The following is a 44,213-nucleotide window of genomic DNA, read 5'->3' as shown; positions in this document are numbered from 1 at the left end:
CTACGCTCAAGCCTCAGCTGCCTGAAAACCCCGTGTCCGCCTCACCGGGGCAACTCCACACACGTGATGCCTCCTCAAGCACGTGTGATGCCTCTTCGGTCACGGCTGGGGTGGGGGGTCCGCGGCCGGGAGGAGCAGGGTGAACGTCGGCGGAGCCGGGCGGCTGAGCCGGAGGCGGCCGCCTTCCGCTTCCGCGAGGCTGCGGGCCAGGCGAAGGCCGATCCCGTGCCCGGCCGCGGCCGTCGCGAACGGGTCGGTTTCGCCCAGGTCGGGGCCTTCGTCGGCGACGTCGATGGCCAGGGCGTCCCCGGCGTCGCGCGCGAGGACCGTCACCGTGCCGCGGCCGTGCGTCGCCGCGTTGTCCAGCAGGACGCCGAGGACCTGCCGGACGGCCGCGGCCGCCACCCGCGCCGGCGGCGGGTCGTCCCGGGTGACGCGCAGCGCCCGCCCGTGCGGCGAGAGCAGGGCTTCGCCCGACTGCCGGACTTCCTCCAGGAGGGCGTCGAGGTCCAGCTCGGCCCGCGGCGCCCGGCGTTCGCGGCCCAGCGCGAGGAGGTCCTCGATCGTGCGTTCCAGCCGGTCGGCGGACGCGATCCCGGCGCGGATCGCCGCGTACGGGTCCGCGGCCGGTGTCTCCAAGGCGGCTTCGAGCTGCAGGCGCAGGCCGGTCAGCGGGTTCCGCAGCTGGTGCGACGCCTCCGCGGAGAACGCGCGCTCGCGTTCGAGGGTCTCGCCGATCCGCACGGCGGTGGCGTCCAGCGCTTCGCCGACGCGGTCGATCTCGGCGATCCCGGCCCGGGGCCCGCGGGCGGTGAGGTCGCCGTCGCCGAGCCGTCCGGCCGCGGCGGCCAGCTCCTCCAGGGGGCTGACGAGCCGCGCGGTGTACCGCCGGGCCATCAGCCAGCTCGCCCCGATCGCCGCCACCGCCAGCCCGGCCATGCCGAGCCAGGTCAGCCCGACGCGCAGGCGCAGCGCGGACTCCGGCCGCGCGGCGCGGACCACGCCGGTCACCCGCGACCCGCTGACCACCGGCACGGCCAGGGTCAGCTCGTCGCCGTCCCGCCCGACGACGACGTCGACCCGGGCACCCGCCGCCTGCAGCACGATCGTCCCGCCCGTCGCGGGCCCGCGCCCGGCGAGCAGCCGCCCGTCCGGCGCGTAGACCCCCACGTCGGCGTCGGCGTCGGCGTCCCCGGGCGCCGGCACGACCGGCGACCGCCCCGCGGTCAGCTCGTCCGAGACGGCCAGCGCGGCGGTGTCGGCCGCGCGCTCCAGGTCGGTCTCGGCGTCGTCGTGGAAGTACTTCATCACGGCCACGCCCAGCGGCAACGCGAACAGCACGGTCGCGACCAGGGCGGCGAGCACCGTCAGGGTGATGATCCGGCGGCGCACGGCTACCCTTCGGCGAGGGTCCGGGCGGGGTCCTCCAGCCGGTACCCGTGACCGCGCAGCGTGGCGATCCGGGGCACCTCGTCGCCGGGGCCGGCCGCGGCCGTGAGCTTGCGGCGCACCGCCGCGATGTGCACGTCCAGGGTCTTGGTGGAGCCGTACCAGTGCGCGTCCCAGACCTCGGACATCAGCGTCTCGCGGCTGACCGCGACCCCGGGCTGCTCGGCCAGCCGCGCGAGCAGGTCGAACTCCTTGGCGCGCAGCACGACCTCGCGGCCGCCCAGGGTGGCGCGGCGGCCGGCGATGTCGACGGTCAGCCCGCCGACGGTCACCGGCGGCCGGGCCCCGGCGGGTGCGCCGCGGCGCAGGTGCGCCCGCACACGGGCCAGCAGCTCGCCCAGCCGGATCGGCTTGGTCAGGTAGTCGTCGGCGCCGGCGTCGAGGCCGACGACGACGTCCATCTCCTCCTGCCGGGCGGTGAGGATGACCAGCACCGTCGAGGGGAGCGCGGCCCGCAGGCGGCGGCACACCTCGACGCCGTCCAGGTCGGGCAGGCCTAGGTCGAGCAGCACGAGGTCGAACTCACCGGACTCGGCGGCCTGCAGGGCCGTCCGGCCGTCCCGGCGCCAGCACACCTGGTAACCGTGCAGTCGCAGGGTCGATTCGAGCACGCTGCCGATCGCCGCGTCGTCTTCCACCACCAGCAGGTTCGGCATGCGGGGAGCCTACGTTCTACTCCGGCCGCGCACCGAAACCGATCCGCGAAATGCGGTGTGAGGCCTCGGTCACTTCGACGCCGAACCGCGCCACGGCCGCTTCGGTGAACCGCGTCGTCGGCCCGGTGACCGCCAGGGCCGCGAGCAGCCGCCCGTCGGCGTCGAACACCGGCGCGGCGACGCTGGAGGCGCCTTCCTCCGGCTCGCCGTGGCTGACCGCGGGCCCCTCGGCCGCGGCGGCGAGCACCTGCCCGGCGGCCCCGCACCGCAGCGGCAGCTCGTCGCCGACCCGGCCGACGTGCCGGATGGCCCGCGAGCCCTCCTGCTGGGCGACGCAGACGAGCACCTCGGTGCTGCGGACGTACAGGTTGACCGTCTCGCCGCAGTCCCGCGCCAGCTCGCGCAACGCCTGGCGGACCGGCTCGGGCAGCTGCCACGCGGTGTTCGCCAGCTGCGCCCAGCGCAGCATCCCGGGCCCGACCGTGACCCGCCCGTCCGGCCGCGTCCAGAGCAGGCCGCGCTGCTCACAGGTGGCGACGAGGCGCAAAACGGTCGTCTTGGCGAGGCCGCTGGCCGCGGTGAGGTCCTTGACCGCCCAGGTCCGGCGGCGTTCGGTGAACAGGGCGAGCAGGTCGAACGCGCGCAGCACGCTCCGGACCGCGCCGTCGTCTTCCGCCTTCATCGAGCGACCCCCGTCCGCCTGACGGACCCAGCGTACCGGCGGCCGGACCGGTCAGGCCACGTGTCGCTCGAACGCCGCAACGGCCTCGGCGAGCACCTCCGCGCCCGGCCGCGCCCACAGGCCGGCGTTGAACACCTCGACCTCGATCGGGCCGGTGTAGCCCGCGGCTTCGACGGCCGCGCGCAGGTGGCGGTGGTCGATCGGGCCGTCGCCGGGCAGCGCGCGGCCCAGCAGCGGGTCGGGCAGCGGCACGAGCACGTCGCACACGTGGAACCCGGCGATCCGCCCGGCGGCCGCGGCGATCGACTCCTCGATCCGCGGGTCCCACCAGACGTGGAACTCGTCCACGATCACCCCGACCTGCTCGGCCGGGTGCTCGGCGGCGACGGCCAGTGCCTGGTCCACAGTGGACAAAACGGACCGCTCGGCGCACTGCATCGGGTGCAGCGGCTCCAGGCCGAGCCGCACCCCGCGCTCCCCGGCGTAGGGCGCCAGCTCGCCCACGGCGTCCGCGACGTGCTGCCGCGACGCGGCCAGGTCGTGGTTCGCGATCCCGCCCACGACCAGCACGAGGACCCCGGCGCCGAGCGCGGCGGCCTCGTCGATCGCCTCCCGGGTCCGCGCCACACCGTCCACAGGGGACCCCTCCGGCGTCACGCCGGTGAAGAACCCGCCGCGGCAGAGCGACGAAACCCGCACGCCGTGCTCCTTCAGCAGGCGCGCGGCTTCGTCGACGCCGGTCTCGGCGACCTTGTCCCGCCACAGCCCGATCCAGCCGACGCCGGCCGCGGCGCACCCGGCCACCGCCTCGGGCAGGGACCAGGCCTTGGTGGTGATCTGGTTGAGGCTGAACCGGGGGTCCATCACGCCACCCCCGCGACCTGGAGCAGCGGCCGCATCCGCGCGACGGCCAGGTCCGGGTCGGCGAGGACACCGGCCTCGTCGGCCAGCCGCAGCAGCGTGGCGAGGTGCGTGATCGTGCGCGCCGACTCCTGCCCGGCGATCATCCGGAAGTGCGCTTGATGACCGTTCAAGTAGGCGAGGAAGACGACGCCGGTCTTGTAGTGGCGGGTCGGGGCGCGGAAGATCTCGCGGGCCAGCGGCACCGTGCGCTCGAGCGCCGCTTCGAACCCCGCGCGGTCGCCGTCGTCCAGGCGCGCCAGCGCGGCCGCGGCGACGGGGGCGATCGGGTCGAAAACACCGAGCAGGGCCTCGCTGTGGCCGTGGTCGTCGCCCGCGATGAGCCGCGGGTAGTGGAAGTCGTCGCCGGTGTAGCAGGCGACGCCGGCCGGCAGCGCCCGCCGGAACTCCGTCTCGACCTCGGCGTCCAGCACCGAGACCTTCACCCCGGCGACGGTGTTCGCGTGCTCGGCGCACAACGCGGCCAGCTCCCGGGCCGCCGCGCGGACGTCGTCGTGACCCCAGTAGCCCGCGAGCGCCGGGTCGAACTGCTCGCCCAGCCAGTGCAGCAGAACCGGGCCGCTCGCCTCGGAGAGCAGTTTCCCGTACACCGCGTGGTAGTCCTCCGGGCCCTGGGCCGCCGCGGCCAGCGCCCGGCTGGCCATCACGACGGGGATCGCGCCCGCGCCGCCGACCAGGTCGAGCTGCTCGCGCCAGGCGTCCACAATGGACGCCGGGGTGGCCGGGCCGGCCGGCAGCTGGTCGGTGCCGACGCCGGCGCACCACCGGCGCCCGGCGGCGATCGCGCCGGTGCGGGCGACGAGCGTCTTAGTGGTGGCCCAGTCGAGGCCCATGCCGCGTTGCGCGGTGTCCATCGCCTCCGCGACGCCGAGGCCGCACGACCAGAGGTGTTCGCGGAAGGCCAGCGTGGTGTCCCAGTCGACGGTGTCCGGCTCGCCGGCCAGGGCGTCCGCCACGACGTGTGCGGCCGCGTAGGCGATCCGGGACGCCGGTGGTGCGGTGGGGGACGCGGGGAGCGGCGGCCCGGACGGTGACCAGTTCACGAGCCCGCCGCCGGGGACCGGGAGCAGGAGCATCGGAGAACCTCCGCGTCAGTCAGAAAGCGCTTTCCCGATTCCACGGTAGGGCCTGTGCCGAAGCACGACAAGGCCCGACCGGGTGTGCGCGCGGTCAGCGCTTGGGGCGAGCCGTGCTCTCGCGCAGGACGACTTCGCCCGACAGCCGGACCGTCCGCGGCCGCGTGCCCGCGGATCCCTTGATTGCCAGGTCCATCGCGCGCTCGCCCAGCTCTTCCAGGGGAAGCCGGACGGTCGTCAGCGCCGGCGCGAGGTCGCGGACCACCGGGATGTCGTCGAACCCGGCGACCGAGACGTCGCCGGGCACGGACAGGCCCTCCTCCCGCAACGCCGTCATCGCGCCGATCGCCATCACGTCGGTGACGGCGAAGACGCAGGTCGGCAGCTTGCGCTTGCGGCCCGCGAGCAGCCGCTTCGTCGCCTCGTAGCCGCCGTCGCGGGTGAAGGCGGCCTCGACGACGTCGTCTTCGTGCAGGCTGATGCCGTGTTCGGCGAGTGCGTCGGTGAACCCGGCCAGCCGGTCGATGACGGTGCTGAGCCGGCGCGGCCCGGCGAGCACGGCGAACCGCTTGTGCCCCAGCCCGGCCAACGCCTTCGCGAGGGCCGCGGCGCCGCCCTTGTTGTCCGGCTGCACGGTGTCGATCTTGAGCCCGCGGTGCCGGCTCACCGCGGCGACCTGCCCGCCGCCGCGGCGGTAGGGCTCCAGTTCGGCGGCCATCGCGCGTTCCCACGCCCGGTCTTCGAAGGCCGAGCCGATCAGCAGGATGGCCGCGGCCCGCTGCGCGCGCAGCGTCGAGACGTAGGCGACTTCGCGGTCCGGGTCGCGGAACGTCCCGGCCAGCATCACGAGCAGCCCGTTGTCGGTGGCCACCCGCATCACCCCGCCGGCGATCGCGGCGAAGTACGGATCGCTGACGTCGTGGCAGATCACGCCGACCGTGCGGTGCGTGCCGCCGGCGAGTGCTTGTGCGTGCGCGTTCGGGGCGTAAGCCAGCTCGGCCGCGGCGGCGGACACCCGCTCCCGCAGATCGGCGCGGACGGACGCGGTGCCGTTGAGCACCCGCGACGCCGTCGCGAGCGAGACGTTCGCGCTGCGTGCCACGTCTTCGAGTGTCACGTGCGGCCGGGCCTTCATGGCTGGCTCCTCCAAGATCGGTCTCGAGTGTCTCGGCGTGCTCGGTCGGTGCAATCTACTGGGAGGGGGGTGGGCCCGGAGAAGCCGCTGGCCGGGGGACCTGACCCGTTCGAGTGAACGCGCGGGGAAGATCGGCGGCGCAGAGTGTGTTGCAAACAAGGAGAACGTTCAAGTAGTGGGTACGCCACTGCCGATCGACCGTGAAAGGAACCCGCATGCTGTTCGGTGACGAGCACGTCCGCCGCTACGAGGAGACCGACGGCGAAGTCGGCCACGAGTGGAAGGAAGGCGTCCCGACGCTCGTGCTGACCACCAAGGGCCGCAAGACCGGGCAGGAGCGCAAGTTCGCCCTGATCTACCAGGAAGTCGACGGCAACCCGGTGATCGTGGCGTCGAAGGGCGGCGCGCCGAACCACCCCGGCTGGTACTTCAACCTCGTCGAGACGCCCGAGGTCGGCGTCCAGGTCAAGGCCGACAAGTTCAAGGCCCGCGCGCGCACGGCCGAGGGCGAAGAGCGCGCGAAGCTGTGGGAGAAGCTGGCCGCCGTTTGGCCGGACTACAACGACTACGCGAAGAAGACGGACCGCGAGATTCCTGTCGTGGTTCTCGAGCGATTGTGATCTGCGCCGCGTTCCGCGTGCGCGAGGGCCGATCCGGCCGGTCGTCGGCTACGAATGACGGTCATGGACCGCTGGACCGCCCTGGACACCGAAGGTGAGCTCCTCACCCGACGCCAGATGATCGCCTACGGCCGGCGCTTCGCCCGCGCCGGCCGGGGCGCCTGGTACAGCTTCGCGATCGAGGTGGTCTGGCAGTTCCTCGTCCAGACGACCCGCTTCCGGGTGCGCGGCGCCCACCACATCCCGAAGACCGGGGGCGTGCTGGTGGCGTCGAACCACCTGTCGTTCGCCGACCCGACGACGTTGACGGCGTTCTGCCTCGCCGCCGGCCGCGTGCCGCGGTACCTGGCGAAGGCCTCCCTGTGGAAGCTGCCGGTCGTGGGCCGCGTGATGCGCTCGGGACGGCACATCCCGGTCTACCGCGGCGCGGCGACGGCCGCTGAGGCCTACCGCGACCTGGTCGCGTCGGTGCGGGACGGCGAGTGCGTCGCGGTCTTCCCCGAGGGCACGTTCTCGAAGGACCCGGACGGCTGGCCGATGCGCGGCAAAACCGGCATCGTGCGCGCGGCCCTGGAGACCGGCGCGCCGGTGATCCCGGTGGCCAACTGGGGCACCCACCACCTGCTGCCGTCGACGGCGTGGGTCCCGCGCGGGTTCCCGCGCAAGACGGTCGACCTGGTGGCCGGGCCGCCGGTGGACCTGTCGGACCTGCGCGACCGCCCGTTGACGCGCGAGGTGCTGGAGGAGGCGACGGCCCGGATCATGGCGGCGGTGACGGCACTGCTCGAGACGATCCGCGGCGAGACGCGCCCGGCCGCGGCCTGAGGCCCGCGTCACCCCGCTCGGCGACCCCGGAAGGGGTACTTTCGGGCACATGAGTGCACAACACTTTGACGTCGTCGTACTGGGGGCCGGGGTCGGCGGCTACGTGGCGGCGATCCGCGCGTCGCAGCTGGGGCTGAGCGCCGCGGTGGTGGAGGAGAAGTACTGGGGCGGCGTCTGCCTGAACGTCGGGTGCATCCCGTCGAAGGCGCTGCTGCGCAACGCCGAGCTGGCGCACGTGGTGACGCAGGAGGCCGCGGCGTTCGGGATCTCTTCCGACAGCCCGATCCGGGTGGACTACACGGCCGCCTACGAGCGGAGCCGGAAGGTCGCCGACGGGCGCGTCAAGGGCGTGCACTTCCTGATGAAGAAGAACAAGATCACCGAGTTCGACGGGCACGGCACGTTCGTCGACGACCACACCCTCGAGGTGGACGGGTCGCGGATCACGTTCGGCCACTGCATCATCGCGACCGGCGCGACGACCCGCCTGCTGCCGGGCACGTCCCGCAGCTCGCGGGTGGTGACCTACGAAGAGCAGATCCTCTCGAGCGAGCTGCCGTCCAGCATCGTGATCGCCGGCGCGGGCGCGATCGGCGTCGAGTTCGCCTACGTGCTGCACAACTACGGCGTCGACGTCACGATCGTCGAGTTCCTCGACCGCATGGTGCCGCTGGAGGACGCGGAGGTGTCGGCGGAGCTGGCGCGCCGCTACCGGAAGCTGGGCATCAAGGTGCTGACGTCGACGCGGGTGGAGTCGATCGACGACTCCGGCCCGTCGGTCCGGGTGACGGTCTCTTCGGAGAAGAACGGGCAGCAGGTCCTCACGGCCGACAAGGTGCTGCAGGCGATCGGTTTCCAGCCGCGCGTCGAGGGCTACGGCCTGGAGAAGACGGGCGTGGCCCTGACGGACCGCGGCGCGATCGCGATCGACGGCCGCGGCCGCACGAACGTGGACCACATCTTCGCGATCGGCGACGTGACGGCGAAGCTGATGCTGGCGCACGCGTCCGAGTCGATGGGCGTGGTGGCGGCGGAGACGATCGCGGGCGCGGAGACGATGGAGCTCGACTTCCCGATGATCCCGCGCGCGACGTACTGCCAGCCCCAGATCGCCAGCTTCGGCTGGACGGAGGAACAGGCGCGTGCCAAGGGTTTCGACGTCCGGGTGGCGAAGTTCCCGTTCACGGCCAACGGAAAGGCCCAAGGTCTCGGCGACGCGGGCGGGTTCGTGAAGCTGATCAGCGACGCGCGCCACGGCGAACTGATCGGCGGCCACCTCATCGGGCCGGACGTGACCGAGCTGCTGCCGGAGCTGACTTTGGCCCAGCAGTGGGATTTGACGGTGCACGAGGTTTCGCGGAACGTCCACGCGCACCCGACGTTGGGTGAAGCGGTGAAGGAAGCGGTGCACGGCCTCGCGGGGCACATGATCAACCTCTAATGCCCGGGTTGGTGACGGACGTCGATCGTCTTCGAGACCTGCTGCGGCAAAACGAGACTCTCGTCGAAGTGCTCGGCCGGGCCCGGGAATTCGGCCTCCCGCACTGGTACCTGACCGCCGGCTGCGTCGTGCAGACCGTCTGGAACGTCCTCACCGGCCGCGACGCCGCGCAGGGTATCAGGGACTACGACCTCTTCTACCACGATCCCGAAGACCTCGGCTGGGACGCCGAAGACCGGGTGATCCGAAGAGTGGCGAGGGCGTGCGAAGACCTCCCTGTCGAAGTCGAAGTGCGCAACGAAGCCCGCGTGCACCTTTGGTACGAGAAGAAGTTCGGCATCCCGTGCCGCCCCTTCGCGACCACCGAGGAGGCGATCGCCGCTTTCCCGGCGGTCTGCTCGTGCGTCGGCGTCCGCCTCGAATCCGACGGCACCTGGCAGGTCCACGCCCCGAGCGGGCTCGACGACCTCTTCGCGATGGTCGTCAGGCCGAACCCGGTGCTCGCCCCGCGCGAGGTCTACGAACGGAAAGCCGCCCGGTGGCGAAGCCGGTGGCCGGAACTGACCGTCTTGACCGCAAAGTAGACCACCGCGCGTATCCGGACGCTGTGACGAGGCAAGGGCGGAAGAAAACAGTTCTCACGTTTCGGTGATCGTTCCAGCATGTGGGCAACCGGACGTTCCCGACTTTGGTCGGTGGACCACCGCGAAGTCACTCCTTAGATTCTCCCCATTACACCCGGTTGGGTGTCATACGGCCGAGTGCCTCAGGGAGAAATTCGATGGTGAGATTCAGCCGGGTCGCCGCGCACGCGGTTCCGCTGACCGTCGGCGCGCTGCTGCTGACGACGGGGGTTTCGGCGGCTCAGCCGTCCACGGTGGACGCCGCGACCGCGCGCACCGAGGCGGGCATCAACGCGCTGCAGGGCATCAAGAAGAGCCTGACCCCCGCCGAGCGCAAGCAATCGAGCCAGCTGGTCGTCGAGAAGCGGTTGCGCGCCGACCGGACCCTGGCCGCGAAGCTGCCCGACTACCGTTCGGGCGTCGGCGTCAGCACCGCCGGCACCGTCTCGGTCGACATCGCCGCGACGCGCGACCAGGCCGTCGCGAACGCGGTCAAGGCCGCGGGGGGCACCGTCCGCTACGCCTCGCCAGACGGCGCCATCCGGGCCGACCTGCCGCTGTCCGCCGTGGACGCGATCGCCGGCCGCGCCGACGTCGCCGAGGTCAAGCCCGCTTCGCAGGCGATGACCTGGACCGAGCGCGACGCCCGCGCGAACGTGGCCGCCCGGGCCGCCGCCGCGACACAGGTGTCCGAAGGCGACAAGGCCCACGGGGCCGACACCGCGCGCACCACCTACGGCGTCAGCGGTTCCGGCATCAAGGTCTGCGTGCTCTCCGACGGCGTCGACTCCCTGGCCAAGTCGCAGAGCGCCGGCGAGCTGCCCGCGGTCGACGTCCTCTCCGGCCAGAAGGGCAGCGGCGACGAGGGCACCGCGATGCTCGAGATCGTCCACGACCTGGCGCCGAACGCGACCCTCGGCTTCGCGACGGCGTTCACCAGCGAAGCCAGCTTCGCCGCTAACATTCGCGCGCTGCGGACCACCGGGCACTGCCAGGTCATCGTCGACGACGTCTCCTACTTCGACGAGTCGCCGTTCCAGGACACCCAGGTCGCCCAGGCGGTCAACGACGTCACCGCGGCCGGCGTCCTGTACTTCTCATCGGCCGGCAACTCGGGCAACGCGACCGACGGCACCAGCGGCTACTACGAGGGCGACTTCCGCGCCTCCTCGACGAAGATCAGCGGCGTCACCGGCACCCCGCACGACTTCGACCCGAGCAGCACCACGCAGAACTTCGACGCGCTTTCGGCCGGTTCGCTCGGCAAGCCGGTGACGCTGTTCTGGTCCGACCCGTGGGGCAAGTCCGCCAACGACTACGACCTGTTCATCCTGAACTCCTCGGGCAGCGTCGTGGCCTCCAGCGAGAACAGCCAGTCCGGCTCGCAGAACCCGTACGAGATCGCGAACGTGCCGACGACCGGCTCCGGCTACAAGGTCGCGGTGGTCAAGTACAGCGGCGCCGACCGGTTCATCGCGCTGAACGTCATCCGCGGCCGGTTCGTGGCTTCGGGTTCGCTCAAGGCCTTCAGCACCAACGGGGTCACGAACGGCCACTCGGCGGCGGCGAACGCGTTCAGCGTGGCAGCGGCCCCGGCCGGCCCGGCGTTCGGCCGGCCGCTGGAGACCGGTGACCCGGCCAACCCGGCGGGCCCGTACCCCGGCCTGTTCACGGCGGCCAGCAAGTGGGAGCGCTTCAGCTCCGACGGCAAGCGGCACCTGTTCTACAACGCCGACGGCACCGCGATCACCCCGGGCAACGTGTCTTCGACGGGCGGCACGACCCGCGCCAAGCCGGACATCACGGCGGCCGACGGCGTGGCGACGTCGGTGACCGGGTTCCAGCCGTTCTTCGGGACGTCGGCGGCGGCCCCGCACGCGGCGGCCATCGCGGCGCTGCTGCTCTCGGGCAAGCCGACGGCGACCCCGGCCGAGATCCGCAGCGCGCTGGTCTCGAGCGCGATCGACCTGGGCGCGCCCGGGTTCGACACCGTGACCGGCAACGGCGTGATCATGGCCGGCCCGGCGCTCGCCGCGCTGGGCGTGGCGGCCAAGTAAGGGGCACCGCACCGGACGGCCCGGCGAGCAGCGCGCTCGCCGGGCCGTTCCGTCATTCCGGGCCGGTGACCAGGAGGTGGAAGCCGAGGCCCCGGTGCGCGAACCGGACGTGGTCGCGCAGGGCCAGCCCGGCGGCGTCCAGCGCGGCTTCCAGCTCGGCGACGGGACGGATCCGGAAGCCGTTGCCGGTCAGCATCGCGGACTTGGCCATCAGGTCCGGATCGCCGACGCCGAGCACGAACTTCCCGCCCGGCGCGAGCACCCGCGCGACTTCGGCGAACGCGGAACCGAGGTCGTCGACGAAGTACACCGTGTTGGTCGAGACGACCGCGTCGGCGGAACCGGCTTCGAGCGGCAACGCCGTCATCGAGCCTTCGTGCAGCCGCAGCCGCCCCGCGGCGATCTCCCGGCGGAACGTGGCGCGGGCGCGGGAAAGCATCGTCGCCGAGACGTCCACGCCGTGCACCACCCCCGCTTCGCGCAGCAGGAGCGTGAGGCCGAGACCGCCGCCGAAGCCGACGTCGACCGCCGTCTCCCCGCCGGTCAGGCCGAGGGCCGACACGGCCCGCGTCACCGCCTCGCGGTTGCGGCCGTTGAGCATCGAGCCACGATCCGCCCGCGCAGGCCGCTAGGGTGGCCGAGTTGCCGGGCGAGGCCGGCCTGGAAACTTTCGCGAAGTCCCATGGGCGCAGTCTAGGAGGCGTGATGCCGAAAACGGCGGTGGTCACCGGAGCCGGGTCGGGCATCGGGCGGGCCGTGGCGCGGGCCCTGCTCGACGACGGCTATCGCGTCGCCCTCGCCGGCCGGCGCGAAAGCGCCCTCACCGAGACGGCCGGCGGCCACGAGAACGCGCTCAGCGTTCCGGCGGACGTCGCGGACGAGGACTCCGTGCAGCACCTCTTCGCCACCGTCCGCGAGGCGTGGGGACGGCTCGACCTGCTGTTCAACAACGCCGGCATCGGCGCCGCGGGGACCGTCGCCGACCTGTCCGTCGAGGACTGGAAGCGGACCGTCGACGTCAACCTCACCGGGATGTTCCTCTGCGCCCGGCAGGCCGTCCTGCTGATGAAGGACCAGGACCCGCGCGGCGGCCGGATCGTCAACAACGGCTCGATCTCCGCGCACGCGCCGCGCCCCGCGAGCGTCGCCTACACCGCGACGAAACACGCCGTCACCGGCCTGACGCGATCGATCTCGCTCGACGGCCGGGCCTGGGACGTCGCCTGCGGGCAGATCGACATCGGCAACGCGGCCACCGAGATGACCGAGCGGATGGCCGCCGGCATCCCGCAGGCCGACGGCCGCGTCCTCGCCGAACCGACGTTCGACGTGCGGCACGTCGCGGACGCCGTGCGCTACATGGCCGCGCTGCCGCTCGACACCAACGTGCAGTTCCTCACCATCACGGCGACGACCATGCCGTTCATCGGCCGGGGCTAGCCGGCCGGGTGCGCGGGGCATCCGGAAACACAGTGTTCACAAACTCGTTCCACCGCAACGGAAAGTTCGCACGGAGTTCACCGGAAACCCGATTTCCCCGGCAGGTCAGGGTATTTCCGGGTCCGCTCACCCGTTCGGGTCGCGCGCGATGGTAGTGGCGCGGCCGGAAATCCGCATGGCGGAAAGGAAACCGGACCGCGCGCGCGGGGGCCCCGGGGGTGACTCGAGCAGCGTGATAGCGTCCGCCCGGTGTGGACGGTCGGTGGGTCACCCGGAGTCGTCTCCGAAGAAGTGACCGGCGAAGAACAGCCACGCCCTGACCCCGTAAGGGATTCCAGCTCCCGCACCGGGTTTTGGCGCTGGCTGGTGGTCGTGCTCGGGTTGTTTTCGGCGGCCTGCGCGATCGCCTGCCCGTTGCTGCCCGTGGTGCAGGACACCGCCGAGATCACCTGGCCGGTCGGCGCGGACACCCGCGCGGTGAACGCTCCGCTCACCGGTTACTGGGCGCAGGACATGCAGGTCGACCTGCCGTGCCGGACGATCCAGGCGCTCAACGCGCGCAAGCCGGGGGGCGCCTACCTGTTCTCGAGCGTTCCCGGTGCTCGCACCGGGAACGGCGCGGGCGTGTTCCTCCGCGTGGAGAAGGGCGTGCTGACCGCGTTCAACCGCGGCCAGCAGGTCGCCAACCAGCCGCTGCCCGCGACCGGCTGTGATGTCCGGTTCTCCTCCTCGGCGATGGACACGAAACTGACCGTCGCCGGCACCCCGGTCTTCGACGAGACGGGCGACTCACGCCCGCGGGTCGTCGGGATTTACACGGACATCACTTCGGCCAGCGACCCCATCACCGGGCTGCACGTGTCGATCACGCCGGACACCCGCTACCAGTCCGCGCCCACCGGCTTCAAGGCCGGGGTCGGCGTGGCCGGGGTGCTGGCGCTCATCGGCTGCCTGTTCGCGGTGAACCGGCTCGACCGCGGAGGCGCGCGAAGGGCGCCCCGCTGGGCGCCGGTCGGCTGGTGGAAGCTCACCAAACGCGACTTCACGGTGTTCGGGGTGCTCGGCGCCTGGGTCTTCATCGGCCCGGTGACCTCGGACGACGGCTACATCCTGACCATGGCCAGAGTGGCCTCGCAGACCGGCTACCTGACCAACTACCACCGGTGGTTCGGGGTCGCCGAAGCGCCGTTCGGCTGGAACGACCACCTCACCGAGCTGATGACCACGGTGTCGACGGTGCCGCCGTGGATCCGGCTGCCGTCGTTCGTCATCGGCGCGGTCTGCTGGCTGCTGATCAGCCGCGAGGTCATGCCGCGGCTGGGCACCCAGGTCCGGCAGAGCCCGGCGGCGAGCTGGGCCGCGGCGATGGTGTTCCTCGTCTGGTGGCTGCCGTTCAACGACGGCGTGCGCCCCGAACCGTGGGCCGCGCTGGGCTCGCTGCTCGCGCTGTGCGCCGTCGAACGGACCCTCGTCACGCGGCGCCTGCTGCCGCTGTGCCTCGGCCTGCTCGCCGCGGCGTTCGCGCTCGCCGCGACCCCGACCGGGCTCATCGCCGTGGCGCCGTTCCTGGTGGCCGCGCGGCCGCTGTTCCAGCTGCTGCGCGCCCGGGTGCGCAAGTCCGGCTGGGCCACGGTCCTCGCGCCGATCGCGGCGGCCGGGTTCATCGTGCTCGTCGTCGTGTTCGCCGACCAGACGGTCGCCACGGTGCTGGAGGCGACGCGCCTGCGCGGCAAGGTCGGCCCGAACGAACCGTGGTACAGCGAGCTTTCGCGCTACCAGCTGCTGTTCTCCGACAACGCCGACGGGTCGTTGACGCGCCGCTTCCCGGTGCTGCTGCTCATGCTCTGCACGGGCACCTGCCTGGTCGTGCTGCTGCGCCGCGGCCGGATCCAGGGCGCCGCGCTCGGCCCGGCCCGGCGGCTGATCGGCACCACCGCGCTGTTCTTCCTGCTGCTGGCCCTGACCCCGACCAAGTGGACGCACCACTTCGGCGCGTTCGCGGCGGTCGGCTCGGCGATGGCCGCACTCACCGCGCTCGCGACGAGCTCGGCGGTGCTGCGGTCGCGGCGCAACCGGGCCGCGTTCACGGCCGGGCTGCTGGTGGTCGCCGCGCTCGCGGCGACCGGGCCGAACGCGTACTGGTTCGTGTCGTCGATCGGCGTGCCGTGGTTCGACAAGGCGCCGTCCCTGCACGGCTACCACCTCTCGACGCTGCTGCTGCTCGCGGCGGCCGTCGCGGCGGCGATCGCGTTCGTGGAGAACCTCAAGGCGCACCGGCCGCCGGTGCTGCTGCCGCCGCCGTCGAAGGAACGCCGGCTGCGCGCGCTGAAGCTCGGTTCGATCTCGCTCGTCGTGATCTGCGGGGTGGTCGTCGCGTTCGAGTTCGCCAGTATGGGCAAGGCGATCGAGAAGCAGCTGGGCAGCTACAGCCTCGGCGCGGCGAACGTGCAGCACCTGTTCACCACCAGCGGCAACCTGTCCGACCACGTGATGGTCGAAAAGGACCCGGCGGCGAGCGTGCTCAAGCCGGTCTCGGCGCAGACGGCGGCGGTCGTGCAGCGGCAGCCCGCCCCGGGACTGCCGCCCGCCGACCAGGACAACGGCCCGACCAGCACCGGGTTCCACACCAAGGCGAAGTCGAGCGACGACCCGCTGGACGAGCCGCCGAACGGGCTGAGCGCGAACTCCCTGCCGATGTGGAGCAGCTACGGCGCGGAGGAGCGGACCGGCCGGCTGCGCACGTCCTGGTACCAGCTGCCGGCGGACCGGGCGAACTCGCAGCTCGCGATCTCGGTGGCGGCGAAGGCCGGCAAGGCGGAGAGCGTCTGGTTCGAGTACGGCAAGCAGACCCCCGACGGCGTCAAGGTCGTCAACTCCGACCAGGTGCACGCGCCGGGCGCGGACACCGGGTCCGACAACGACCCGTCGAGCAAGGGCAGCTGGGCCGACCAGCGGGTCCAGATCGGTGACCTGCCGAAGGAAGCCACGCTCGTCCGCGTGGTCGCGAAGGACGACGACGTGACCTCCGACGGCTGGGTCGCGGTGACCGCACCGCGCGTCCCGACGTTCACCACGCTGACGCAGCGGGTCGGCGACGCGCCGGTGTACATGGACTGGCCGGCGGCGTTCGTCTACCCGCGGATGAACCCGGTGACCTCGCACGACGGCATCTCCGAGGTCCCGCAGTACCGGATCACGTCGGGCACGCTCCAGGACGAGGCAGGCTGGGCGAACAACGTCCACGGCGGTCCGCTCGGCTGGCTCGAAGAAGTCGCCGACCAGCCCGAGGTCCCGAGCTACCTGCAGGGCGAGCCGGGACAGCCGTGGGGCCAGCTGATGCGTATCAAGCCCTACGCCGAGGGGCAGGCACCGCACGTCGAGCACGGGGAAAAGACCGTGTGGGGCTGGTGGTCGCCGGGGCCGGGACCCGCGCAGCCGAACGGGTCCACAGCCACGCGCTGACGCTCACGGGATCACGCGCGCCTTCCGGAACTCGTCGAAGAGCCGGTAGAACATCTGCTCGGTCTCGACGTAGGAGTGGAAGCCCGCGCGCCGCGACTTCGACGTGTCGGCGAACACGTCGTAGTCCCAGCCGAACACGAAGTCGCCGAAGGCCCAGGACGCCGAAACGTCGGCGTAGGACGCGGTGAGCCCGTGCTCCGCGGCCATCTTCGTCCACAGTGGACCCTTGTCGGCCATGACGTCCGCGAGGGACATCCGCAGCGGCGGCGCGGTTTCGAGGCCGAAGTAGGCGGCGAGCTTCGGCCAGAGCTCGCGCCACCGGAACAGGTCGCCGTTCGCGATGTTGAACGCGCCCCGCTGCCCGGCCGCCCAGACCGTCGCGTCGGCGAGCAGGCCGGCGTCGGTCATCTCCAGCAGGCTGTCGTACGCGCCGGGCTTGCCGGGGAACCGCAGCGGCAGGCCGAGTTCCTGCGAAATCGACGCGTAGACCGCGATCACCAGCGCGAGGTTCATCGGGTTGCCCAGCGCCGTGCCGCCGACCACCGACGGCCGGATCGCCGACCACGTCCACGCGCCCGCCCGGCGTTCGAGGAAGTCCTGCTGGTCGACGTTGAACTCGGGCGGCATGTGCCCGGCGTCGGTCTCGCGGGCCGGCGTCTTGAACGGGCCGAGGTGCGCGCCGTAGACCTTGTAGCCCTGCATCAGGCTGACGTGTTCGAGGCCGGGAGCCGCCGCCTCGGCCGCGTCGACGAGGTTCGTCAGCATCGCCAGGTTCGGCGGGACGAGCTCGGCCCACGTCGGTTTGTCCTGGTAGGCGGCGTAGAAGAGGTGGGTCGTCGTGGTCAGGTCGCCGATTTTCGCCTTCGTGTCGGCCGCGTCGAGGAGGTCGACGGCGACCGTGCCCGGCCCGCCGCGGCGGGACAGGCCGACGACGTCCCAGCGGCCGTCCGCCCGCAGGCGCTCGACGAGGGTGCGGCCGATGATCCCGTTCGCCCCGGCGACCAGGGCTGTCTTGCGTTCCATGCCTCCAGGCTGGGCACGCGCTCGCGATAAGTCCAAGGCTTAGTTTTCACGGCGGCGATAAGGTGTGTTCATGACTAGCCTGCGGCAGCTCGAGTACCTGGTCACGGTGGTCGACACCGGCTCGTTCACCCGAGCCGCCGAACAGCTGCACGTGACGCAGCCCGCGTTGTCCCACCAGATGCGGGCCCTCGAGCAGAGCCTCGGCGGGCCGCTGCTGGAGCGGCTGCCCCGCACTGTCCGGCTCACCCCGATGGGCCGGGCGATGCTGCCGCACGCGCGGGCGGCGCTGGCCGACGCCGAACGCGCCCGTTGCGCCGCCCGGCTCGCGTCCGGCACGACGGCGGGGGAGCTGCAGGTCGCGACGGTCTACTCGATGAGCCTCGGCGTGCTGCCGCCCGCGTTGCGGGTGTGGCGGCGCGACCGGCCCGAGGTCGACGTCCGGCTGATCGAGTTCCGGCACGCCGACGAGCTGCGCGACGCGATGGCCGCGGGCGAAGCCGACGTCGCGCTCGGCCCGCGGCCCGGCGAGTGGGCCGGGCCGGTGCGGGAGCTGGGCGTGGAGGAGTTCGTCGTGGTGCTCCCGGCCGACGGCGCTTCGGAAGGCGCCGAGGGCGTCGTCGACCTGGCCACGCTGGCGGACTGCGCGTGGGTGCACTACGCCCCGGGCAACGGCCTCGCCGAGCTGGTCGACGCGACGTGCGCGGCGGCGGGGTTCCGGCCGCGCCCGGCGGTCCGCACCGAGCAGACCGCGGCGGCGCCCATCCTCGCCGCGGCCGGCCTCGGCCCCGCGCTCGTCCCGGCGAACGTCCTGCCGGCCCGGTTCGACGGCCGCGTCCTGCGCCCCCGGGTGCCGGTCCGGCGGTCCGTGGTCGCGTACACGCGGGCGGCCCCGGACCCACTGACCAGCGCGTTCATCGACACCCTGGCCGTGCACGCGGTGGTTTAGACGCCGATGCCCGCCAGGACCGGGCCGGTGAACGGCGTCGTCGTGACGTCGTGGACCCGCGGGGCCCAGACCGCGTGGCCGTGGCCGGTCCACAGCGGCGCCGCCGGGAGGTCGCGCAGCAGCTGGTTCTCCGCCAGCCGGTACAGCTCGCCCGCCTCCTCGGGGGTCGCCGCGGCGTCGGCGAGGGCCAGGTTCTGGCGGAACACGTCGTCGGCGTACCCCGACGCGGCGGCCAGCTCGGACAGCACCTCGTATGGGCTCGCCGTCGCCGGCTTGAGCTCCACAGTGGAGGGACCGTCGCCCGGAGCGGCCTGCGCGGTAACGGATACGTCCAAGGCCTTGTGCAGGCCCACTGTCAGCTTCCGCGTCCACGCCTCCGTGTCGGGTCCGAAGTAGACGGTCGCGCCGCCCGGGAACGACGCCTGCCTCAGCAGCGCCTTGCCCGCGGCGGCGTCGAAGCTGCACGGACGGCACGTGCCGGACCGCTCGCCGGGGGCGTCCACCGGCGGCAGAAGCGCCTTGGCCGGATCGGCCTGGTGCGCCAGCGGCCCGGCTTCCAGTGCCGCGCGGTCCACGCCGAGCGCGAAGCCGTGGCGGACCGTCGCATCGGCGAACCGGGGGTTCGTCACCGGGAAGGCCAGATAGCCCGCCAGCGGCAGATCCCAGGTCGCGTGGTGGTCGGCGAAGTCGCCGTGCATGGCTTCGTGCTTCTCGCCGGGGACTTCGGTGGCGAGGTCGAGGGTGCCCGCCTTGACCGCGTCGTACTGGGCGGCCGGATCGCCGACGCGCAGCTCGATCTCGGCGGACCGGCCTTCGCCGACGCGCTTCAGCGTGCCGCCCGAGCCGGGCCGCCACGCGCCGTCGAGCCGGTACGGGCCGTTGCCGACCGGCGCCGTCGCGAAGCCCTTCCAGTCGCGGGACGCGAGCACCGACGCGGGCAGCGGCACGAGACCCGGCGCCGAGAGCAGCGCGGGCACCTGACCGGACGGCCGGTCCAGGGTCACCGTGATCCGGTCCGGCGCGGGCGCGGTGATCTCCTTGGCGCGCAACAGCTTCGTGAAGACCGATGACGACGCCCAGTGTTCCGCGGCGACCGCCCGCCAGGTGTCCACATAGGACTGGGCGGTCACCGGGGTGCCGTCGTGGAAGGTGGCCGGGCGCAGCTTGACCGTCCAGTGCACCCGGTCGGTGCTCTCGATGGACTCGGCCGCCCGGGGTGTGAGCTTCCCGGACGCGGCGTCGTAGTCGGCGAGCGGCGTCCACAGCGCGCCCGTCACCAGCCGGCCGGCCTGGTCGGCGACGTCGGCGGGCAGGAGCGTCGCGGGCTCCCGGATGCCGACGGACAGGACGCCGGGGCGGGCCGGGCCGGAGCCGGAGCAGCCCGTGACGGCGAGGGGCAGGACGGCGAGCAGGGCGAGCAGGCGCATGCGCCAGTCCTACCAGTGAACAGCCGACAAAAGACGGTTGTGTCCGGTTGATCTCCGACGTACGTTCGGTTGGTCACGCTCTGAGCGTTCTGGGAGGTTCGCGTGCGCACCTGGTTGCGGTCGTGCTTCGCCGCCGTCACCGTCAGCGCCACGCTGGTCGCGACCGGGCTCCCGGCCGCCGCCTGCGGCGAGGACGACAAACCCGCTGTTCCGGCCACCCGAACGCTGGGCGACCCGGGCGCGATCAAGAACGTCAAGCCCGTCGGCAACGTGCCCGACGCGGCCGGCGCCATCTCGGTCAACTTCCTCGACTACGGCCGCCGCGACGTGATGGTCGTGTCCGGCGAGTTCGGGCTGAAGGTGTACGACCTGACCAAGGACTCGGCGGCGCCGAAGCTGGTCGGGCAGGTCAGCCTGCCGGGCCTGTGGGAGACCGAGGACACCGAGGTCGACCAGAACCGCAAGCTGGTGTTCCTCTCCCGCGACCCGCGCGCGTTCGGCGGCACCACGCACACCGGCGAGTCCGGCATCTACGTCGTCGACGTCTCGAAGCCGGAAGCCCCGGCGATCCTCAGCTACACGAAGGTCCCGGCCGGCCACACGACCAGCTGCGTCGACGGCTGCCGCTACCTGTGGACGGGCGGCCCGGCGAAGGCCGACGACCAGCCCGCCGACTGGGGCGGCCGGCCGGTCTGGGTCACCGACGTGCGCGACCCGCGGCACCCGAAGGTGAACCCGGAGCCGATCGAGCTGGCCCGCAACGACGGCAAGACCGACTACGTGCACGACGTCCAGGTGGACGAGGACGGCGTGGCCTGGGTGTCCGGCCGCGGCGGCGTGCGCGGCTACTGGACGTCCGGGGTCCACCGCGACCCGCTGTCCGGCAAGGTCCACCGCGCCACCGCGCACGAGCCGATCCCGTACGCGGGCGGCGGCATCGCCGAGACGGCGGCCCCGTCCCGCTTCATGCACAACAGCTTCCACCCGGCAGGCCACCGCATCGGCGACGGCGCGTGGCGCGGCCAGGACCTGATCTACGCGACGGAGGAGAACTTCGTCGACGGCTGCGCGGGCGACGGCGTCCTGACGATCTCGTCCCTGGCGGGTTCGTACCACGGCGAAGGCTGGCGTTCGACGCCTTCGCAGCCGTTCCGCCTGCAGAGCATCGGCACGTGGAGCGTCAACGGCCAGGAGGGCAGCGACCCGGCATCGGACGACTGCTCGGCGCACTACTTCGACGTGCGGGGCAAGGTGCTGGTCCAGTCGTTCTACTCGCAGGGCACGCGGTTCCTGGACGTCAGCGACCCGACGAACCCCCGCCAGATCGCCTACTACCGCCCGGGCGACGCGAGCGCCTGGGCGCCGTACTGGCACGGGAAGTACGTGTACGTGGCCGACAACGCCCGGGGCATCGACATCCTGCAGCTCACGAAGTAGCGGTCGGGCACCAGAACCGCAGGCGCCCGGCCGAGCTGACGTCCGTGAAGACGCCGCCGTTGCGTTCGATCACGCGACGCGACGCGTGGTTGTCCGGCCCGCACGTCAGCAGAGCGCGCTCGATGCCCGCGTCGCGGGCCGCCCCCAGGACGGCCCGCAGCAGCGCGGTGGCGTGCCCCCGGCCGCGTGCCGTGGGGCGGATGTCATATCCGATGTGGCCGCCGAACTCGGGCAGCTCACCGGTGAGCCGGAAGTTGAGGCGGGCGCGGCCGAGGAAGCGTGTTCCGGTGACCCACCAATAGACGCGATGCGTCGGCGCGTCGGCTTCGGCGGCCCAACGGCGGAACTGGGCCGGGTCGGCGAGGACGTCCGGCCGGAGTTCGCTGTGCAGGCCCTCGGCGTGGTACTCGCGCAGGGCGTCGAGGAACGACGCGTGGTAGCGCGAACCCGGGGCCGCCAACTGAGCCATCGTCCGACCATCGCGGACGGCGAGGACCGTCGCAACGGATTTGATCCACCGGAGGCTGCCGCCGAGCCCGCTCGGCGACGGCCTCCGGTGCGTCTTCAGCCGCGCAGCCAGACCGCCGTGTCCGTCGGCAGTTCGTCCGTCACCGGGCCGCTCGCCAGCAGCACCTCGCCCGCGGGCAACGGCACCGGTGCCGCCGAGAAGTTCAGCGCGAACGTGAACTCCGGCCCGAGCCGGAACGCCAGCACGTCTTCGCCCAGCGAAAGCCACTCCAGCGAGCCCGCCGGGAGGTCACGCCGCAGCCGGAGGCCGGCGCGGTACAGCGACAGCATCGAGTCCGGGTCCGCCGCCTCCGCCGAAGCCGTGTACGCCTTCCACTCCGCCGGCTGGGGCAGCCACGCGCCCCCGGAACCGAAGCCGAACGGCGGCTCGTCGCCGGACCACGGGAGCGGGACGCGGCAGCCGTCGCGGCCCGGGTCGGCGCCGTTCGTCCGCGCCCACACCGGGTCCTGCCGCAGGTCGTCCGCGATGTCCAGGACTTCCCACAGCCCCAGCTCTTCACCCTGGTAGACGTACAGCCCGCCGGGCAGGGCCAGGGTCAGCAACGCCGCCGCCCGCGCGCGCCGGGTGCCCAGCTCGCGGTCCACCGGCAGCTCGTGCAGCCGGTTCGCGAACGAGAACCCCGTGTCGCCCTGCCGGCCGTAACGCGTCACGTGCCGCGTGACGTCGTGGTTCGACAGCACCCACGCCGCCGGCGCGCCGACCTCGTCGTGCGCCCGCAGCGTGCGCGTGATGACGTCTCGGAAGCGCGTGGCGTCCCACGGGCACACCAGGAAGTCGAAGTTGAACGCCGAGTGCAGCTCGTCGCGGCGCAGGTAGCGCGCCGCGCGGGACATGTCCGGCAGCCACATCTCCCCGACCAGCACGCGCTCGCCCGGGTAGCTGTCGACGATCTTGCGCCACGAGCGGTAGATCTCGTGCAGCCCCTCCTGGTCCGAAAACGGCGTCTCGTCGCCCTCGTCGACGTCGGGCAGCCGCGGGTCCTTGACCAGCCCGTCGGCGACGTCGATGCGGAAGCCGTCCACCCCCCGGTCGAACCAGAACCGCAGCACGTCCTCGAACTCCGCGCGGATCTCGGGGTTGTCCCAATTGAAGTCCGGCTGGCGCGAGCTGTAGAGGTGCAGGTACCACTCGCCGTCGGGCACGCGCGTCCACGCGGACCCGCCGAAGCGCGACTTCCAGTTGTTCGGCGGCTCGCTCCCGTCCGGGCCGCGGCCGGGCCGGAACCAGAACCGTTGCCGCTCCGGCGATCCCGGGCCCGCCGCCAGCGCGGCCTGGAACCAGCGGTGCTCGTCGGAGGCGTGGTTGGGCACGATGTCGATGATCACGCGGATGTCCCGGGCGTGCGCCTCGGCGATCAGCTGCTCGGCCTCGGCGAGCGTGCCGAACAGCGGCTCGATGTCGCGGAAGTCGGCGACGTCGTAGCCGCCGTCGTCCATCGGCGACGGGTACCAGGGGGTGAACCAGATCGCGTCGATCCCCAGGCCGGCCAGGTGGTCCAGCCGGGCGCGCACGCCGGCGAGGTCGCCGACGCCGTCGCCGTTGCCGTCCGCGAAGCTGCGGATGTAGATCTGGTAGATGGCCGCGCTCCGCCACCAGCCGGTGTTGTCGGTCACGAAAGTGCCCCTCCTAATCGTTGGGAAAACCCGGCTCAGCCCTTGATGCTGCCGGCGGTCAGCCCGGCGAGGATCTGCCGCTGGAAGGCCAGGAACAGCGCCACCATCGGCAGGCTGGCCAGCACCATCCCGGCGACGAGCACGTTGAGCGGCATGTCGATCGCCACCCTTTGCAGCATCACCGAGAGCGTCTGCTTTTCGGTGTCCGGGAACACCAGCAGCGGCCAGATGAAGTCCTTCCACGCGGTGACCACCGCGAGGATCGACACCACGGCCAGGATCGGCCGCGAGATCGGCAGGATGATCCGCCAGAGCGTCCGCACCGGCCCGGCACCGTCGATGCGCGCCGCCTCGATGAGCTCGTCCGGGATCTGGTCGAAGAACCGCTTCAGCAGGTAGATGTTGAACGCGTTCGCCGCGGCGGGCAGCCAGACGGCGGTCGGCGAGTTGATCAGGTTGAGGTGCACCAGCGGCAGGTCCGTCACCGTCACGTACGTCGGGACCAGCAACGCCGTCGCGGGCAGCATCAGCGTCGCGAGCATCAGCCCCAGCACGACGTTGCCGAACTTCGGCCGCAGTTTCGACAACGCGAACGCGGCCGGGACGTCGATGGCCAGCTGAGCCAGCCACGCGCCGCCCGCGACGACGAGCGTGTTGAGGAAGTACTTGCCCAGGCTCAGCTGGTCCCACGCGTCGGCGAAGGTTTCCGGGTGCCACTCGCGCGGGACGAGCGTCGCCGGTGTCGCGGCCAGCTCCTGCGGCGACTTCATCGCGCCGGTGACCGCCCAGTAGAGCGGGAACAGGAAGGCGAGGATGAAGATCACCAGCGTGCAGGCGAAAACCACGCCGTAGACGACCTTGCCGCGCGGGCTGCGCAGCGCGCTGGGGGAGACGAGGGTCCTCATGACTGGTCCGCCTTCCGCGTCAGCCGGACGTACCACGCCGAGAACACGCCCAGCGCCACGAACAGCAGCAGGCTCATCGCGCTCGCCGAGCCGAAGTCGTTGTAGACGAAGGCGTAGCGGTAGAGCAGCAGGAGCACGGTGACCGTCGAGTCGTCCGGCCCGCCGCCGGTCATCACGTACGGCTCGGTGAACACCTGCATGGTCGCGACGATCTGCAGCAGGAGCAGCACCAGCAGCACGAACCGCGTCTGCGGGAACGTCACGTGCCGCAGGCGTTTCCACAGGCCGGCGCCGTCCAGTTCCGCCGCTTCGTACAGCTCGCCGGGGATCGTGCCGAGCGCGGCCAGGTAGATGAGCGTGGTGCTGCCCATGTTGGCCCACGTCGAGACGAACACCAGCGACAGCATCGCCGTGCCGCTCGAGTCGAGCCACTGGCCGCCGGGCAGGCCGACCGCGCCGAGCGCGGAGTTGAACAGACCGGGACCCGGGTCGTAGAACCACTTCCACATCAACGCCGTCACGACCGGCGGCAGCATCACCGGCAGGTAGACGGCGAGCCGGAAGAACGCCTTCGCGTGCCGGATCTCGTTGAGCAGCACCGCCGTCAGGAACGGGACGGCGAACCCGAAGACCAGCGCGAGCCCGGTGAACAGCAGCGTGTTGCGCCAGGCGACGCCGAACAGCGGGTCTTCGAAGAGCTTTTCGAAGTTGGCGAACCCGACCCACGTCGGCGCGTTGACGAAGTCGACCTGCTGGAAGCTCAGCAGCACCCCGCGCACGATCGGGTACCACGAGAACAGCGCGAACACCACGAGCGCGGCGCACAGCAGGCCGTACGCGGTGAGGTTCTCCCGGATCTTGCGCTTGAGCCGGGTCCGGCGGCGGTCTTCCGGCGAGGCGACCGGGCGCCTGGCCCGCGACGAGGACGTCGCGGGCCAGGCGAGCAGGCTACTTGACCTGGGCGAGGACACTGTTGACCTTCGACGACGCCGACGACAGCTGCTGGTCGATATCGGCGTTCTGGTCGGTCAGCACGGCCTGCATCACGCTGTCGAGGGCGGCGTAGATCTGCTGCGCGCCCGGCGGCTCGATGCTGCCCTTGATCTTGCTGGTCGTGTCCACATAGGACTGGTAGTTCTTCGCGGGGACGTTGGCGTACTTGGCCTTCAGGGCCAGCTGCTGCGCGCGCACCGAGCCGGTCCAGACGTCGGGAGTGGGCTCCGCGGGCAGGCCGACCGGCTGCTTGCCGTCGACGTACTGCTGGATGTGCTTCTCGAAGCGGTCCGGGTTGAGGTACTTCCACTGGATCCACTCGAGGCCGGCCTTGATCTTCTCCGGCGACGCCTTCGGGTTGATCATGTAGCCCTCGCCGCCGAGCAGCGTGCCCTGGCCGCCGGGCATGCCGGCGATGCCGTAGTCCTCGTACTTGCCGTTGAACTGCTTGACCAGCACCGGGACGTTGTCCGGGGCGGCCATGTACATGCCGAGCTGGCCGGCACCCATCATCCGCTGCACGTCCGTGGCTTCCAGGAGCTGCTTGCTGCCCATGGAGTTGTCGGTCCAGCGCATGTCGTGCAGGTACTGCAGGGCCTGCTTGCCCTTTTCGTTGTCGAAGTCGGCGACCCACTTGTCGCCGTCCTTGCGGGCGATGTCGCCGCCCATCGAGTACATCCAGCCGGTCAGGTGCCAGCCGCCCTGGTTGTTCTTGCTGTAGTCGGCGTACCCGACGACACCGTTGCCGAGCGCGGCGATCTTCTTGGCGTCCGCGCGGACCTCGTCCCAGGTCGCCGGCGGCTTGTCCGGGTCGAGTCCGGCCTTCTGGAACAGCGGACGGCTGTAGAGCAGGCCCATGGTGTAGTTCATCGTCGGCAGGCCGTAGAGCTTGCCGTTCGCGTCGCGGAAGTTGTCCAGCAGCTCCGGCTTGATGTCGCCGACGTGCGGGACGCTCTTCACGGCTTCGGTGATGTCGGCGGCCTGGTGCCGCGCGATGATCTGCGCGGGGTCGGTGAAGTAGACGTAGTAGACGTCCTCGAGCTGCCCGCCGGCGAGCTTCGCGGAGAACGTCTTCGGGTCCATGAACCCTTCGTGGGGCTGGATCTGGATGTTCGGGTGGGACGCCTCGAACTCCTTGACGTCGGCGTCGAAGACGCTGCGCTCGAACGGCTGGCTGGTCGGCGGCTGGCCGGTGACCGTGATCGTCACCTTGCCGCCGGGCTGGGCGGCGTTGTCACCGTCGCCGCAGGCGGCCACCCCCAGGGTGAGACCGCCTGCGGCGAGCAGGCACAACACACGGCGGGGCACGGATCGGGACCAGGGACTGCTCATCTCAAGCCTCTTCTCGGGGTCGCGACGGCTGTCACGTGATTGCGGTCACCATAAAGTGTGAGACCAGATCGACGCAATAACCCGACGGAAATCTGCAAGTTACGAACAGGCTGCGGCCGACTGGTGCCCGACAGGGCAAGGCAAAACGCAAGCGACGTGCGTGAAGGGCCAACACGCGTGATCAGGAGGTCAACACGCGTGATGGAGAGGTCGACTCTCCAAGCACGCGTGTCGGCTCGCTGATCACGTGGGACGATGAAGGGCGCGACAGCCGGAGCTGTCGCGCCCTTGGGGAGTCGGGTCAAGCCGTGCGGCGGGCGGTGGAGCCGCGGACCACCAGCTCCGGTGCGAAGAGCAGTTCCTCCGCCGCCACTTCGCCGCCGTTGATGCGTTTCACCAGCAGTTCCACCACCGCGCGGCCCATCGCCTCGATGGGCTGGCGGGTGGTCGTCAGGGGCGGGTCGGTGCAGTTCATCAGGGCCGAGTCGTCGTAGCCGACCACCGAGACGTCCTCCGGCACGGACAAGCCTTGACGCCGGGCCGCGCGCACCGCGCCCAGGGCCAGCAGGTCGCTCGCGCAGAGCACCGCCGTCGCGCCGCGGGGGTAGAGGCGGGCCGCCGCCGCGTGGCCGCCTTCGATCGAGAACATGCCGTGCTCGACCAGTTCGTCCAGCACCGGCAACCCGAGCTTCGCGGCGTACGCCTGGAACGCCGCGAGCTTGCGCTGGGACGGCACGTGGTCCGACGGCCCGAGCACCAGCCCGATCTTCTCGTGCCCCAGGGAGCTCAGGTGCCCGACGACCTGCTCGACGGCCACGGCGTCGTCGCACGAAACCTGCGGCAGGCCGAGGTGGTCGACGGCCGCGTTGATGAGCACCGTCGGCAGCCGCCGCTCGACCAGGTGGTGGTAGTGCGAGTGGACCGCGTCCGCCTGCGCGTACAGCCCGCCGGCGAACACCACACCCGACACCTGCTGCTGCAGGAGCAGTTCGACGTACTCCGCCTCCGACACCCCGCCCGCGGTCCGCGTGCAGAGCACCGGCGTGAACCCCTGCTGGGCGAGGGCGTTGCCCATGATCTCGGCCAGCGCGGGGAAGATGGGGTTCTGCAGCTCGGGCAGCACCAGCCCGACCAGCCGGGCCCGCTCGCCGCGCAGCTGCGTGGGCCGCTCGTACCCCATCACGTCCAGCGCGGTGAGCACGGCGGCCCGGGTGCTCGCGGACACCCCGGACCGGCCGTTGAGGACCCGGCTGACCGTGGCTTCGCTGACCCCGACCTGGCGGGCGACTTCGGCAAGACGACGCGTCATAGGTGAAACTTTACAGCAACCGGGCGCAAAAGTAAGACAAGCCTGTACCGGTGTCACCCACCGGTACAGGCTTGCCGGAACCCGAGCTACGAAGCCGCCACCTCGAACTCCGAGACCTGGCCCGCGGGCCAGCCGGTGTTGCCGGTGAACGTCAACCGGACGAAACGCTGTGACGTCGCCGTGAAAGACGCCGACGCCGTGTTGCCGGAAGCCGGATCGAACGCGTAGCCGCGTGAGCCGACCAGTGTCGTGTACGAACCGCCGTCCGTGCTGCCCGAGATCGTCACCGTCTGGGTCCGCGCGCCCCACGCCGACGACGGCGGCAGCTTGAGCGTGACCTTGTTGATCGACGTCGCCGCGCCGAGGTCCACCGTCAGCGTCTGCGGGAACGCGTTGTTCGCGCTCTCCCAGTACGAGTTGGCGTCCCCGTCCACGGCGTTCGACGGCGGGAAGCCACCGACCGAAGCCGACGCGCTGATCGCCTTCCCGCGGGCGACGTTGCTCCCGGACTGCGGCGGCTGCGGCGGGCCCGAGTTGGGCGCGGGCCACGACGAGCAGTCGCTCCAGGTGCCGGTCCAGCCGCTGTTGCCCGACCCGCCGAACGTCATGCGGGGGATCGACGTCGGGTAGGGGCAGTTGTACGTCCCGGTCACGCCGACACCGGACGCCGTCAGGTTGCTGATCGACACCGAGCCCTGCGTCTGCGACTGCGCGACGAACGTGCCGGCGCCCTGCACCGAGACGCCGTCGATCGTGATTCCCTGGATCGGCTTGCCGGCGCCGTTGCCGTCGATGAACTGGATCGCCTCGTACGGGCTCTGGATCGCGGTGAACCCGGTGACCCGGATCGTGACGCCGGTGATCGCCTGGTCCCGCGCGTCGAACCACAACGCGCCGACGCCGAACTGCCAGTTCGGGTCGAGAGCCCCGGCCCGCAGCGCCGTGTTGTTCGACAGCTTGACCGTGCCCGACAGCGGCACCGAGTTGAACCGGTTCGCGACCAGGTAGCCGCCGCCGAGCGCGTTGGTGTCCTGGACCAGGTTGCCGCTGACCGTGTTGTCCGCCCCGCCGTACAACGCGATGCCGTTGGCCAGGTTCGGCTGCACGATCGTGTTGTTCAGCAGCGAGTTGCCCGAGTCGGCCTGCCCGTTGGACCACAGCGCGAGGCCGTCGTCGCCGTTGTTGCGCAGGTAGTTGTTGCGCACCGTCGAGTTCGTGACGGCACCGTCGAAGTTCACGCCGTCGGCCTGGGTGTCGAGGATGCGGTTGTTCTCGATGGTGAGGTTCGACGACGCGCCGTTCATCAGCCACAGCCCGCACTTCGTGTCCTGGATCCACAGGCCGGACACGACCGAGCCGTTCCCCAGCACGCCGTGGAACGCGTTGTCCGGGCTGCCGTCGTTGCGTTCGGTCACATCGCCGAACACCGCGAAGTCGTACAGCTTGATGTTCCCGGACGCGCTGCCGTTGTTGAAGATGTTGTTGCCGTGCAACACGGTGTACCACTGACCCGCGCCGCGGACCGTCGTCTGGTCGATCTGGAGTGCCGACCCGATCTCGAACCGGCCCGGCGGCACCCAGACCTCGCGGCCCTGCGAGCGCGCCGCCGACAGCGCGTTGCGGAACGCCTGCGAATCGTCGGAGGAGTCGTTCGCCGTGGCGCCGTAGTCGGTCACCGAAAGCGAGTTCGCCGGCTGCGAACCCGCGCCGCCGACCTGCTCGAAGTCGGCGAGGTCGATGGTCGCCTGGCCGACGTCACCGGAGTTCGCCTGCACCCGGACCTTCGCGCCCGCCGCCAGGTTCTGCCCGAGCAGCAGGCGCGCGTCGTCGAAGAAGTGGTGCGTCTTCGAGCCCGTGATGAAGCCGGTGTCCACATAGGTGTAGCGAGAGGTCACGGGCAGGGCGAGCGTGGACCCGTTGACGGACACCGAAAGCCGGCCGGAGGAGCCGTCGGGCAGGTTGTAGTGGACGTTGATCGAGTTCGCCGCGGCGGGCAGCGTGAACTCGACGTACTGGCCGGTGGTGATCTTCACGGCCTGCCGCCCGGACGCTTCCGAGGCGATGCTGCCTTGCGTGTAGTCCGGGCCGACCGGCGAGCCGTTCGTGGCGGAACACTCGGCTTCGACGGTCCGGAACGGCACGCTCGCGCCGCCGGACGCCGTCGCCGGGCAGGTGGCAGCCGCGGCGGGCGTGCTGCCGGACAGGATCGCCAGGCCGGACGCGGCGAGCGCGACGGCGAGTAAGGCGGGAATGCGGGACATCGTCATCACCTCTCAGGACGAATAGGCTTCGAGTTCGGACAGCTGCCCGGCGGGCCAGCCGGTGTTGCCGGTGAAGGTCAGCCGCAGGGTGCGCGCCGACGTCGCGGGGAACGTCACGGTCGCGGTGTTGCCGGACGCCGGGTCGAACGTGTAGGTCGCGGACGCCTTGACGCCGTCGACGGACAGGGTCTGCGTCCGCGCACCCCACGAAGGCGGCAGCTTCAGCACCAGCCGCGAGACGCTGACCGTGCTGCCGAAGTCGACGGTCAGCGACTGCGGGAACGCGTTGTTCGTGCTCTCCCAATAGGAGTTCGCGTCGCCGTCGACGGCGTTGCCCGGCGGGAAGCCGCCCTGCGAGCCGGACGCGCTGACGCTCTTGTGCAGCGCGAGGTTCCCCGACGGCTGCGTCGGCGTGGTGGTCGGCGGAGGAGTTGTGCCGCCGTTGTCGGAGCCGTAGACCGGGGTCGGCCACGAGCCGCAGTACGTCGTCGTCCAGCCGGAGTTGCCGCCCTGGTCGGCCAGGCCGCTCAGCGCGTCCGGGCCGAGGCAGTTGTAGACGCCCGCCCGGCCGACCCCGGTCGCGACGACGTTCTTCACCGAGCCGGTCGGCTTGGCCTGCAGCTGCCAGGCGAACGTCCCGGCGCCGGTGATCCGGACGTCGCTGAAGTGGACGTCCGTGGTGGCGCTGTCGATGAACTGGATCGCCTCGTAGTTGTTGTCCTGCAGGTCGAGGTCGGTGACGTCGACGCGGCCGGTGATGGCCGAGTCGCGGCCGTCGAACCACAGCGCGCCGACGCCGAACTGCCAGTTCGAGTCGAGCACGCCGGTGCGGATCGCGGTGTTGCGCGCGACCGTCGTCGTCCCCGACAGCGGCACCGCGCTGAACCGGTTCGCGATGTGCAGGCCGCCGCCCTGGTCCTGGTTGTCGGCGACGACGTTGTCGGACACGGTGTTGTCGTGCCCGCCGTAGATCGCGATGTTGTTGGCGAGGATCGGCAGCAGCACGGTGTTGAAGGAGAACGTGTTGTCGTGGTCGGCGTCGTGCTCCGACCACATCGCCAGGCCGTCGTCGCCGGTGTTGCGCAGGAAGTTGTTCGTCACTGTGACGTGGCTGATGCCCTGGTGGAGGTTCAGCCCGTCGGCCGTCTGGTCGAGGATCCGGTTGCCGGACACGGTGAGCCCGTCGAACGGCCCGTCGAGCCACAGCCCGACCTTCGTGTGCTGCAGCCACAGGTTCTGCACCACCGAGCCGCCGCCGAGCGCGCCGCCGATGGCGTTCGACTGGTCGCAGTCGACGCGGGCGTCGACCTGGCCGATGATCGCGAAGTCGTACAGCTTCACCGCGCTGCTCGTGCCGGGCACGGCGGGGTTGCCGGGATAGGTCGACGTCCCGCAGCTCGCCGGTTCGCCCTTGCCGAAGATCCCGGCACGCGGGCCGGTGAGCACGGAGTACCAGGGCCCGGCGCCGCGGAGGGTCACCTGGTCGACGGTGATGTGGTGGCCGAGGGTGAACGTCCCCGCCGGGATCCAGACTTCCTTGCCCTGGCTCTTCGCGGCGGCCACGGCCGAGTCGAACGCCGCGGCGTCGTCGCTCGTGTCGCCCGCGGTGGCGCCGTAGTCGGTGACCGACACCGAGTTCGCCGGCCGCGTCGCCGCCGGGGCGACCTGCTCGAAGTCGGCGAGGTCAATCGTCGCCGGGGTGACGTCACCGGCGTCGACCTGCAGCTTGATCTTCGTCCCGGCGGGGTAGGAGGTGCCGAGCAGGGCCCGGGTCTCGTCGTAGAAGTGGTGCGCGTGGCCGTCGCCGGGGTTGTTGGTGAACGGGTACGAGCCGTAGTACCAGGCCCACTTCGACGTCAGCGCGAGGTCGCGGTTGTGCGAGCCGTTGACGTACAGGGAGAGCGTCCCGGTCACGGAATCCGGGACGCTGTACCGGACGTCGATCGAGTTCGCCGGGGCGGTGAGCGTGAACTCGACGTACTGGCCGGTGCCGGACAGGGTCACGGCTTTCCGGCCGGACGCCTCGCCCGCGAGGGTGCCCGCGGCGCGGTCGGGGCCGATGACGGACCCGTTCGTCGCGGCGGTTTCGGCTTCCTGTTCGACGAACGGGACGGTGGCGCCGCGGCCGGCGGCGAGCGCCGAGCTTTCGGCCGGGACCGCGGCGATCGTGACGCCGGCGGCGGTGATCACCGCGGCGGCAAGGGCACCCCAAAGGATTTTGGGTGCGCTGAAGACAGAGCTGGGGGACATGGGCAGCACTGGCCTTTCCGGCAGCAGGTGGGGACCTCTGTGACGGGGATCATACGAATCCTGGACAAGAATCCGCAATAGTTCGACGAACTTACGCAAGTTTGCGACAAGAACTGACGGCTACCCCGGATGCCCGACGCCGGCTTACGCCCGCCGGAGCAGCGGCCGGACCGCCGGGAAGCGCTGCTAGTTTCGGGGCATGAGCCAGCGACGTGCGGACGGCAGCGCGGGGGACGCCGACTACGGCGCGATCGGCGGGGTCTACACCGACTACCGCAAGCCGGACCCCCGGATCGGCCGGTACATCGCCGACGCGCTGGGGGAGGCGCGGACCGTGCTCAACGTCGGCGCCGGCGCGGGCGCGTACGAACCTGAAGACCGGGAAGTGACGGCGGTCGAGCCGTCCGCGTCGATGCGCGCGCAGCGCCCGGCGGACCTGCCACCGGCGGTCGACGCGGTGGCCGAGAAGCTGCCGTTCCCGGACCGGGCGTTCGAGGGCGCGATGAGCACGTTCAGCGTCCACCAGTGGAACGACCTGTGGACCGGGCTGAGGGAGATGCGCCGGGTCACCCGCGGCCCGATCGCGATCCTGACCTGCGATCCGGCGCTGCTGCGGCGGTTCTGGCTGCTCGACTACGCGCCCGAGGTGATCGAGACCGAGGCGCGGCGCTACCCGTCGGTCGACGACATCGCCGACGGCCTCGGCGGGCACACGTCGATCGTCCCCGTGCCCATCCCGATCGACTGCACGGACGGCTTCAACGAGGCCTACTACGCCCGCCCGGAACGCCTGCTCGACCCGGGCGCGCGGCTGTCGTGCTCGGCGTGGAGCTTCGTCGACGACCGCGTGCACCACCGCTTCGCCGCCGAACTGCAGCACGACCTCGACGACGGCACGTGGGACCGCCGCTACGGCCGGCTGCGCGAGCAGGAGACGTTCGAAGGCTCGCTGGTGCTCGTCGTCTCGGACCCCGCCGCGTGACGCCGCCGCCGTTCGACCCCGAGCTCGCGCCCGTCGTCGAGACGCTGCGGGCGCTCCGGCCGCCGCTGGCGTCGCTCGCCGACATCCCCGGCCGCCGCGAGCTGAACGCCGCCGAGCACCGGACGGTCGAGGAGCTGGCCGCGGCGTACCCGGCGCACAAGGTCGCCGAGGAGTACGCGGGCGACGTCCCGCTGCTGGTCATGAGCCCGGCCGAGAGCGCGGGCGTCCTCTACTACGTGCACGGCGGCGGCACGATCGTCGGCAGCCACCTCGGCTCCGACGTGCCCAACCTGCTGGCGTGGGCGGGCGAGCTGAACCTGACGGTCGTCTCGCCGGGCTACCGGCTCGCACCCGAACACCCCTACCCGGCACCGGTCGAAGACTGCTACGCGGGTCTGCTGTGGACGGTCGAGCGGTTCGCCGGCCCGGTCGTCGTCGGCGGGGTCAGCGCGGGTGGTGGGCTGGCCGCGGCGACGACCCTGCTGGCCCGCGACCGCGGCGGGCCGCGGCTCGCCGGTCAGCTGCTCGTCTGCCCGATGCTCGACGACCGCAACGACACGCCGTCCGCGGTGGACCTCGACGGCCGCGGCCTCTGGGACCGCACGGCGAACGACGTCGGCTGGACGGCCTACCTCGGCGAGCACCGCGAAGACGTCCCGGCGTACGCGGCCCCGGCCCGCGCCGGCGACCTTTCCGGGCTGCCGCCGGCGTTCCTCGACGTCGGCACGGCCGAGACGTTCCGCGACGAGGTCGTCGCCTACGCGAGCCGGATCTGGCAGGCGGGCGGCGAGGCCGAGCTCCACGTCTGGCCGGGCGGCTTCCACGGCTTCGACTCGCTGGCCCCCGAAGCCCGGCTCAGCCGGGCGGCGCGGGCCGCCCGGCTGACGTGGCTGCGCCGGTTACTCGGCCAGTAGGTCCTGCAGCTCGCGCACCGCGCGGGCCAGCTCGTCGGCGAAGCGGTACATCTCGTCCGACACGTGCTTCGGCGTGCTGAGGTAGATGTTCCAGCGGTCCGGCAGCAGCACGTACGCGATGCCGATGCACTGCGGGCTCGTCGAGCCGAAGCCGAAGTACTGGATGTTGACCGACGGCGCCGAGCTGGTGCTCAGGTAGTCGTCCCGCGTCTTGAGCCAGCCCGGCGAAGTGAAGAACGACGGCGTCTCCGTGTCCCCGCGCCGCTTCCCGATCAGCTGCAGCTCCCACAGGTGCTGCTCCGGCGCGTCGCCGGCCTGGCACTCCTTCGCCCGCGCGACGTGCTTCGCCGCGGCCGTGCGGAACGCCTCCCGCTTCTCGTCGGCCGAAGCGTCCGGATCGGTCAGGACGTCGGCGAAGCGCACGACCTCGGGCGTGACGACGCGCATCGCCTCGGTGCGGCCGTTCTGGAACCGCCGCGTGGCGATCGACTCGTACGTCGCGCCGGTCAGGCCCTTCGCCCGCCGGTGCGCCAGCTGGTACGCCATCTGCGCGAAGGCGTCCGGCGACATCTTGAGTTCCTTCGCCCGGTCGGCCCCGAAGTCGAACGACACGGTCTGCGTCGCCGTCGCGTCCGCGTACGCCCGGAAGGCCGCTCCGGCCGCACGCGCGTCCTCGCGGAGTGCGTCGGTCAGCGTGAACTCGACGACCTCGTACCCCGGTGCCCGGTCGGCGGCCTCACGCGGTGTGCGGGCTTCGCTCAGCAGCGCGTCGGTGAAGCCGAGGATCGTGGTCCCGTCGAGCTCGCAGTGCTCGACGTTGATCCCCGCGGTGCCGTCCTCGAACACGACGAGCGACACGGCCTTGTCGTACCAGCGGTTGTCGCCGTGCAGCAGCCGGTCACCCGCCTCCAGGGTGGTCGACGGCGTGAAGTCGTCCAGGCAGACGCAGAACAACGCCGTCTCGATGGTCTCGAGCGCCTCGGCGTTGCCGGCCTCGAGCAGAGCCTTGCGGCTAGCCGCCCACTCCGCGCGGGCCTTGGTGGTGAAGTGCCCGGCCGGGACGTCGGTGACGTGGTCGTCCTTGAGGATCGCGCGCAGCCCGTCGGCGATCTGCTCCGCCGAATACGGGCGGCCGTCCTCGCCGATGACGTCCATCCGGAACGGCGTGCCCTTCGAGAACACGACGACGTGCCGCTCGGGCGACGGGAAGCGCGTACGCGCGGTGTCCAGCAGCTCGCCCGGGATGCGCGTGGCCGAGAAGAGGTACTTGTGCTGCACCATCGACTGCGGCGCGCCGCGCAGCAGCACCGGCGGCACCAGCTCGTCGTCGAGCTTCAGCTTGTAGTCCACGGCCGCCGCGGTCAGCTCCGCCGCGCGCTCCACCTGGCCGAGCGAGGACTCGCGGAACAGGAAGAAGAAGTTGGCGTTGAGCGCGATCCGGTCGCGCCGGCCGAGGTAGCGGTACGGCCAGAAGGTGTCGAGCCAGCTGCGCACACCCGGCGTCCGGTCGTACTCCTCGAGCGCGGCCTGCAACTCCGGTCCGGGGCCGGCCACGAACTCCGCGAGCGCCGTCTCGGTCTCGGCCAGCTCGTCCGGGGTCAGCAGCGGTGCGCACCACTCGAGGAACCGGCGGCGGCTGTCCTCCAGCGTGGGGACGGGAACGCGGGGGAGCCGGTCCTCGTTGCCGAACGTGCGGGTGGACCATTCCGGACTGCTCACGGTCATCCTTCTTCGTCGAAGTTTTCCAGCGCGGTGGCCAACGCCGTCGCGCCTTCCGGTCGGGAAACATACAGCTGCGCGTAGAGCCACCCGTCGGCCTCGAGCCCGGTGGGGTCGACCCCGACGGCGTCCAGGGTGCCGAGGATCTGCGCCTGCTCCTCTTCGGACGCGAACCGCCGCTGCCGGAACACCCCGGGTACCGCGGCGGTCTCGTACCCCAGCGCGGCGAGGCTGTCCGCGACCGGGTCGTAGGAGAACATCCGCAGCACGAAGTGCGCCATCCACGGCCGCGCGCCGCGGGCGATCCGGGTGAGCGTCTTCTCGGTGACGTACCCGACGCAGCCGGTCGAGATCACCAGGTCGACGTCGTCCAGGAGCTTTTGCTGGGTGCTGTCGGGGTCGTCGCGCTCGAAGTCGGCGTGGATCGCCTCGTCGAGGAACCCGGCGGAAAGCGCGTACTCGAGCGCCGGCGCCGACGCGTCGAGCCCGTGGAACTTCGCGCCACCGGGGCCGGCGACGCGCGCCCGGTCGGCCTCGACCAGCCCCGCGTGGTCCAGCGCCAGCACGTCCGGGGCGGTGTAGTGGGCGAAGAGGTCGTCCATGGTGGCGTCGCAGCGCCGGAGCGCGGCGTTGACGCCGTAGGAGCAACCGACGTCGAGCACGGTCGGCTGCTCCGCGGGGTGCTCCTCGATCAGCTTCGCGAAGTATGGCTTCGCCAGCTGGGGGATGTGGTAGTCCACGCGCCTGAGCGTGCCGAAGAACGGCCGCGGGTCGGGGGCGGTGTAGATGTGGTCGAACGAGATCTTGCCGGTCGAGTCGAAAGGCACGGGCCAGGCTCCTGATCAGTCGAGCAGCTCGTCGCCCCGGTCGGTGCGCTCGGCCAGGTGGGCGGGCAGGACCCGGCCGAACAGCTGCCTGGTCCGCTCCGCGCTGCCGATGACCCCCGGGCGCTCGCTGTAGGCGAAGATCGCGGAATGGCGTGCGACCTCGCCCCTCACCGTACTGACCCGGTGCAAGGCGAAGCGTCCTTGGAACAGCTGCAGATCCCCCGGACGGAGGCGCAGGCGCTGGACCGGATGGGTGCCGTCCTCGGCGATCGCCGCCCGGACGGCGGGGAAGTTCTCGTCCGTGGGGGTCCGGATGCCCGGGCAGTACTCGAACGTCCCGCCGTCGGCCGCGGCCTGCGTCAGCATGCTCACGGTGTAGGAGTTCGTGTCGAAGTGCCACGGGTGCGCGCGACCGGGCGCGATGACGTTGAGCGTCAGCCCCGAGAGCGGGTCGGCGAGTTCGTGCAGCCGAGGCAGGCCGAAGCAGTCCGCGACGAACCGCTGGAACACCGGGCTGGTGTAGAGCCGCGCGATGATCGACGACGCCGGGATGTGGTCACGCGCCACGAAGGCGTTGCCGCGTTCCATGATCGTCCGGCCGGGGTGGTCGTCGGGAAGCGCTTCGCCGATCGCCGTGTTGTAGGCGTTGACCTGCTCTATCTTGGTGTAAGCGTGCGGCTCGAGCGCGGCGCACTCGGTCCGCAGGAGGTCGTGCAACCCGGGCCGGACGAAGTCGGCGAGCACGCTGCAGCCGACGTCCGCGAGATCCGCGCGGGTGCGTTCGACGGTTTCCCGCCAAGCGGGACTGTCCGGTTCGGTGAGCGGGTAGCGGTCGGTGTCGACCATTTCCAGCGGGGCCACGGAGGTGCTCATCGACGTCCTTCCGGCCGGGTGAAGGACCAGAGTTAGCAGATGCCCGCCGGGCAACCTCCCGTTTGTGAGGGGTGACACAAGGTCATCAGGCGCCTACTCGGGTGGCGGGCGCCGGGGGTTTCCCGGCGCCCGCCACCGTCCTACGGAGTCAGCAGCGGCAGCAACGGCTTCCGCACCGCGGTCGCGACGCCGTCCGAAGCCGCCGCCGCGGCGACGCGCTCGGCCGACGGCCGGCCGTAGCCCGTCGTGCGCTGGACCAGCGGGCGGCCCAGCGGCTCGACCATCGCGCGCATGTCGCTGATCGTCTTGTACGACCCGTTCGACGCGCCGGCCATCCGGCTGATCGTCTCCTCCATCAGCGTGCCGCCGATGTCGTTGACGCCGCCCTGCAGCACCGCGCGGCTGCCTTCTTCGCCGAGCTTCACCCACGAGCTCTGGATGTTGTCGATCATGCCGTGCAGCAGCACGCGGGCGAGCGCGTGCACCGCCCGGTTCTCCCGCTGCGTCGCACCCGGACGGGCGAGCCCGGCGAGGTAGATCGGCGAGCTCTGGTGGATGAACGGCAGCAGCACGAACTCGGTGAACCCGCGCCGCCCGTTCTTCTCCAGGCCTTCGCGCTGCAGCCGCGCGAGGAGCTTCAGGTGCGCGACCCAGTGCGAGGGCGTGTCGACGTGGCCGTACATCATCGTGGACGTCGTCGGCAGCCCGACCTCGTGCGCCGTCGTGACGACCTTGATCCACTCCGACGTCGGCAGCTTGCCCTTGGTGAGCACCCACCGGACGTCGTCGTCGAGGATCTCCGCCGCCGTGCCCGGCAGCGAGTCGACGCCGGACTCCTTCGCCGCGATCAGCCAGTCGCGCAGGGACAGGTTGGTCCGCGACGCGCCGTTCACGACCTCCATCGGGCTGTAGGAGTGCAGGTGGATCTCCGGCTGCCGGCGCTTGACCTCGGCCGCGAGATCGAAGTAAGCGGTCCCCGGCAGGTCGGGGTGGATGCCGCCCTGCATGCAGATCTCGGTCGCGCCCGCGGCCCACGCCTCGTCGACGCGGTCGCCGACCTGCTCCAGCGAAAGCGTGTACGCGTCGGCGTCGGTGCGACGCTGCGCGAAGGCGCAGAAGCGGCAACCCGTGTAGCAGACGTTGGTGAAGTTGATGTTCCGCGTGACGACGAACGTCACGTCGTCACCGACCGTCTCGCGGCGCAGGTCGTCGGCGAGTTTCGTGAACGCGTCCAGCTCGCGGCCGTCCGCGTGCAGCAGCGCCAGCGCGGCGTCGTCGGACAGCCCGGCCGGGTCCTTTTCCGCGCTGCGCAACGCTTCCAGGATGTCCGTGTCGAACTTCTGCGGCCCGGTCTTGATCCGGTCGCCGATCTCCTTCCAGTCCCCGTACACGGAGTCGAAGTCGCTGCGGCGGTCCTCGGTGCGGCCGGTGGTGTCGATCTCGGTGTGCAGGTCGGTCCGGCCGGACTCCTGCCAGCCGCCGTCGGGCTCCTGCCACGGGATGCCGACCGGCATCGCGTCCTCGCGGGCCATCCCGGTGTCGTAGTCGACGAGCGCGGCGACGTGCCGCGTGATCCGCGGGTCCAGCCACGGCTCGCCGGCCTTGACGTACTCGGGGTAGATCGTCAGCCGTTCCTTCAGCTCGAAGCCGGCCTTCTCGGTGCGGCGGGCGAGCTCGTCGATCTGCGGCCACGCGCGTTCCGGGTTGACGTGGTCCGGGGTCAGCGGCGAGACGCCGCCCCAGTCGTCGATGCCGGCGCGGATCATCAGGTCGTACTGGCTGCCGATCAGGTTCGGCGGCGCCTGGATGCGCATCTTCGGGCCGAGCACGAGCCGCGCGACGGCGATGTTCGCGGCCAGCTCCTCGAGGTCGGCGTCCGGGGTCGCGCGCATCTTCGTGTCCGGCTTGGCCCGGAAGTTCTGCACGATGACTTCCTGGATGCCGCCGTAGGTCCTGGCGACCTTGCGGATCTCGAACAGCGCGTCCGCGCGCTCTTCGAACGTCTCGCCGATGCCGATCAGGACACCGGTGGTGAACGGGACCGAGCTGCGTCCGGCGTCTTCGAGCACGCGGAGCCGGACGGCCGGATCCTTGTCGGGGGAGCCGTAGTGCGGCCCGCCCTTCTCGCTCCACAGGCGGGTCGCGGTGGTCTCCAGCATCATGCCCATCGACGGCGCGACCGGCTTGAGCCGCTGGAAGTCCTGCCAGGTCAGCACGCCGGGGTTGAGGTGCGGCAGCAGGCCGGTCTCCTCCAGGACCCGGATCGCCATCGCGCGGACGTAGGAGAGCGTGTCGTCGTAGCCGTGCGCGTCCAGCCATTCGCGGGCCGCCTTCCAGCGGTCCTCGGGCCGGTCGCCGAGCGTGAAGAGGGCTTCCTTGCAGCCCATCTCGGCGCCCTTGCGGGCGATGTCGAGGACCTCGTCGGGCGACAGGAACGGCGATTCGAGCCGGCCGGGCACGGTGACGAACGTGCAATAACCACACCGGTCGCGGCACAGCCGGGTCAGCGGGATGAACACCTTGCGGCTGTAGGTGATGATCCCGGCGCGCCCGGCCTCGGCCAGGCCGGCGTCGCGGATGCGGGAGGCGTGCTCGGAAAGCGTGGTGAGGTCGTCGCCGCGGGCGTGCAGCAGGACGGCCGCTTCGGCCACGTCCAGTGTCTTCCCGTCACGCGCCCGGGCGAGCGCGCGGCGCATCGCGGAGGCGGTCGGGGCGGTGGCGTCGGGTTCGGGTCCCATTCCGCCCACGCTAGGACCGTCCTCGCGGGACCAGCCAGTGTGTGTTGCGCACCCGGTTCACCCGATCGATGGGGGTGATCGTCGTCGCAGGTCAGGCCGGTGCCGTGGTTGTCGATCAGCGCCCCGGGGTGTATTACCTAAAGGGTGGCATCGGTGGTCGGCAAGAACATCGGCGGACGGACGTACTACTACCTGGCGGAGTCCGGCCGGGTCGACGGCAAGCCGCGGGTGGTGACCCAGCGTTACCTCGGCACGGCCGACGAGATCGCGCGTGCTGTCCCCGGCGGCGAGCCCGCGTCGGCGTCGTACCGCGCGTACGGCGACGTCGCCGCGGTGTGGGCCACGCTTTCGCGGCTCGACTTCGTCCGCCGGGTCGACGACGTCGTGCGGTCGAGGCCCTCGCTCGGCCTGACCCTGGCCGTCGCGGTGCTGCACCGCGCGACCGCGCCCGGGACGCCCATCGGCGAGTGGTGGGCCGCGAGCGCGGCCGCCGACCTCGTCCGGCCCCGGCTGTCCACAGTGGACGGAATCTGGCGGGCCCTGGAACGTCTCACGCCCGAACGCGGTTCGCGCATCGAGGACTCCATCGCCTCCGCGGTCCTGGAGACGCTCGACGACCACGCGGCCCTGGCGGTCGACGTCCCCCAGTTCGCCGCGTTCGCGCCGGCCGACTGCACGCTGCCGTCGGCGTGCCGGGGCGTGCTCGCCGGAGCGGGCCTGCGCGTGACCCGCGACGGCGCGATCCCCCTCAAGTCGCGGGTGTACCGGCGCGACGACGGCACCGCGCCGACGTTCGCCTCGGTGACCGCGGAGCTGGGCCCGGCGACGCTCGTCTTCCACTCCGGCCAGGCCGCGCAGCTCGACCTGGGCTCACGCAGCGGGTTCGTCGGCTCGCTGCCGCTGACCGACCACCCCGAGCTGCTGACCCAGCCCGCGTCCGCCCGCAAGCGCGTCGACCCGGAACGCTTCGCCGGCCTCACCGCGCTGGACACGCACGCGGTCGTCGACGGCGTCCGGCGGCGGGTGATCCTGACCCATTCGGCGACCCTGCACGCGGCGCAGTCCCGCGCGTTCGCCGACGAGCTGGCCACCGCGACCCGCGAGCTCGACGGCCTGGCCGAGGCCCTCGCGGCGGGCACCCACCGCGGCGACCGCGCCCAGGTGCACGCCGAAATCGGCCGGGTGACGCGCGGCCGGCGCATCGAGCGCGTGCTCACCGCCGTGCTGAGCGGGAACCGGCCCGGGGAGATCCTCCTGGAGCGGCGGATCGACACGGCCGCGCTGACCCGGCTCGACGAGGAGTTCTTCGGCAAGCAGGTGCTGGTCACCGACCGGGACTGGCCGATCGGCGACGTCGTCACGGCCTACCGGGCGCGCACCCACCTCGAGTCGACGTTCCGCTGGCTGACCGGGCCGGCCGTCACCGGGCCGACGCCGCGCTGGGAGTGGACGCGCCAGCGGATCGCCGCGCACGGGCTCGTCTCGGTGCTCGCCGCGACGGTGACCCACCTGATGCGGCGCGAGGCCGACCGGGCCGGGATGAACCTGTCCGTGCGGGAGCTGCTCGACCAGCTGGCGGGCATCGGCGAGCTGGTGCTGCGCTACCCGTCCACCGGCGGGCGGCCGCGGACGAAGCGCCTGCCGACCGAGCGGGACCCGGCGCAGCAGGCGCTGTCCGGCCTGTTTCAGCTCTCGCGGTAGATCTGCAGGGCCGAGAAGCTCTGGACCACCGGCATCAGCTCGATGACGTTGATGTTCACGTGCTTCGGCTGGTTCGCGGCCCAGAAGACGGACTCGGCGACGTCGTCGGCGGTCAGCGGCGTGGTGCCCTCGTAGACCTTGTCGGCCTTCGCCGCGTCGCCGTCGAAGCGGACCTTCGAGAAGTCCGTGCCGCCGACCATGCCGGGCTCGACGTTGGTGACGCGGACGCCGGTGCCGTGCAGGTCGCTGCGCAGGTTGAGGCTGAACTGGTGGACGAACGCCTTGGTCGCGCCGTAGACGTTGCCGCCGGGGTAGGGGTAGGTGCCGGCGATCGAGCCGATGTTGATGACGTGGCCGCGGCCGCGCTCGACCATGCCGGGCAGCAGCGCGCGCGTCACGTGCGCGAGGCCGCGGACGTTGGTGGCGATCATCTGGTCCCAGTCGTCCAGCTCGGCCTTGTGGGCGGGCTCGAGGCCCTTCGCCAGGCCGGCGTTGTTGACCAGGACGTCGACCTCGCGCCACTCCGCCGGAAGGGTGCCGACCTTCTCCTTGACGGCTTCGGGGTCGCTGACGTCGAGGGTCACCGGGAGCACGGCCTCGCCGAGCTCCCCGGCCAGCTTCTCGAGCTTGTCCTCACTGCGGGCGACGGCGATCACGCGAGCGCCCTCGGCGACGAACCGGCGCGCGATGGCGTCACCGAAGCCGGCGCTGGCGCCGGTCACGAACACGGTCTGCTGGGTCATGGCGTGGCTCCGCTACTGGTCAGGAACGTGCTGAGTGCGTCGTTGAACTCGGTCTCGCGCTCCAGGTTAGGCAGGTGGCCCGCGCCCTCGATCACCACCAGGGTGGAACGGGCGATCTTGCGGTGGATCAGCTCGGCGTCCTCGACCGGGGTGAACTCGTCCTCGCTGCCGACGACCACGAGGGCGGGGACGTCGATGTGCCGGAGGGTGTCGGTGTAGTCCGGCCGCTCGGCGCGTCCCCTGAGCGCGGCCGCGGCTCCTTCCTTCGGCGCTTGGCGCATCATCGTCCTGACGTGCGTTTCGACGTCCGGCCTGGTCGCGCGGGTGCGCTTCGAGATCATCTTGGGGAGCAGTTCGTCGGCGTAGTCCGCCATGCCCTCCTCGGTGATCCTGTCGGCGGTGTCGATGCGGGCCTGTCTTGCCTCCGGGGTGTCCAGGCCCGCGAAGGTGTCGGCGAGGAGGAGGGCGTTGACCCGCGTGGGGTGGTCCTTCACCAGCTGCATGACGATCTGGCCGCCCATGGAGAGGCCGCCGAGCACGAAGCTCTCCAGGTGGAGCCGGTCGGCCAGGTCCACGAGGTCGTTCGCGAAGACGTCGAGGCCGGTCTTGGTGTCGGTGCTCTTCGACCCGCCGAAGCCGCGGAGGTCGGGGGTGACGACGCGGTAGCCCTGCTTCAGGAGCCACTCGGCCTGGGGGCGCCACATCGAGCGGTCGAAGGGGTGGCCGTGCACGAGGAGGACCGGTGTACCGCTCTTCGGGCCGAGGTCGTCGTACGCGAGGTTCATGCGCACGACGCTAAGCGGAGCTTTGGCGCGGTGCAATACGGTGCAATGTAGTCGGAGCAATGTTCTCGTGCTGGCGCTCCGGGCCGGTTGGGTGCAGACTGGGCCTCAGGCGGGCTTCGTCATGGGCTCTGACCTGCGCCGATCATGTTAAGGGACCCCCCTGTTTTGGCCCCTTTCCCGGCATGTAAAGTTCTTCAAGTCGCCAGGGAAACCGGGTGGCCGCCGGGACACGAACCAAGCTCTCGCGGATCGCGATTGAGTGGGTGTCCCACCAAAAACTGCTAGGAATAACTCGCTTCGAGTAAGGCCGCTTGACGGCGGTGCGACTCGGGGTGTGTTGCTTGAGAACTCAACAGTGTGCTAGTGAACTAAGCCAGTAGACCTTATGTATTGAACCTCGTATGAGGTTCCTTTGAGAGCATTGAATTGCCTCGATTAAACTGTTCATTGTTGGAGAGTTTGATCCTGGCTCAGGACGAACGCTGGCGGCGTGCTTAACACATGCAAGTCGAACGCTGA

General features: G+C 71.4%; 35 protein-coding genes and 1 rRNA gene. 13 read left to right on the top strand and 23 right to left on the bottom strand.

Annotated elements, in window-relative coordinates; translation table 11 throughout:
• Positions 1-99 precede the first annotated feature (99 nt).
• The 6 genes from ACWEN0_RS48565 to ACWEN0_RS48540 all read right to left on the bottom strand — a co-directional run bounded on the left by ACWEN0_RS48565 (position 100) and on the right by ACWEN0_RS48540 (position 5,919).
• Positions 100-1,392, bottom strand: coding sequence for a histidine kinase dimerization/phospho-acceptor domain-containing protein (locus ACWEN0_RS48565; RefSeq protein WP_451988539.1), 1,293 nt, complete (start codon positions 1,390-1,392; stop codon positions 100-102).
• A gap of 2 nt (positions 1,393-1,394) precedes the next feature.
• Positions 1,395-2,105 (bottom strand): response regulator transcription factor, encoded by a 711-nt coding sequence (locus tag ACWEN0_RS48560; protein WP_451988538.1) that lies wholly within the window; start codon positions 2,103-2,105, stop codon positions 1,395-1,397.
• A gap of 16 nt (positions 2,106-2,121) precedes the next feature.
• Positions 2,122-2,787, bottom strand: coding sequence for an IclR family transcriptional regulator (locus ACWEN0_RS48555; protein WP_451988537.1), 666 nt, complete (start codon positions 2,785-2,787; stop codon positions 2,122-2,124).
• 51 nt (positions 2,788-2,838) lie between these two features.
• Positions 2,839-3,651 (bottom strand): sugar phosphate isomerase/epimerase family protein, encoded by an 813-nt coding sequence (locus ACWEN0_RS48550; protein WP_451988536.1) that lies wholly within the window; start codon positions 3,649-3,651, stop codon positions 2,839-2,841.
• Positions 3,651-4,784, bottom strand: coding sequence for a dihydrodipicolinate synthase family protein (locus ACWEN0_RS48545; RefSeq protein WP_451988535.1), 1,134 nt, complete (start codon positions 4,782-4,784; stop codon positions 3,651-3,653). The genes ACWEN0_RS48550 and ACWEN0_RS48545 overlap by 1 nt, the downstream gene beginning before the upstream one ends.
• A gap of 94 nt (positions 4,785-4,878) precedes the next feature.
• The gene (locus ACWEN0_RS48540; RefSeq protein ID WP_451988534.1) at positions 4,879-5,919 is read right to left on the bottom strand and encodes a LacI family DNA-binding transcriptional regulator; all 1,041 of its coding nucleotides are present in this window, start codon (positions 5,917-5,919) and stop codon (positions 4,879-4,881) included.
• 215 nt (positions 5,920-6,134) lie between these two features.
• Here ACWEN0_RS48540 and ACWEN0_RS48535 point away from each other — a divergent pair, with 215 nt between their 5' ends.
• From ACWEN0_RS48535 to ACWEN0_RS48515, 5 genes are all read left to right on the top strand, one after another.
• Positions 6,135-6,539: a nitroreductase family deazaflavin-dependent oxidoreductase gene (locus ACWEN0_RS48535; protein ID WP_451988533.1), complete on the top strand. Its 405-nt coding sequence runs from the start codon at positions 6,135-6,137 to the stop codon at positions 6,537-6,539.
• 63 nt (positions 6,540-6,602) lie between these two features.
• Positions 6,603-7,364, top strand: coding sequence for a lysophospholipid acyltransferase family protein (locus ACWEN0_RS48530; protein WP_451988532.1), 762 nt, complete (start codon positions 6,603-6,605; stop codon positions 7,362-7,364).
• A gap of 49 nt (positions 7,365-7,413) precedes the next feature.
• Positions 7,414-8,805, top strand: coding sequence for a dihydrolipoyl dehydrogenase (gene lpdA / locus ACWEN0_RS48525; protein ID WP_451988531.1), 1,392 nt, complete (start codon positions 7,414-7,416; stop codon positions 8,803-8,805).
• Positions 8,805-9,389: a nucleotidyltransferase family protein gene (locus ACWEN0_RS48520; protein WP_451988530.1), complete on the top strand. Its 585-nt coding sequence runs from the start codon at positions 8,805-8,807 to the stop codon at positions 9,387-9,389. The genes lpdA and ACWEN0_RS48520 overlap by 1 nt, the downstream gene beginning before the upstream one ends.
• Before the next feature lie 197 nt (positions 9,390-9,586).
• A complete protein-coding gene (locus ACWEN0_RS48515) occupies positions 9,587-11,485 on the top strand; it encodes a S8 family serine peptidase (RefSeq protein ID WP_451988529.1) in 1,899 nt (632 codons plus the stop codon).
• A 52-nt stretch (positions 11,486-11,537) separates the two neighbouring features.
• On the opposite strand, the gene ACWEN0_RS48510 is transcribed toward ACWEN0_RS48515, so the two are convergent.
• Positions 11,538-12,086: a class I SAM-dependent methyltransferase gene (locus ACWEN0_RS48510; protein ID WP_451988528.1), complete on the bottom strand. Its 549-nt coding sequence runs from the start codon at positions 12,084-12,086 to the stop codon at positions 11,538-11,540.
• A 104-nt stretch (positions 12,087-12,190) separates the two neighbouring features.
• Between ACWEN0_RS48510 and ACWEN0_RS48505 the strand changes: the two genes are divergently transcribed.
• Together ACWEN0_RS48505 and ACWEN0_RS48500 are read left to right on the top strand one after the other, a co-directional pair.
• The gene (locus tag ACWEN0_RS48505) at positions 12,191-12,925 is read left to right on the top strand and encodes an SDR family oxidoreductase (RefSeq protein ID WP_451988527.1); all 735 of its coding nucleotides are present in this window, start codon (positions 12,191-12,193) and stop codon (positions 12,923-12,925) included.
• Between the two features lie 372 nt (positions 12,926-13,297).
• Positions 13,298-16,387, top strand: a complete 3,090-nt coding sequence (locus ACWEN0_RS48500) for an arabinosyltransferase domain-containing protein (RefSeq protein WP_451988526.1) — start codon at positions 13,298-13,300, stop codon at positions 16,385-16,387.
• Positions 16,388-16,390: 3 nt separating this feature from the next.
• Here the strand turns inward: ACWEN0_RS48500 and ACWEN0_RS48495 are convergent, their stop codons facing one another.
• Positions 16,391-17,410, bottom strand: coding sequence for an SDR family oxidoreductase (locus tag ACWEN0_RS48495; RefSeq protein ID WP_451988525.1), 1,020 nt, complete (start codon positions 17,408-17,410; stop codon positions 16,391-16,393).
• Positions 17,411-17,480: 70 nt separating this feature from the next.
• Between ACWEN0_RS48495 and ACWEN0_RS48490 the strand changes: the two genes are divergently transcribed.
• On the top strand, positions 17,481-18,356 hold the full coding sequence (locus ACWEN0_RS48490) for a LysR family transcriptional regulator (protein WP_451988524.1): 876 nt from the start codon (positions 17,481-17,483) through the stop codon (positions 18,354-18,356).
• On the opposite strand, the gene ACWEN0_RS48485 is transcribed toward ACWEN0_RS48490, so the two are convergent.
• Entirely contained in the window at positions 18,353-19,783 is a 1,431-nt protein-coding gene (locus ACWEN0_RS48485) for a peptide ABC transporter substrate-binding protein (protein ID WP_451988523.1), read from the bottom strand. The genes ACWEN0_RS48490 and ACWEN0_RS48485 overlap by 4 nt on opposite strands.
• 102 nt (positions 19,784-19,885) lie before the next feature.
• Here ACWEN0_RS48485 and ACWEN0_RS48480 point away from each other — a divergent pair, with 102 nt between their 5' ends.
• Positions 19,886-21,220 (top strand): LVIVD repeat-containing protein, encoded by a 1,335-nt coding sequence (locus tag ACWEN0_RS48480; protein WP_451988522.1) that lies wholly within the window; start codon positions 19,886-19,888, stop codon positions 21,218-21,220.
• Here the strand turns inward: ACWEN0_RS48480 and ACWEN0_RS48475 are convergent.
• The 8 genes from ACWEN0_RS48475 to ACWEN0_RS48440 form a co-directional block, all read right to left on the bottom strand.
• Entirely contained in the window at positions 21,210-21,689 is a 480-nt protein-coding gene (locus tag ACWEN0_RS48475) for a GNAT family N-acetyltransferase (protein ID WP_451988521.1), read from the bottom strand. The genes ACWEN0_RS48480 and ACWEN0_RS48475 overlap by 11 nt on opposite strands.
• Positions 21,690-21,784: 95 nt before the next feature.
• Complete coding sequence (locus tag ACWEN0_RS48470) at positions 21,785-23,362, bottom strand: glycoside hydrolase family 13 protein (RefSeq protein WP_451988520.1); 1,578 nt, start codon at positions 23,360-23,362, stop codon at positions 21,785-21,787.
• Positions 23,363-23,397: 35 nt separating this feature from the next.
• Positions 23,398-24,267 carry a carbohydrate ABC transporter permease gene (locus tag ACWEN0_RS48465; RefSeq protein ID WP_451988519.1) on the bottom strand — a complete coding sequence of 290 codons (870 nt, stop codon included), beginning with the start codon at positions 24,265-24,267 and terminating at the stop codon, positions 23,398-23,400.
• Complete coding sequence (locus tag ACWEN0_RS48460) at positions 24,264-25,238, bottom strand: carbohydrate ABC transporter permease (protein WP_451988518.1); 975 nt, start codon at positions 25,236-25,238, stop codon at positions 24,264-24,266. Before ACWEN0_RS48460 ends, ACWEN0_RS48465 begins: the two co-directional genes overlap by 4 nt.
• The gene (locus tag ACWEN0_RS48455; protein ID WP_451988517.1) at positions 25,216-26,592 is read right to left on the bottom strand and encodes an ABC transporter substrate-binding protein; all 1,377 of its coding nucleotides are present in this window, start codon (positions 26,590-26,592) and stop codon (positions 25,216-25,218) included. The genes ACWEN0_RS48460 and ACWEN0_RS48455 overlap by 23 nt, the downstream gene beginning before the upstream one ends.
• 301 nt (positions 26,593-26,893) lie before the next feature.
• The gene (locus ACWEN0_RS48450) at positions 26,894-27,901 is read right to left on the bottom strand and encodes a LacI family DNA-binding transcriptional regulator (RefSeq protein ID WP_451988516.1); all 1,008 of its coding nucleotides are present in this window, start codon (positions 27,899-27,901) and stop codon (positions 26,894-26,896) included.
• Positions 27,902-27,987: 86 nt separating this feature from the next.
• Positions 27,988-30,168 (bottom strand): discoidin domain-containing protein, encoded by a 2,181-nt coding sequence (locus ACWEN0_RS48445; RefSeq protein ID WP_451988515.1) that lies wholly within the window; start codon positions 30,166-30,168, stop codon positions 27,988-27,990.
• A 6-nt stretch (positions 30,169-30,174) separates the two neighbouring features.
• On the bottom strand, positions 30,175-32,412 hold the full coding sequence (locus ACWEN0_RS48440; protein ID WP_451988514.1) for a discoidin domain-containing protein: 2,238 nt from the start codon (positions 32,410-32,412) through the stop codon (positions 30,175-30,177).
• Between the two features lie 199 nt (positions 32,413-32,611).
• Here ACWEN0_RS48440 and ACWEN0_RS48435 point away from each other — a divergent pair, with 199 nt between their 5' ends.
• Together ACWEN0_RS48435 and ACWEN0_RS48430 are read left to right on the top strand one after the other, a co-directional pair.
• Positions 32,612-33,394, top strand: a complete 783-nt coding sequence (locus tag ACWEN0_RS48435) for a class I SAM-dependent methyltransferase (protein ID WP_451988513.1) — start codon at positions 32,612-32,614, stop codon at positions 33,392-33,394.
• Positions 33,391-34,308 (top strand): alpha/beta hydrolase fold domain-containing protein, encoded by a 918-nt coding sequence (locus tag ACWEN0_RS48430; protein WP_451988512.1) that lies wholly within the window; start codon positions 33,391-33,393, stop codon positions 34,306-34,308. The genes ACWEN0_RS48435 and ACWEN0_RS48430 overlap by 4 nt, the downstream gene beginning before the upstream one ends.
• On the opposite strand, the gene ACWEN0_RS48425 is transcribed toward ACWEN0_RS48430, so the two are convergent.
• The 4 genes from ACWEN0_RS48425 to ACWEN0_RS48410 all read right to left on the bottom strand — a co-directional run bounded on the left by ACWEN0_RS48425 (position 34,294) and on the right by ACWEN0_RS48410 (position 40,465).
• On the bottom strand, positions 34,294-36,033 hold the full coding sequence (locus ACWEN0_RS48425) for a choline/carnitine O-acyltransferase (protein ID WP_451988511.1): 1,740 nt from the start codon (positions 36,031-36,033) through the stop codon (positions 34,294-34,296). The two genes, ACWEN0_RS48430 and ACWEN0_RS48425, sit on opposite strands and share 15 nt — an antisense overlap.
• Positions 36,030-36,854, bottom strand: a complete 825-nt coding sequence (locus ACWEN0_RS48420; RefSeq protein WP_451988510.1) for a class I SAM-dependent methyltransferase — start codon at positions 36,852-36,854, stop codon at positions 36,030-36,032. Before ACWEN0_RS48420 ends, ACWEN0_RS48425 begins: the two co-directional genes overlap by 4 nt.
• Before the next feature lie 15 nt (positions 36,855-36,869).
• The gene (locus tag ACWEN0_RS48415; protein ID WP_451988509.1) at positions 36,870-37,727 is read right to left on the bottom strand and encodes a HalD/BesD family halogenase; all 858 of its coding nucleotides are present in this window, start codon (positions 37,725-37,727) and stop codon (positions 36,870-36,872) included.
• 140 nt (positions 37,728-37,867) lie between these two features.
• Entirely contained in the window at positions 37,868-40,465 is a 2,598-nt protein-coding gene (locus ACWEN0_RS48410) for a bifunctional FO biosynthesis protein CofGH (RefSeq protein ID WP_451988508.1), read from the bottom strand.
• Positions 40,466-40,618: 153 nt separating this feature from the next.
• On the opposite strand from ACWEN0_RS48410, the gene ACWEN0_RS48405 reads away from it, so the two are divergent.
• Entirely contained in the window at positions 40,619-42,166 is a 1,548-nt protein-coding gene (locus tag ACWEN0_RS48405) for an IS1634 family transposase (protein ID WP_451988540.1), read from the top strand.
• Here the strand turns inward: ACWEN0_RS48405 and ACWEN0_RS48400 are convergent.
• Entirely contained in the window at positions 42,151-42,909 is a 759-nt protein-coding gene (locus ACWEN0_RS48400) for an SDR family oxidoreductase (RefSeq protein ID WP_451988507.1), read from the bottom strand. The genes ACWEN0_RS48405 and ACWEN0_RS48400 overlap by 16 nt on opposite strands.
• Complete coding sequence (locus ACWEN0_RS48395) at positions 42,906-43,694, bottom strand: alpha/beta fold hydrolase (protein ID WP_451988506.1); 789 nt, start codon at positions 43,692-43,694, stop codon at positions 42,906-42,908. Before ACWEN0_RS48395 ends, ACWEN0_RS48400 begins: the two co-directional genes overlap by 4 nt.
• 447 nt (positions 43,695-44,141) lie before the next feature.
• Here ACWEN0_RS48395 and ACWEN0_RS48390 point away from each other — a divergent pair.
• Positions 44,142-44,213, top strand: a 16S ribosomal RNA gene (locus tag ACWEN0_RS48390); the annotation flags it as partial.

Source organism: Amycolatopsis sp. NPDC004378, assembly GCF_053602455.1.
This window is presented reverse-complemented; position numbering and strand designations above follow the sequence as displayed.

Coding starts and splice junctions, on each gene's coding strand:
- ACWEN0_RS48395 (WP_451988506.1), bottom strand. CDS start 43,694: ATGAACCTCGCGTACGACGACCTCGGCCCGAAGAGCGGTACACCGGTC.
- ACWEN0_RS48440 (WP_451988514.1), bottom strand. CDS start 32,412: ATGTCCCCCAGCTCTGTCTTCAGCGCACCCAAAATCCTTTGGGGTGCC.
- ACWEN0_RS48455 (WP_451988517.1), bottom strand. CDS start 26,592: ATGAGCAGTCCCTGGTCCCGATCCGTGCCCCGCCGTGTGTTGTGCCTG.
- ACWEN0_RS48435 (WP_451988513.1), top strand. CDS start 32,612: ATGAGCCAGCGACGTGCGGACGGCAGCGCGGGGGACGCCGACTACGGC.
- ACWEN0_RS48555 (WP_451988537.1), bottom strand. CDS start 2,787: ATGAAGGCGGAAGACGACGGCGCGGTCCGGAGCGTGCTGCGCGCGTTC.
- ACWEN0_RS48505 (WP_451988527.1), top strand. CDS start 12,191: ATGCCGAAAACGGCGGTGGTCACCGGAGCCGGGTCGGGCATCGGGCGG.
- ACWEN0_RS48465 (WP_451988519.1), bottom strand. CDS start 24,267: ATGAGGACCCTCGTCTCCCCCAGCGCGCTGCGCAGCCCGCGCGGCAAG.
- ACWEN0_RS48540 (WP_451988534.1), bottom strand. CDS start 5,919: ATGAAGGCCCGGCCGCACGTGACACTCGAAGACGTGGCACGCAGCGCG.
- ACWEN0_RS48485 (WP_451988523.1), bottom strand. CDS start 19,783: ATGCGCCTGCTCGCCCTGCTCGCCGTCCTGCCCCTCGCCGTCACGGGC.
- ACWEN0_RS48515 (WP_451988529.1), top strand. CDS start 9,587: ATGGTGAGATTCAGCCGGGTCGCCGCGCACGCGGTTCCGCTGACCGTC.
- ACWEN0_RS48530 (WP_451988532.1), top strand. CDS start 6,603: ATGGACCGCTGGACCGCCCTGGACACCGAAGGTGAGCTCCTCACCCGA.
- ACWEN0_RS48520 (WP_451988530.1), top strand. CDS start 8,805: ATGCCCGGGTTGGTGACGGACGTCGATCGTCTTCGAGACCTGCTGCGG.
- ACWEN0_RS48445 (WP_451988515.1), bottom strand. CDS start 30,168: ATGACGATGTCCCGCATTCCCGCCTTACTCGCCGTCGCGCTCGCCGCG.
- ACWEN0_RS48490 (WP_451988524.1), top strand. CDS start 17,481: ATGACTAGCCTGCGGCAGCTCGAGTACCTGGTCACGGTGGTCGACACC.
- ACWEN0_RS48475 (WP_451988521.1), bottom strand. CDS start 21,689: ATGGCTCAGTTGGCGGCCCCGGGTTCGCGCTACCACGCGTCGTTCCTC.
- ACWEN0_RS48560 (WP_451988538.1), bottom strand. CDS start 2,105: ATGCCGAACCTGCTGGTGGTGGAAGACGACGCGGCGATCGGCAGCGTG.
- ACWEN0_RS48450 (WP_451988516.1), bottom strand. CDS start 27,901: ATGACGCGTCGTCTTGCCGAAGTCGCCCGCCAGGTCGGGGTCAGCGAA.
- ACWEN0_RS48425 (WP_451988511.1), bottom strand. CDS start 36,033: ATGACCGTGAGCAGTCCGGAATGGTCCACCCGCACGTTCGGCAACGAG.
- ACWEN0_RS48400 (WP_451988507.1), bottom strand. CDS start 42,909: ATGACCCAGCAGACCGTGTTCGTGACCGGCGCCAGCGCCGGCTTCGGT.
- ACWEN0_RS48550 (WP_451988536.1), bottom strand. CDS start 3,651: ATGGACCCCCGGTTCAGCCTCAACCAGATCACCACCAAGGCCTGGTCC.
- ACWEN0_RS48410 (WP_451988508.1), bottom strand. CDS start 40,465: ATGGGACCCGAACCCGACGCCACCGCCCCGACCGCCTCCGCGATGCGC.
- ACWEN0_RS48535 (WP_451988533.1), top strand. CDS start 6,135: ATGCTGTTCGGTGACGAGCACGTCCGCCGCTACGAGGAGACCGACGGC.
- ACWEN0_RS48415 (WP_451988509.1), bottom strand. CDS start 37,727: ATGAGCACCTCCGTGGCCCCGCTGGAAATGGTCGACACCGACCGCTAC.
- ACWEN0_RS48545 (WP_451988535.1), bottom strand. CDS start 4,784: ATGCTCCTGCTCCCGGTCCCCGGCGGCGGGCTCGTGAACTGGTCACCG.
- ACWEN0_RS48510 (WP_451988528.1), bottom strand. CDS start 12,086: ATGCTCAACGGCCGCAACCGCGAGGCGGTGACGCGGGCCGTGTCGGCC.
- ACWEN0_RS48495 (WP_451988525.1), bottom strand. CDS start 17,410: ATGGAACGCAAGACAGCCCTGGTCGCCGGGGCGAACGGGATCATCGGC.
- lpdA (WP_451988531.1), top strand. CDS start 7,414: ATGAGTGCACAACACTTTGACGTCGTCGTACTGGGGGCCGGGGTCGGC.